This window comes from Janthinobacterium sp. GW460-12-1-14-LB5 (assembly GCF_059423585.1).
In genome coordinates, this window is sequence record NZ_JBWKYD010000002.1 from 1 (window position 1) to 55,119 (window position 55,119).

At 64.7% G+C, this 55,119-nt stretch carries 51 protein-coding genes and 2 pseudogenes (1 of these 53 only partly in view); 33 read left to right on the forward strand and 20 right to left on the reverse strand.

Going from position 1 to position 55,119, the window contains the following annotated elements:
* Positions 1 to 157: 157 nt before the first annotated feature.
* Together AC07X6_RS01860 and AC07X6_RS01865 are read right to left on the reverse strand one after the other, a co-directional pair.
* Complete coding sequence (locus AC07X6_RS01860; protein WP_494789892.1) at positions 158 to 691, reverse strand: ankyrin repeat domain-containing protein; 534 nt, start codon at positions 689 to 691, stop codon at positions 158 to 160.
* A gap of 43 nt (positions 692 to 734) precedes the next feature.
* A complete protein-coding gene (locus tag AC07X6_RS01865) occupies positions 735 to 1,934 on the reverse strand; it encodes a YbfB/YjiJ family MFS transporter (protein WP_494789893.1) in 1,200 nt (399 codons plus the stop codon).
* Between the two features lie 308 nt (positions 1,935 to 2,242).
* On the opposite strand from AC07X6_RS01865, the gene AC07X6_RS01870 reads away from it, so the two are divergent.
* Genes AC07X6_RS01870 through AC07X6_RS01880 form a run of 3 tightly spaced genes read left to right on the forward strand, consistent with a single transcriptional unit; the run spans position 2,243 to position 3,953 of the window.
* Positions 2,243 to 2,917, forward strand: coding sequence for a CsgG/HfaB family protein (locus tag AC07X6_RS01870; RefSeq protein ID WP_494789894.1), 675 nt, complete (start codon positions 2,243 to 2,245; stop codon positions 2,915 to 2,917).
* An 8-nt stretch (positions 2,918 to 2,925) separates the two neighbouring features.
* The gene (locus AC07X6_RS01875; RefSeq protein ID WP_442908019.1) at positions 2,926 to 3,294 is read left to right on the forward strand and encodes a DUF4810 domain-containing protein; all 369 of its coding nucleotides are present in this window, start codon (positions 2,926 to 2,928) and stop codon (positions 3,292 to 3,294) included.
* On the forward strand, positions 3,291 to 3,953 hold the full coding sequence (locus AC07X6_RS01880) for a DUF799 domain-containing protein (protein WP_442908018.1): 663 nt from the start codon (positions 3,291 to 3,293) through the stop codon (positions 3,951 to 3,953). Before AC07X6_RS01875 ends, AC07X6_RS01880 begins: the two co-directional genes overlap by 4 nt.
* Before the next feature lie 379 nt (positions 3,954 to 4,332).
* Here the strand turns inward: AC07X6_RS01880 and AC07X6_RS01885 are convergent, their stop codons facing one another.
* Together AC07X6_RS01885 and AC07X6_RS01890 are read right to left on the reverse strand one after the other, a co-directional pair.
* Positions 4,333 to 5,436 (reverse strand): tryptophan 7-halogenase, encoded by a 1,104-nt coding sequence (locus AC07X6_RS01885; RefSeq protein WP_494789895.1) that lies wholly within the window; start codon positions 5,434 to 5,436, stop codon positions 4,333 to 4,335.
* A complete protein-coding gene (locus tag AC07X6_RS01890; RefSeq protein WP_494789896.1) occupies positions 5,433 to 7,298 on the reverse strand; it encodes a LodA/GoxA family CTQ-dependent oxidase in 1,866 nt (621 codons plus the stop codon). Before AC07X6_RS01890 ends, AC07X6_RS01885 begins: the two co-directional genes overlap by 4 nt.
* A 234-nt stretch (positions 7,299 to 7,532) precedes the next feature.
* Between AC07X6_RS01890 and AC07X6_RS01895 the strand changes: the two genes are divergently transcribed.
* The 3 genes from AC07X6_RS01895 to AC07X6_RS01905 all read left to right on the forward strand — a co-directional run bounded on the left by AC07X6_RS01895 (position 7,533) and on the right by AC07X6_RS01905 (position 9,753).
* Entirely contained in the window at positions 7,533 to 7,706 is a 174-nt protein-coding gene (locus AC07X6_RS01895; RefSeq protein ID WP_494789897.1) for a hypothetical protein, read from the forward strand.
* A gap of 77 nt (positions 7,707 to 7,783) precedes the next feature.
* Positions 7,784 to 8,449: a response regulator transcription factor gene (locus AC07X6_RS01900; RefSeq protein ID WP_230538321.1), complete on the forward strand. Its 666-nt coding sequence runs from the start codon at positions 7,784 to 7,786 to the stop codon at positions 8,447 to 8,449.
* On the forward strand, positions 8,443 to 9,753 hold the full coding sequence (locus AC07X6_RS01905; RefSeq protein WP_494789898.1) for an ATP-binding protein: 1,311 nt from the start codon (positions 8,443 to 8,445) through the stop codon (positions 9,751 to 9,753). Before AC07X6_RS01900 ends, AC07X6_RS01905 begins: the two co-directional genes overlap by 7 nt.
* 61 nt (positions 9,754 to 9,814) lie before the next feature.
* Here the strand turns inward: AC07X6_RS01905 and AC07X6_RS01910 are convergent, their stop codons facing one another.
* The gene (locus AC07X6_RS01910; RefSeq protein WP_230538319.1) at positions 9,815 to 10,453 is read right to left on the reverse strand and encodes an NAD(P)H-dependent oxidoreductase; all 639 of its coding nucleotides are present in this window, start codon (positions 10,451 to 10,453) and stop codon (positions 9,815 to 9,817) included.
* Positions 10,454 to 10,561: 108 nt separating this feature from the next.
* Positions 10,562 to 11,560 (reverse strand): aldo/keto reductase, encoded by a 999-nt coding sequence (locus AC07X6_RS01915; RefSeq protein WP_494789899.1) that lies wholly within the window; start codon positions 11,558 to 11,560, stop codon positions 10,562 to 10,564.
* Positions 11,561 to 11,674: 114 nt separating this feature from the next.
* Here AC07X6_RS01915 and AC07X6_RS01920 point away from each other — a divergent pair, with 114 nt between their 5' ends.
* Positions 11,675 to 12,565 (forward strand): LysR family transcriptional regulator, encoded by an 891-nt coding sequence (locus AC07X6_RS01920; protein ID WP_494789900.1) that lies wholly within the window; start codon positions 11,675 to 11,677, stop codon positions 12,563 to 12,565.
* On the opposite strand, the gene AC07X6_RS01925 is transcribed toward AC07X6_RS01920, so the two are convergent.
* Both AC07X6_RS01925 and AC07X6_RS01930 read right to left on the reverse strand, forming a co-directional pair.
* Complete coding sequence (locus AC07X6_RS01925; RefSeq protein WP_230538316.1) at positions 12,562 to 13,647, reverse strand: ATP-binding protein; 1,086 nt, start codon at positions 13,645 to 13,647, stop codon at positions 12,562 to 12,564. The two genes, AC07X6_RS01920 and AC07X6_RS01925, sit on opposite strands and share 4 nt — an antisense overlap.
* The gene (locus AC07X6_RS01930) at positions 13,647 to 14,393 is read right to left on the reverse strand and encodes a response regulator (RefSeq protein ID WP_230538315.1); all 747 of its coding nucleotides are present in this window, start codon (positions 14,391 to 14,393) and stop codon (positions 13,647 to 13,649) included. The genes AC07X6_RS01925 and AC07X6_RS01930 overlap by 1 nt, the downstream gene beginning before the upstream one ends.
* A 132-nt stretch (positions 14,394 to 14,525) precedes the next feature.
* Between AC07X6_RS01930 and AC07X6_RS01935 the strand changes: the two genes are divergently transcribed.
* Genes AC07X6_RS01935 through AC07X6_RS01945 form a run of 3 tightly spaced genes read left to right on the forward strand, consistent with a single transcriptional unit; the run spans position 14,526 to position 20,277 of the window.
* Entirely contained in the window at positions 14,526 to 15,698 is a 1,173-nt protein-coding gene (locus AC07X6_RS01935) for an efflux RND transporter periplasmic adaptor subunit (protein WP_494789901.1), read from the forward strand.
* 41 nt (positions 15,699 to 15,739) lie between these two features.
* Positions 15,740 to 18,892: a multidrug efflux RND transporter permease subunit gene (locus AC07X6_RS01940; protein WP_494789902.1), complete on the forward strand. Its 3,153-nt coding sequence runs from the start codon at positions 15,740 to 15,742 to the stop codon at positions 18,890 to 18,892.
* Entirely contained in the window at positions 18,892 to 20,277 is a 1,386-nt protein-coding gene (locus AC07X6_RS01945) for an efflux transporter outer membrane subunit (protein ID WP_494789903.1), read from the forward strand. The genes AC07X6_RS01940 and AC07X6_RS01945 overlap by 1 nt, the downstream gene beginning before the upstream one ends.
* A gap of 7 nt (positions 20,278 to 20,284) precedes the next feature.
* Here the strand turns inward: AC07X6_RS01945 and AC07X6_RS01950 are convergent, their stop codons facing one another.
* Both AC07X6_RS01950 and AC07X6_RS01955 read right to left on the reverse strand, forming a co-directional pair.
* The gene (locus AC07X6_RS01950; RefSeq protein WP_494789904.1) at positions 20,285 to 20,971 is read right to left on the reverse strand and encodes a DAPG hydrolase family protein; all 687 of its coding nucleotides are present in this window, start codon (positions 20,969 to 20,971) and stop codon (positions 20,285 to 20,287) included.
* Between the two features lie 4 nt (positions 20,972 to 20,975).
* Positions 20,976 to 22,145 (reverse strand): MFS transporter, encoded by a 1,170-nt coding sequence (locus AC07X6_RS01955; RefSeq protein WP_494789905.1) that lies wholly within the window; start codon positions 22,143 to 22,145, stop codon positions 20,976 to 20,978.
* Between the two features lie 135 nt (positions 22,146 to 22,280).
* Here AC07X6_RS01955 and AC07X6_RS01960 point away from each other — a divergent pair, with 135 nt between their 5' ends.
* Positions 22,281 to 23,039, forward strand: a complete 759-nt coding sequence (locus AC07X6_RS01960) for an IclR family transcriptional regulator (RefSeq protein ID WP_494789906.1) — start codon at positions 22,281 to 22,283, stop codon at positions 23,037 to 23,039.
* On the opposite strand, the gene AC07X6_RS01965 is transcribed toward AC07X6_RS01960, so the two are convergent.
* Complete coding sequence (locus AC07X6_RS01965) at positions 23,029 to 23,217, reverse strand: hypothetical protein (protein ID WP_494789907.1); 189 nt, start codon at positions 23,215 to 23,217, stop codon at positions 23,029 to 23,031. The two genes, AC07X6_RS01960 and AC07X6_RS01965, sit on opposite strands and share 11 nt — an antisense overlap.
* A 22-nt stretch (positions 23,218 to 23,239) precedes the next feature.
* Entirely contained in the window at positions 23,240 to 23,527 is a 288-nt protein-coding gene (locus AC07X6_RS01970; RefSeq protein WP_230538307.1) for a 7(1) septoil knot domain-containing protein, read from the reverse strand.
* A 248-nt stretch (positions 23,528 to 23,775) separates the two neighbouring features.
* Here AC07X6_RS01970 and AC07X6_RS01975 point away from each other — a divergent pair, with 248 nt between their 5' ends.
* The 4 genes and pseudogenes from AC07X6_RS01975 to AC07X6_RS01990 all read left to right on the forward strand — a co-directional run.
* On the forward strand, positions 23,776 to 25,056 hold the full coding sequence (locus AC07X6_RS01975; RefSeq protein ID WP_494789908.1) for an arsenic transporter: 1,281 nt from the start codon (positions 23,776 to 23,778) through the stop codon (positions 25,054 to 25,056).
* Between the two features lie 45 nt (positions 25,057 to 25,101).
* On the forward strand, positions 25,102 to 25,731 hold the full coding sequence (locus AC07X6_RS01980; protein WP_494789909.1) for a Rossmann-fold NAD(P)-binding domain-containing protein: 630 nt from the start codon (positions 25,102 to 25,104) through the stop codon (positions 25,729 to 25,731).
* A 47-nt stretch (positions 25,732 to 25,778) separates the two neighbouring features.
* Positions 25,779 to 26,000 (forward strand): annotated as a pseudogene (locus AC07X6_RS01985) (GNAT family N-acetyltransferase); the annotation flags it as partial.
* 113 nt (positions 26,001 to 26,113) lie between these two features.
* Positions 26,114 to 26,545: pseudogene (locus AC07X6_RS01990) on the forward strand (flavin reductase family protein); the annotation flags it as partial.
* On the opposite strand, the gene AC07X6_RS01995 reads toward AC07X6_RS01990, so the two are convergent.
* From AC07X6_RS01995 to AC07X6_RS02005, 3 genes are all read right to left on the reverse strand, one after another.
* Positions 26,546 to 27,466 (reverse strand): DUF2145 domain-containing protein, encoded by a 921-nt coding sequence (locus tag AC07X6_RS01995; RefSeq protein ID WP_494789910.1) that lies wholly within the window; start codon positions 27,464 to 27,466, stop codon positions 26,546 to 26,548.
* Positions 27,463 to 27,894 (reverse strand): hypothetical protein, encoded by a 432-nt coding sequence (locus AC07X6_RS02000; protein ID WP_230538359.1) that lies wholly within the window; start codon positions 27,892 to 27,894, stop codon positions 27,463 to 27,465. The genes AC07X6_RS01995 and AC07X6_RS02000 overlap by 4 nt, the downstream gene beginning before the upstream one ends.
* A 92-nt stretch (positions 27,895 to 27,986) precedes the next feature.
* Complete coding sequence (locus AC07X6_RS02005; protein ID WP_230538303.1) at positions 27,987 to 28,820, reverse strand: HDOD domain-containing protein; 834 nt, start codon at positions 28,818 to 28,820, stop codon at positions 27,987 to 27,989.
* 259 nt (positions 28,821 to 29,079) lie between these two features.
* Between AC07X6_RS02005 and AC07X6_RS02010 the strand changes: the two genes are divergently transcribed.
* On the forward strand, positions 29,080 to 29,571 hold the full coding sequence (locus AC07X6_RS02010) for a (R)-mandelonitrile lyase (RefSeq protein WP_494789911.1): 492 nt from the start codon (positions 29,080 to 29,082) through the stop codon (positions 29,569 to 29,571).
* 35 nt (positions 29,572 to 29,606) lie between these two features.
* On the opposite strand, the gene AC07X6_RS02015 is transcribed toward AC07X6_RS02010, so the two are convergent.
* Positions 29,607 to 30,713 carry an acyl-CoA dehydrogenase family protein gene (locus tag AC07X6_RS02015; RefSeq protein WP_494789912.1) on the reverse strand — a complete coding sequence of 369 codons (1,107 nt, stop codon included), beginning with the start codon at positions 30,711 to 30,713 and terminating at the stop codon, positions 29,607 to 29,609.
* A gap of 380 nt (positions 30,714 to 31,093) precedes the next feature.
* On the opposite strand from AC07X6_RS02015, the gene AC07X6_RS02020 reads away from it, so the two are divergent.
* From AC07X6_RS02020 to AC07X6_RS02055, 8 genes are all read left to right on the forward strand, one after another.
* On the forward strand, positions 31,094 to 33,430 hold the full coding sequence (locus AC07X6_RS02020) for a dynamin family protein (RefSeq protein WP_494789913.1): 2,337 nt from the start codon (positions 31,094 to 31,096) through the stop codon (positions 33,428 to 33,430).
* A 7-nt stretch (positions 33,431 to 33,437) separates the two neighbouring features.
* Complete coding sequence (locus AC07X6_RS02025; RefSeq protein ID WP_494789914.1) at positions 33,438 to 35,702, forward strand: dynamin family protein; 2,265 nt, start codon at positions 33,438 to 33,440, stop codon at positions 35,700 to 35,702.
* Positions 35,699 to 36,436 carry an Lcl C-terminal domain-containing protein gene (locus AC07X6_RS02030; protein ID WP_494789915.1) on the forward strand — a complete coding sequence of 246 codons (738 nt, stop codon included), beginning with the start codon at positions 35,699 to 35,701 and terminating at the stop codon, positions 36,434 to 36,436. The genes AC07X6_RS02025 and AC07X6_RS02030 overlap by 4 nt, the downstream gene beginning before the upstream one ends.
* A complete protein-coding gene (locus AC07X6_RS02035) occupies positions 36,429 to 37,166 on the forward strand; it encodes a hypothetical protein (protein WP_494789916.1) in 738 nt (245 codons plus the stop codon). Before AC07X6_RS02030 ends, AC07X6_RS02035 begins: the two co-directional genes overlap by 8 nt.
* The gene (locus tag AC07X6_RS02040; RefSeq protein WP_494789917.1) at positions 37,163 to 38,668 is read left to right on the forward strand and encodes a dynamin family protein; all 1,506 of its coding nucleotides are present in this window, start codon (positions 37,163 to 37,165) and stop codon (positions 38,666 to 38,668) included. Before AC07X6_RS02035 ends, AC07X6_RS02040 begins: the two co-directional genes overlap by 4 nt.
* The gene (locus AC07X6_RS02045) at positions 38,665 to 39,153 is read left to right on the forward strand and encodes a hypothetical protein (RefSeq protein WP_494789918.1); all 489 of its coding nucleotides are present in this window, start codon (positions 38,665 to 38,667) and stop codon (positions 39,151 to 39,153) included. Before AC07X6_RS02040 ends, AC07X6_RS02045 begins: the two co-directional genes overlap by 4 nt.
* A gap of 23 nt (positions 39,154 to 39,176) precedes the next feature.
* Positions 39,177 to 41,816 (forward strand): Lcl C-terminal domain-containing protein, encoded by a 2,640-nt coding sequence (locus AC07X6_RS02050; protein ID WP_494789919.1) that lies wholly within the window; start codon positions 39,177 to 39,179, stop codon positions 41,814 to 41,816.
* A 307-nt stretch (positions 41,817 to 42,123) separates the two neighbouring features.
* Entirely contained in the window at positions 42,124 to 42,570 is a 447-nt protein-coding gene (locus tag AC07X6_RS02055) for a PaaI family thioesterase (RefSeq protein ID WP_494789920.1), read from the forward strand.
* Between the two features lie 23 nt (positions 42,571 to 42,593).
* On the opposite strand, the gene gstA is transcribed toward AC07X6_RS02055, so the two are convergent.
* Both gstA and AC07X6_RS02065 read right to left on the reverse strand, forming a co-directional pair.
* Positions 42,594 to 43,208, reverse strand: a complete 615-nt coding sequence (gene gstA / locus AC07X6_RS02060) for a glutathione transferase GstA (RefSeq protein ID WP_494789921.1) — start codon at positions 43,206 to 43,208, stop codon at positions 42,594 to 42,596.
* 109 nt (positions 43,209 to 43,317) lie between these two features.
* The gene (locus AC07X6_RS02065; RefSeq protein ID WP_494789922.1) at positions 43,318 to 44,214 is read right to left on the reverse strand and encodes a LysR family transcriptional regulator; all 897 of its coding nucleotides are present in this window, start codon (positions 44,212 to 44,214) and stop codon (positions 43,318 to 43,320) included.
* A 75-nt stretch (positions 44,215 to 44,289) separates the two neighbouring features.
* On the opposite strand from AC07X6_RS02065, the gene AC07X6_RS02070 reads away from it, so the two are divergent.
* Entirely contained in the window at positions 44,290 to 45,678 is a 1,389-nt protein-coding gene (locus tag AC07X6_RS02070; RefSeq protein ID WP_494789923.1) for an MFS transporter, read from the forward strand.
* A 277-nt stretch (positions 45,679 to 45,955) separates the two neighbouring features.
* Complete coding sequence (locus AC07X6_RS02075; protein ID WP_494789924.1) at positions 45,956 to 47,080, forward strand: fimbrial protein; 1,125 nt, start codon at positions 45,956 to 45,958, stop codon at positions 47,078 to 47,080.
* Between the two features lie 99 nt (positions 47,081 to 47,179).
* On the opposite strand, the gene AC07X6_RS02080 is transcribed toward AC07X6_RS02075, so the two are convergent.
* Entirely contained in the window at positions 47,180 to 48,040 is an 861-nt protein-coding gene (locus AC07X6_RS02080; protein ID WP_494789925.1) for a LysR substrate-binding domain-containing protein, read from the reverse strand.
* 118 nt (positions 48,041 to 48,158) lie between these two features.
* On the opposite strand from AC07X6_RS02080, the gene AC07X6_RS02085 reads away from it, so the two are divergent.
* From AC07X6_RS02085 to AC07X6_RS02100, 4 genes are all read left to right on the forward strand, one after another.
* Positions 48,159 to 49,709 carry an MFS transporter gene (locus tag AC07X6_RS02085; RefSeq protein ID WP_494789926.1) on the forward strand — a complete coding sequence of 517 codons (1,551 nt, stop codon included), beginning with the start codon at positions 48,159 to 48,161 and terminating at the stop codon, positions 49,707 to 49,709.
* A 33-nt stretch (positions 49,710 to 49,742) separates the two neighbouring features.
* The gene (locus AC07X6_RS02090) at positions 49,743 to 50,543 is read left to right on the forward strand and encodes a TOTE conflict system archaeo-eukaryotic primase domain-containing protein (protein ID WP_494789927.1); all 801 of its coding nucleotides are present in this window, start codon (positions 49,743 to 49,745) and stop codon (positions 50,541 to 50,543) included.
* A 141-nt stretch (positions 50,544 to 50,684) separates the two neighbouring features.
* On the forward strand, positions 50,685 to 50,987 hold the full coding sequence (locus tag AC07X6_RS02095) for a hypothetical protein (protein ID WP_494789928.1): 303 nt from the start codon (positions 50,685 to 50,687) through the stop codon (positions 50,985 to 50,987).
* Positions 50,988 to 51,074: 87 nt separating this feature from the next.
* Positions 51,075 to 51,497 (forward strand): hypothetical protein, encoded by a 423-nt coding sequence (locus tag AC07X6_RS02100; RefSeq protein WP_152615268.1) that lies wholly within the window; start codon positions 51,075 to 51,077, stop codon positions 51,495 to 51,497.
* A gap of 164 nt (positions 51,498 to 51,661) precedes the next feature.
* Here the strand turns inward: AC07X6_RS02100 and AC07X6_RS02105 are convergent, their stop codons facing one another.
* Complete coding sequence (locus tag AC07X6_RS02105; RefSeq protein ID WP_494789929.1) at positions 51,662 to 52,723, reverse strand: NAD(P)H-dependent flavin oxidoreductase; 1,062 nt, start codon at positions 52,721 to 52,723, stop codon at positions 51,662 to 51,664.
* Between the two features lie 87 nt (positions 52,724 to 52,810).
* On the opposite strand from AC07X6_RS02105, the gene AC07X6_RS02110 reads away from it, so the two are divergent.
* The 3 genes from AC07X6_RS02110 to AC07X6_RS02120 form a co-directional block, all read left to right on the forward strand.
* Positions 52,811 to 53,686: a LysR family transcriptional regulator gene (locus tag AC07X6_RS02110; protein WP_494790079.1), complete on the forward strand. Its 876-nt coding sequence runs from the start codon at positions 52,811 to 52,813 to the stop codon at positions 53,684 to 53,686.
* A complete protein-coding gene (locus tag AC07X6_RS02115; RefSeq protein ID WP_494789930.1) occupies positions 53,683 to 54,813 on the forward strand; it encodes a YbfB/YjiJ family MFS transporter in 1,131 nt (376 codons plus the stop codon). The genes AC07X6_RS02110 and AC07X6_RS02115 overlap by 4 nt, the downstream gene beginning before the upstream one ends.
* A 155-nt stretch (positions 54,814 to 54,968) precedes the next feature.
* On the forward strand, positions 54,969 to 55,119 hold the 5' portion of the coding sequence (locus tag AC07X6_RS02120; RefSeq protein WP_494789931.1) for a hypothetical protein. It continues 176 nt past the right edge of the window; the window shows 151 of its 327 coding nt (coding positions 1–151); the start codon lies at positions 54,969 to 54,971; its stop codon lies beyond the right edge, outside the window.

The following is a 55,119-nucleotide window of genomic DNA, read 5'->3' on the forward strand; positions in this document are numbered from 1 at the left end:
ATATGATTTACCTGGCCATGGGTTCGTTGCTGCTGCGTCGACTAAATTTCCGCTAAGTTTTTAAACCGTCACTTAGCGCTTGATGCTCTGGCGGTCGTAATCGCGCGCCATCTCCCGCGATGCCGTAGCGCGACTACTGGCAGACAGTGCCCCTGTTTTATTCCGCTTGGCCCAGGCTGGCCAGACGTGCCAGGGTCTCTTGTGCATTCATGCTCCTGGCCAGCGTGACGGCACTCATGCCGCGGCTGTCCACGGCATCGATGCGGGCGCCGTGCTGCAGCAGCAGGTCGAGGATGGCCAGGCGGTTGAACATGGCTGCCATCATCAACGGGGTCTTGCCGTCCGGGCTGGCGCCGTCCACGCTGGCGCCGTGCTGGAGCAGCAGTTCGGCGAGCTCCAGGTAGCCCTTGTAGGCCACGCCGGCCAGCGGCGTCTGGCCCTGGTCGTTGGGCACGTTGGCGTCGGCGCCCGCTGCGAGCAGCAGGCGCGATGTTTCCAGGTGGCCATGGTAGCTGGCCAGCATGATCAGGCTGTCGCCTTTTTCGTTGCGGAAGTTGACCGGCACGCCCTGGGCTACCATGGCGCCCAGTTGCTGCGTATCGCCTTCGCGCACCAGGGCAAACAGGCCCTGGATGAATTCCAAGGTTTCGGCATCCATCGTTGCCGGGCGTTTGCGCGCATCGTCGTTCATCGTGTTCTTTCCGCCAAGGTGGTTAATTAATGCCTGCAGTCTACTATGTGGCCGGCGCCAGCGCCTTTTGCCGCGCAGCCAGCGCCGCGCCGATGAAGAGGGCGATGGCCGAGGCGATCAAGCCCCGTTCCAGGCCGGCCGGGCCATCGGCGATCCAGCCGACGACGATGGGGCCGACGATCTGGCCCAGCGCGAACACGGTCGTGTAGGCGGTGATGCCGGCCGTCCAGGATTGCTGCGGCAGGTTATGCCGCACCAGGGCCGTGGTCGACGCCACCACCGACAGGAACACGGCGCCGAAGACCAGGCCGGAGAGGAACACGACGGGCACAAAGCTTGTCAGCGCGGGCAGGATGGTCACCGCGCCCAGCACGCCATTCAATATCGCCAGCGATTCGCCGCCCTTGTAGCGGTCCAGCATGCGCGCCCAGATGCGTGACGACGCCACCACCGCCAACCCCAATACGGTGTAGAAGACAGTGATCAAGGTGGCGCTCATGCCTTGCTGCTTGAGCAGGGCGATGACGAAGGTCATGTAGCCGATGTAGCCGACGCCAAACATGAAATAGCCGGCCAGGCTGGGGGAAAAGTCGCGCCAGGCGAAACGCCGCGGCGTGTCGAGGGCGCGCGGCGCTTCGCCGATCGCCTTCGCCGGCAGGGCCATGATGGCGGTGGCGGCCAGGCAGGCCGTGCCCAGTGCCAGCCAGGGCCATTGCCAGGCATGCGCGGCGCCGTGCGCCTGGGCGGACGTCAATGTGGCCGGCACCAGCAGGGCCGACAGGGTGATGCCGAAGCCCGTGCCGCCATAGTACAAGCCGATATACAGGCCGGCGCGCCGGCTGTGCATGGAGCCGAGGCGCGCCGCCAGCACGCCGCCGGCGATGAAGATGAAGGCGCTGGCCACGCCCGCGCACACGCGCTGCAGGAACAGGGCAGCCGTATCGCTGACCAGGCCCGACAGCAGCATGAAGACGCTGGCCAGCACGCAGCCGGTCATCAGCAAGCGCCACACGCCCAGGCGGCGCATCAGGGCCGGCGTGGCCAGGGCGCCGAGAAAGTAACCGAGCGCATTGAAGGTATTCATGGCCCCGGCCAGCAGGTAGGACCAGCCCAGGTCGGCGCGCATGGGCGGCAGCAGCAAGCCATAGGAAAAGCGCGACAGGCCCAGGGCAATGGCGGCGCCCAGCGAGAGCGCCAGCGCCGTGGCCAGCGGATAGGCCGGGGAATGATCGTGTGTCGGCATGGCCTGGTGACCCGTCTATGTGAGAGCGTGGAGTTGGCGCCGGGTGGGGCAGGCCGGCGGGCAAGGTCTGTGGCGGCAGTGGCGTACGGCGCTGCCTGCACGCTTTTTTTACTGCTAAGTTAATGAATCGGCTCCGGGAAGTCAAGCAGGCGCGCGCCTGACGTGGCTGGCAACAATGCAATCCTTGCCATCGTTACTTTTGGAGAGAATTATAAGACATACAATGCCATATAATTGCATTTAGGAAAGTAACTTGCTTATAATCAATTTTGTGAGTTGCTCCTGATCCTATATATCATAAGGGCACTATGAACAAGAATAAACCCGGCGCGTTGTTGATTGCAGCGCTGATTGGCGCGGCCCTGGCTGGCTGCGCTTCCGAATCGTCGCAAGCTTTGGCTGTCCCCACGGTTGCCAGCGCAGCCCGTCCCTACGTTGGTCCTCGTACCCTGATCGCTGTCGGCAAATTCGACAACCGCTCGAACTTCATGCGCGGCATCTTTTCCGATGGCGTCGACCGCCTGGGCAGCCAGTCGAAAACGATCCTGATTGCGCATCTGCAGACGTCCAACCGTTTCAACGTGCTCGACCGCGACAACATGGCGGAACTCAAGCAGGAAGCCGATTTCAAGAAGCAGGGCCAGAATATCAAGGGCGCCGATTTCGTCGTCACGGGCGACGTGACCGAATTCGGCCGCAAGGAAGTTGGCGACAAGCAATTGTTCGGCATCATGGGCCGCGGCAAGACGCAAGTGGCGTATGCCAAAGTCACCTTGAACATTGTCAATATCGCCACCTCGGAAGTCGTGTACTCGGCTGGTGGTGCCGGCGAATACAGCTTGTCGAACCGTGAAGTGCTGGGTTTTGGCGGCACCGCCAGCTATGACGCCACCCTGAACGGCAAAGTCCTGGACCTGGCCATGCGCGAAGCCGTCGAGCGCCTGGTGGCTGGCGTCGAAGCGGGCGCATTGCGCAGACAATAAGGCATCCCATGAAAACAATGATGAACAAGGGCGCAGCCCTGCTGGCGCTGCTCGCCTGTGCCGCCCTGACCGGTTGCGCCACGCAATCGAAGACCCTGTATCAATGGGAAGGCTACCAGCCGCAAGTGTACGAATACCTGAAGGGTGAAAGCCCCGAGCAGCAGATCGCCGCCATGGAAAAAGACTTGCAAATGATCGCTGCCAAGGGCAATCACGCGCCGCCGGGCTACCACGCCCACCTGGGCATGCTGTACTCGATCGCGGGCAAGCCGGAGCAGGTCGCCGCGCAGTTCGAGGACGAGAAGAAGCTGTTCCCGGAATCGGCGCCGTACATGGACTTCCTGCTGGGTAAAATGAAAAAAGGCGAAAAATTATGATGTCGCGCATGTTGAAAATGGCCCTGTGCCTGGGTCCCGCCATCTTCATGGTCGGTTGCGCCACCAAGCAGGCGGCATACGATTACACCGCCTTCAAGGCGGCCAAGCCCCGTTCCATCGTGGTCTTGCCGCCGTTGAACAACTCGCCCGAAGTCAATGCCGCCAACAGCGTCTACGCGCAAGTGACCTATCCGCTGGCCGAAGCGGGCTACTACGTGCTGCCGGTGGCCGTGGTCGGTGAAACCTTCAAGCAGAACGGCTTGACGAACGCCGCCGATATCCACGGCGTCGATGCCAAGAAGCTCAACGAGATTTTCGGCGCCGATGCGGGCCTGTACGTGACGATCTCCAAGTACGGCACGACCTACGCCGTGATCGACAGCGTGACGGTGGTGTCGGTCGATGCCAAGCTGGTCGACCTGAAGACGGGCGCCTTGCTGTGGCAGGGCGCGGCCAGTGCATCGAGCAATGAAGGCAATAACAGCGGTGGCGGCGGCCTGGTCGGTATGCTGGTGACGGCGGCGGTCAAGCAGATCATCAACACCAGCACCGACGCCAGCCATCCGCTGGCTGGCACGGCGAATGCGCGCATGCTGTCGGCCGGCGTGCCGAACGGCTTGCTGTACGGCCCTCGTTCGGAACGCTATCTGGCGCAGTAATCGTTCGGTAATACCCCGCACAGGCCCTGCATCAGGCAGGGCCCGTGGCGCTTCGGTTTCCCTTCAGTTGAAGCGTCCGGGCCGCCATGCTCAGACCTCGACGGCCACGGTGCCGCCCTTGGCGATCAGCCGCTCGAAACTTTGCCGGCGACGCTGGCAGATTTCGGTATGGCTGACGGATGGCGCGCATTTCATCGCGTTCGCCGGCGGCTGTCGAGCGTGGCGCTTCACTGCGTGGTCGTGGCCGGCACCGTGGATGCGCCGGCCGGCGAGGCATGGCAAGATGGGGCGCGGACGACAGGGCCATCGAGGCCGGGTTTGACCTGGTCATGCGGCCGTACTGGCGCACAATATGGCTAAAAATGCAACATTGTCAGGCTCAGCTTGCTTGTATCGCGGGCCTGCGCCGGCGCCAGAACGGCGCCGACGGCCAGCGCGTTTCCTGGCCGTAGCAGTACGCCAGGTGGCGCTCGTACGCCGCGCCGATGGCCGACAATTCGCCATGGTAGTGTTGATAAGCTTGCGGCTCTCCCTGCAGTGTGCGGTCGGCGGTCTCGGCAGCGGCCAGGCCCGTGTACAGGGCGTTGAAGATGCCTTGGGACGACAATGGATCGAAGCTCAGGGCGGCGTCGCCGACGGCGAACCAGCCTGGGCCGGCGCCGGCGTCCAGGGTGGCCGTATGGGCGGGCGTGGCCAGGGTTTGTGTAGCGGCCATGTAGCCTTGCTGTTCCAGTAATTCCCGCGTGGCCGGCAGACGCCGCGCCGCCGCTTCCAGCCAGTCGGCATCGCGCAAGGCGTTGCTGTCAAGTAAATCCGCATCCGTGTGCAGGGCCAGCACGCGGCGCTGGCCGGGCAGGGGCGCGCTGTACCACCAGCCGTATTCGCAAGCCTCGATGTGGGCAACGCCCCGCGCCGAGGGCGTGCGCTCATGTCCGTATTGCCACACTGAAACTAACCGGTCGCTGCGCTGGCGCCGCGCCCCGATGCCGCGGGCCAGCCGGGCGCTGCGTCCCGTGGCGTCGATGACGATGCGCGCCGCCGCGTCGCAGGGGCCGCGCGGCGTTTCCAGCCGTACTCTCCAGCCGCCATCGTCAGGCGTGATGCCGGCGACCTTGGCCGAGGCCAGCAGGGCGGCGCCGCGCCGGCGCGCCTCGTCGCGCAGCCACAGGTCGAAGGTGCCGCGCGCCAGGTGCCAGCCGTGCCCGTCGGGATCACTGAGAAAATGGTGTTCCGTCCAGGCGCCGTTCCACCAGGCGCGGTTGCCGTGGTAGGGCGCATGGCCCTGCCGCAGGAAGGCGTCAAGCAAGCCCATGTCCCGTAGCAGGCGCGCGGCGGCCGGCGGCAGCGATTCGCCGATGCGCGCCAGCGGCGCGGCCAGCCGGTCCACCAGCAAGACCCGGTGCCGCCCCGCCAGGTTCAGGGCGGCCGTGGCGCCGGCCGGACCGGCGCCGACGATCAGCACGTCGGCCTGCAGCACGGTCACAAGCGGTGCCGTTGCAGATGGCGCGCTTTTTCCGTGCCTTCCAGGTCGACGTCGACGAACTCGTCCGGTATGGAGGCTGCCGCGCGCAGCTGGTGCCTGCCGGTTATCGGCTGCGGCAGGTTTTCCACTTGCAGGAAGGCAGGGAAGTCGGTCATATCCGTGGGGCCGGGGCGCACCTCGACCACGCCCACTTGCGCCAGGTCGGCGATCATGTTGTTGATCTGCTCTTCATAGCTGATGTTGCCCAGCGGACGTATCCACGCGGCACGCCGGGCGAAGGCGGCCAGGCGGTCGTCGATGGGCACTTCGCGGTTCATCACCGTGTCGTAGGCAAGCTTGCTCATCACCTGGTTCGGCACGCGCGCGGGCCAGAACGTGGGCACGTAGGGATCGTAGTCGGACTGGTAGCCGGAGCGGCAGCTGGCCGTGTCCGTCTGCCATGGCACTGCCATCCAGCGCGTCACGCCGCCGGCGATCTGCGCCGAGCAGGGGCCGCCGATATTGTCCGGCGTCAAGACGGCGCCGTAATCGGGCTCGACCCAGCCGGGCGGCCGGTGCGCCAGGCGGTAGGGCGCGCTGTACATGCTGGCCTGGCGCATGGGCCAGGTCATTTCGCAGCCGGGGTGGAAGGCGTCGGCCAGGCAGAATTCCATGGCCGCGCGCAGCAGGGTGTCCGGTTGCAGGGCCACGTCCACGTCGGCCAGGCTTTGCGGCGGCACCTTGCCGGGCGCATAGTCGTCCGTGAATTCGCCGGCGGCCCATTGCTTGAGGAAACGCAATTGCAGATTGCTCAGCGCGCAGTTCTGGCGCGGCGTGTCTGCCGGCGGGATGGCCATCGCGTCGCCATACAGCCACGGCCACGGCGATGGCGCCCAGGCGTCGCGCTCGAACTGGCGGAACTGGTTATAGATGACGTTGCGCCACTCCTTGCGGTTTTCGGACGGGCTGGCCAGGCGCGCCATCCATTCGTCGCGGCTGAACGGCGTGCTGCCATCCCAGCCGAAGGCGGCCGCGAAGCCGGCGTTGACCCATTGCAAGTTGGACAGGCGTTCGAAAATAGGGCGGATATCGTCCTGGAACGAGGGAACGGCAGGCGCGGTAATTTTGCCTTCGGCAACAAACAAGTCGCGCATCAAGTCCCACATGGTGCGCACCGACTTTTGCTGCGGCGCGTAGTCGGGCGGCGCGACGACCACCCAGGCCATGTCGACGGGCAAGGCCTGGCCCTGGTAGTGCACGGTGGCGCAGACGGGGCCGTCGGCCGTGTCGTCGTACCAGCCTTCGTTGTTGGCAAAGGTGATGGCGCGCGCGCCATTCCACGAAGCGGACTTGCCACGGCCGCCCAGCACGATCAGCCGGCCCATGGCGTCCGTGCGCAATTCGCCCAGGTAGACGGGCGTGCCCAGGAAGCTGCCGCTGTCGAAGGCCACGGCCGGCTGTTCGCTGCCGCTGATCTTGCGCTCGCCCGGCGTGATGGACAGTTGCGCGCGGTCGGTGACGGCCATGTTGCGCAGGAACGAGGGCTGGGTGACGTGCGCCTCGGGAATATCGAGCGCGATCTGGAACTGGTACCACGCCGCCTTGGTATTGGCCAGGGTGACGGACCATTCGATGTCGGCATTGCCGGCGTTCAATTCGGCCACCGCCACGCCAGCGGCATTCAGGCCGTAGATGCGAAAGCCGGCCGCCTGGCGTTTGATGGCCCCGGACGCATCGCGGTAATACCCGGCCGGCCGCGCCGCCGGTTCCGGCACCTCCGGTCCCAGAAAATACTCGCTGGGGCTGTTGCCCACGCGGGCAATGCCGATGGGGGGGTAAATCGCCGCCTTGACGATGACGGTATCTTGAGTGGAACTGGACATGGCATGCCTTTCCAGGTGCATGGAGGGAAGGAAAATATACCGCATAAAAAACGCGCCAAATGCGCACATAGTCACGCTAGCGTGAATTCATGCCGGGCAGGGCTCAGCAATCCAGTTGCTGCACAGATTGACTTGTTGCCGGCATGTCGGTATCTTGGGCTGGCATTGCCTGTTTTTTAATATATAAAATAATATATTAATCCGCTCTTTTCTATGCAACCTTCAAGGAATGATATGAAAATCAAGGCTATTTTCTGTGTTGGCGCGGTATCCCTGCTGGCCTTTCTGCCGGTATCGCAAGCGGCCCAGCCTGGCGAGGCGCTCGCTGCGGCGGTACCGCTTGCGAAAGGCGTGGCGCTGTATCCGCAAGAAGGCAATATTCCACCGTTCCGCGGGTATGGCAAGTAAGGCAAGTGCAGCAGCGCATGCGGCGCGGCGCCGGTCAAGGTAAGATGGCGGCTTTTTCAAGACCTTGAGAGGCCCGGGTGCGCGTGTTGCTGGTGGAAGACGATCCGATGATCGGGGAAAGCCTGGTCGAGGGCTTGCGCGGCGAGTGCTATGCCGTGGACTGGGTGCGCGATGGCCACGATGCGGAGCTGGCGCTGGCCGGCTTCGCCTACGATTTGATGCTGCTGGACCTGGGCTTGCCCGGCAAGCAGGGCATGGACGTGCTGCGCGCCATGCGCGCGCGGGGCGCCGAGCTGCCCGTGCTGATCATCACGGCGCGCGACGGCACGCCGGCCCGCGTGGAAGGGCTCGACAGCGGCGCCGACGATTACCTGGTCAAACCGTTCGACCTCGACGAGCTGCTGGCGCGCATCCGCGCGCTGCTGCGGCGCCGGGTCAGCCGTTCGCGCTCCGTCATCGAGCATGGCGCGCTGATCCTGGACCTGGCCAGCCACGACGTCACGTTCGAGGGAGAGCTGATCAAGCTGCCGCCGCGCGAGTTTTCCGTGTTGCGCGCCTTGCTCGACCATCCGGGCAAGGTGGTGTCGAAGCGGCAACTGAGCGAAAAGCTGTACGGCTGGGATAGCGAAGTGGAAAGCAATACCGTCGACGTGTATGTATATCAGCTGCGCAAGAAGTTCGGCGCGGACGCCATCCAGACCGTGCGCGGCGTGGGCTACAAGATGCGGACGGCGCCATGCTGACGATCCGCCGCCAATTGCTGCTCGGTTTGCTGGCCGCCACCTTGCTGTGCGTGCTCGGTGCCGGCATTTCGCTATTCCGCTCGCTGCTGGAAGAAACCAATGAGCTGGCCGACTTGCAGCTGCGCCAGCTGGCCGTGGCCTTGCCCGACGAATTCGAGCCGCAGACGGGCCTGGCCGCCGCGCAAGAGCCGGAAGAAGCGTTCGTGCTGCAGGCGTGGGACGAAGAGGGGCAGCCCTTGCCAGTCTTGCCGGGTGAACAACAACTGCCGCGCTATGCGCTGGCCGGCTTTGCGGACGTTACCGTGCACGGCGAGGATTGGCGCCTGTACGGCGAGACGCGGCGCGGCCGCTACGTGCAGGTGGCGCAGGCGCAGGCCGTGCGCGACCAGCTGGCCTGGCAGATGACCATGCGCGCCGGCGCGCCGCTGCTGGTGTTCGCGCTGATCCTGGGGGGGCTGATCGTCGTCGTGGTGGCGCGCGCGCTGGCGCCGCTGCACCGGCTGGCCGAATCCGTCGCGGGCCGGTCGCCCGATGCCCTGACGCCGCTGGCGGCCGACGATATGCCGCCCGAACTGCGGCCCGTGGCGCTGGCGCTCAATAGCCTGATGGGGCAGTTCGAGGCGGCGCTGGCGGCGCAGCGCACCTTTGTTGCCGATGCGGCGCATGAATTGCGTTCGCCGCTGACGGCGCTGAAACTGCAGCTGCAGGTGGCCGAACGGGCCGTCAGCGAAGACGAGCGCCGCGTGGCGCTGGCCAAGCTGCATGACCGGCTGGACCGCAGCACGCACCTTGTGCGCCAGTTGCTCAGCCTGGCGCGCCATGAAACGGCGTTGACTTCCAGCCAGCTGCACACGGTGGATCTGGGACAGTTGCTGGAAGCGGCCGTGGCCGACCACAGCGCGCTGGCCGACAGCCGCGCGATCGACCTGGGCGTGGTGGAAACGCTGCCGGCCCCGGTGCTGGTGCAGGCCGATCCCGACGGCTTGCAAGTGTTGCTGAATAACCTGATCGACAACGCCTTGCGCTACACGCAGCAGGGCGGCAGGGTCGACTTGCAGGCGGCGCTGGAAGAGGGCAGGCCCCTGCTGCGCGTGTCCGACAACGGCCCCGGCGTGCCAAGCCAGCACCATGCACGGCTGTTCGACCGTTTCTTCCGCCCCGACGGCAACGACGCCTGGGGCTGCGGCCTGGGCCTGTCCATCGTGCGCCATATCGCCGAGCACCACCAGGCGGACATTGCGCTGGCCGAAGGCGAGGCGGGGCGGGGCTTGCAGGTGACGGTGCGCTTCCCGCAGGCGGCCTGAGCGAAAAAAAAGCGGATGCCGGCGAGGGCATCCGCTTTTCAGTCGCTGGCGCTTGAGGTGCTTAGGCCAGCTCGGTGATGAACTGCTCGCGCGCAGGGCGCACTTTTTTCAGGTCCACCAGCCAGTCGCCTGCGTCGGCGCGGTAGCCCAGCGGCAGCATGACGACGGAACGCAGGCCTTTTTCGCGCAAGCCCAGGATTTCATCGACCTTGGCCGGGTCAAAACCCTCCATCGGCGTCGAATCGACTTTTTCCTGCGCCGCGGCGATCAGGGCCGTGCCCACGCCGATATACGCCTGGCGCGCCGCGTGCTGGTAGTTGGTTTCCGCGTCGCGCTGCGGATACGTGGCCAGGATTTGCTGGCGGTAGGCTTCCCAGCCTTCGTTCTTGAAGCCGCGCACGGTGTTGACCAGGTCAAAGCGGGCGTTGATGCGCTCGGCCGTGTAATTGTCCCAGGCGGCAAACACCAGCAGGTGCGAGGCTTCCGTCACTTGCGACTGGTTCCACGCGTGCGGCTTGATCTGCTCGCGCAGGGCCGGATTCGTCACGACGAACACTTCATACGGGTGCAGTCCGCTGGAGCTGGCCGTCAGGCGCACGGCTTCCAGGATGCGCTCGACCTTGTCTTGCGGCACCGTTTTCGCCGGGTCCATCTTCTTGGTGGCGTAGCGCCATTGCAGTGTTTCGAGCAAATCGGACATGTGAATCCCTTTCAAAGTGAATAGTTCAGATTGGAAATGATAGCGGATTCAGCCATTTCAAGTGCGGCCCCGCAAAGAGAGTTGTATAGATGAGCTGTCTCTTGCCCTTTACAGCCCCACCATGGCCAGCTCCACGTCCGGGTAGCGCGCGCCCTGCACGCTGGTGGGCGCGATGGCGGCGCCGATGGCGGCCAGCTCGGCGCCGCCCAGGGTAAGTTGCGCGGCGGCCACGTTCTCTTCCAGATGCGCCAGGCTGCGGGCGCCGGGAATCGGCACGATGTCGTCGCCTTGCGCCAGCAGCCAGGCCAGGGCCAGCTGGGCCGCCGTGGCGCCGCGCGCCACCGCCAGGCCTTGCAATTCGGCAACCATCTGCCCGTTGGCCGCCATCGCCTGCGGCTGGAAGCGGGGCAGGCTGTGGCGATAGTCATCCGGCGCCAGGCAGGCGCTGGAGGGCAGCTTGCCCGTCAGGAAGCCCCGGCCCAGCGGGCTGTAGGGTACGAAGCCGATGCCCAGTTCCCGGCAGGCGGGCAGCACGTCCGCTTCCACGTCGCGGCTCCACAGCGAGTATTCGGACTGCACGGCCGTAATCGGGTGCACGGCGTGGGCGCGGCGCAGGGTGGCGGCCGACACTTCCGACAGCCCCAGGTGGCGTACCTTGCCGGCCCGCACCAGCTCCGCCATGGTGCCGACGACATCTTCGATGGGCACGGCCGGGTCCACGCGGTGCTGGTACAGCAGGTCGATGCACTCGATGCCGAGCCGGGACAGCGAAGCCTCCACGGCTTGCACGATGTGCTCGGGGCGGCTGTCGACGCCGGCCATGCGTTCCACGCCCTGGCCGTCTGGCAAGATCTTGAAGCCGAACTTGGTGGCCACGCTGACTTTGCCGCGCAGTTCCTTCAGGGCGCGGCCTACTAAGTCCTCGTTGGCGTAGGGGCCGTAGACTTCCGCCGTGTCGATCAGGGTTACGCCCAGTTCCGCTGCCCGGTGCAGCACGCGCAGCGAGGCGGCTTCGTCGGCGCCGCCGTAGGCAAAGCTCATGCCCATGCAGCCCAGGCCGATGGGGGCGACGCGCAAGCCGGAGTGGCCCAGTGTTCTGTGTTCCATTGTCATTTCCTTTCAAAAAAAGATGCAAGGAGTATGGATGAAGCAACAGCATGCGATAAGATGCCTAATCCTGCATGCATTACTGAATTTTGTTCATGAATTTTTTCCTCGACAATGGCTGACCTCAACGAATTGACGGCCTTTGCCGCCGTCGCCCGCCTGCGCAGCTTTCGCCAGGCGGCCCTCGAACGTGGCGTGTCCGCCTCCGCCCTCAGCCACGCATTGCGCGCGCTGGAAGAGCGCCTGGGCGTGCGCCTGCTGAACCGCACCACGCGCAGCGTCACGCCGACCGAGGCGGGGCAGCAGCTATTGGCGCGGCTGGAACCGGCCATGCGCGAGATCGACGATGCCTTGCTGGACTTGAGCGCCTTGCAGGATGTACCCGCAGGCAAGCTGCGCCTGAACGTGCCCCGTCCGGCCGCCCGGCTGCTGCTGGCGCCCATGCTGGCCGGCTTTGTCGCCCGCTATCCGCGCGTGCAGGTGGAAGTGGTCACCGATGACGGCATGATCGATATCGTGCGCGACGGTTTTGACGCGGGCATCCGCTTCGGCGAGCAGGTGGCGGCCGACATGATCGCCGTGCCCGTGGGTGCGCCGCAGCCGTTCGTGGTGGTGGCGTCGCCCGCCTACCTGGCGGCGCATGGCGCGCCAGGCACGCCGCGCGACTTGCTGGCGCACGCCTGCATGGGCCGGCGCTTTCCCAGCGGGCGCCAGTATGCGTGGGAATTCGGGCCGGCGGGCGAGGGCGTCAGCATCGCCGTCGGCGGCCCGCTGGTGTTCGACGACGATGAATTGATGCTGCGCGCGGCCCGCGATGGGGCGGGGCTGGCCTATGTGTACGAGGCCGATGCGCGCGCCGATATCGCGGCGGGCCGGCTGGCGTGCGTGCTGGAAGACTGCCTGCCGCCGCCATCCCGCTACTTCCTGTACTACCCGGGACGGCGCCAGATGCCGCCCGTGCTGCGCGCCTTTGTCGACATGCTGCGCGCCGGCGGTGTTGCCTAGACAGCGGCCGGCGGCGCGCCGTGCTCGACCGGCCACTTGACGGTAAACACGCTGCCGCCCGCCTTGCCGCGCGTGCAGGCCGCGCTGCCGCCGTGCGCGCGCGCGATGGCTTCGACCACGGCCAGGCCCAGGCCGCTGCCCGCGTTCAGGTCGACCCTGGCGCTGTCGCCGCGGCGGAACGCTTCGAACACGTGCGGCGCCAGTTCCTCGGCAATGCCGGGGCCCGCATCCTCGACGCTCAGGTAGTACTGGCCGGCCAGCACGCGGGTGCGCACGCGCAGCAGGCCCGGATGCGCGTAGCGGCGCGCGTTGTCGAGCAGGGCCAGCACGATTTGCCGGATGCGCGCCGCGTCGCAGCAGACGGGATGGTCGGACAGGTGCAATTGCAGCGTAAAACCGGCCGCTTCCATTTCCTGCGCCAGCAGGCGGCCCACTTCCTCGATTTCCAGGGTCAGGTCCGTCCACGCCATGCGCAGCTGCATGTGGCCGCTGTCGGCCAGGCTCAGGGTGCGCAAATCCTCGATCAGGCGGCCCAGGTCTTCGACTTGCGCCAGCAGGCTGGAAAACGGCACTTCCTCGGGCTTGAAGACGCCATCGACGACGCCCTGCAAGGTGCCGCGCAGGATGGTCACGGGCGTGCGCAGTTCGTGCGCGATGGCCGCATTCCACGTTTCGCTTTCCTTGGCGCCCCGCTGCAGGCGCTCGGCCATGCTGTTGAAGTCATCGACCAGCATGGCCGTCTCGCCCAGGCTGCGGTCGCCCGCGAAGGCGCGCGCGGACAGGTCGCCGTGGGCCACGCGGCGCACGCTGTCCATCACGGAATTGATCGGTTTCAGGATGCGCGCGGCCAGCTTGATGGCGAAAAACGCGGCCAGGCCCAGGCCGAAGACGGTGATGGCGAAGATCCACAGCCATTCGACGGTGCTGGGCGACCAGTCGTCCGGCTCGGACAGCATGCCGGGATCAATCTTGAAGGCGATGGCGAAGAAGGTCCAGGAACCGATCCAGATGATCAGGATGCTGCACACCATCAGCACGGACATCGACAGGATGATCTGCCGGTTCAGGCCAGTGAAGCGCATCAGTCGCTTTCCAGCCGGTAGCCCACGCCGCGCAGGCTGGCGGGCATGTTCATCACGCCAGCTTCTTCCAGCTTCTTGCGCAGCTTGCTGACGTGGCTGTCCACCGTGCGTTCCATCGAATTGCTTTCGGGCATGCATGACTCCAGCAATTCCAGGCGGCTGCAGACGCGGCGCGGCGTGCGCGCCAGGTGGGCCAGCAGGCGGAATTCCGTCAACGTCAGGGTCAAGGGCACGGGCGCGCCGTCGCGCAGGACGCTGGCCACGTACGTTTCCTGGTCGATGTCGATGGGGCCGCAGCGCAGGCGCTGGCCGCCGACCGGGTGGTGGCGCACGCGCGAGCGGCGCAGCACGGCGGCCACGCGGGCCACCACTTCGGCCGGATTGAAGGGCTTGATGATGTAGTCGTCGGCGCCCACGCGCAGGGCGGCCAGCTTGTCGGCATCCTGGTCGCGGGCCGTCAGCATGATGACGGGCGTCTCGCCGCGCCGCCGCACCTCCGCCAGCACGCCCCAGCCGTCGACGCGCGGCATTTGCACGTCGAGCAGCAGCAGGTCCGGCGCCAGCGCCAGGTGCTGCTGCAGCGCTTCCTGGCCATCGAGGGCGAAGGCCGTGCGGTAGCCGTCGCGCTCCAGGTAACCGGCGAGGATGCGGGCGATTTGCGGTTCATCTTCGGCGATCAGGACGAGGGCGGAAGGCGGCGTGGTGGCAAGAAACGAGGGCTGGCTGGCGCTGTGATGATAGTTCATTGAAATAGTCTAGCATTCTTCTTTCTCTCCATCGAATCTCCACATTTCTTTGACGAAATATCCACCTTGGCCTTTTATGCTGCGCTTATCTGTCGACCGGACCGCCGGTTGGGATCTGCCATAGAAAAGACCATGCATCCGAACCACCTCTCCAAGAAAAACATGTTGATCGCCGCGGCACTGTTCAGCCTTGCCGCCTGTTCCAAACCCGCGCCGGAAGAGGCGGCCGCGCCGCCCGCCGCCGTCACGGTGCTCAAGCTGCAAGCGGCGCCCGTCGTCCTCAGCGACGAATTGCCGGGCAGGGTGGCCGCCTTCCGCACGGCCGACATCCGTCCGCAGGTGGGCGGCATCGTGCTGCGCCGCCAGTTCGAGCAGGGCGCCGACGTGCAGGCGGGGCAGAAGTTGTTCCAGCTCAACCCGGCGCCATTCCAGGCGGATGTCGATTCCGCCGCCGCCGCCCTGCAGCATGCGGTGGCCACGGCGAACCGCGCCAGCAGCCAGACGGACAGGTTAAAACCGCTGGTGGAGGCGGACGCCATCAGCCGCCAGGCGTATGACGATGCCGTGGCCCAGCGCGAGCAAGCCGTGGCCACCGTGGCGCAGGCGCGCGCGACCCTGGCCCGCCGCCGCCTGGACCTGGCCTTCGCCAGCATCGAGGCGCCGATTGCCGGGCGCATCGGCTCCGAACTGGTGACGGAAGGCGCGCTCGTAGGTGTGGCCGATGCGGCGCCGATGGCGCGCATCCAGCAGATCGACAAGGTGTATGTCGACGTGCGCCAGCCGGCCGCCGCGCTGGCCGCGCTGCGGGCCGCAGGTTCGGACGGCACGGACGGCGCGGACAAGCTGCCCGTGACCATTTTAGGCGCCGACGGCCAGCCGCATCCCGTCACGGGCCGCATCCTGTTCTCGGGCATCAGCGTCGATGCGGGCACGGGCGACGCCGTCATCCGCGTGCTGGTCGACAATCCGCAGCGCCAGTTGCTGCCGGGCATGTTCGTGCGCGCCCGCATCGCCCGCGCCGTGCAGGCCAACGGCATGCTGCTGCCGCAGCAAGCCGTCTTGCGCAGCAGCGGCGGCCAGGCGCAGGCCTGGGTGCTGGACGGCACGAACAAAGCGAGCCTGAAGCCGATTACCGTGGGCGACGTGGTCGAGCACCAGTACGTGGTCAGCGGCGGCCTGAAGGCGGGCGACACCGTCGTCATCGAAGGCCAGGAACGCCTGCAGCCGGGCGCCACCGCCGCCCCGCAGCCGTGGAAGCGCGCCGCCGCCGTCGCCACCGCGCCCGTCGTCAGCGCCGTGCGCTGATCCGTACATATTTAAAGTGTACTTATTGAAAGTTTAATTACATGCCTCAGTTTTTCATCAACCGCCCCGTCTTTGCGTGGGTGGTGGCGGTCTTCATCGTCCTGTTCGGACTGATCGCCATACCGCAATTGCCGATTGCGCGTTTTCCTTCCGTGGCGCCGCCCAGCGTCAGCATCAGCGCCAACTACCCTGGCGCCACGCCGCAAACCATGAACGATTCCGTGGTCAGCCTGATCGAACGCGAATTGTCGGGCGTCAAGCACCTGCTGTATTTCGAGTCGTCCACCGATACGTCGGGATCGGCCTCGATCACCGTCACCTTCCAGCCGGGCACCGACCCGGAAATGGCGCAGGTGGATGTGCAGAACCGCCTGAAAGCCATCGAGCCGCGCCTGCCGCAGGCCGTGCGGCAAAACGGCTTGACGGTGGAATCGGCGTCGTCGGGCTTTTTGATGATCGTCAGTTTGATCTCCGACAATGGCCAGCATGACGAAGTGGCGCTGGGCGACTACCTGGCGCGCAACGTGACGGAAGAACTGCGCCGCATTCCCGGCGTGGGCAAGGTGCAGCTGTTCGGCTCCGAGCGGGCCATGCGCATCTGGGTCGATCCGGCCAAGCTGGTGTCGTACAACATCGCCATGGGCGAACTGACGGCCGCCATCGCGCAGCAGAATGCGCAGATTGCGCCGGGCCGCCTCGGCGATTCGCCCGCCGTGCACGGCCAGCGCGTGACGATTCCGCTGACGGTGCAGGGCCAGTTGCAAACCCCGTCCGAATTTGCCGCCATCGTGCTGCGCGCGAATGCGGACGGCTCGAAAGTGACCATCGGTGACGTGGCGAAAGTGTCGCTGGGGGCGCAAAGCTTCAATTTCAGCATCCGCGAAAACGGCCAGGCCGCGTCGGGCGCCGCCATCATGCTGTCGCCCGGCGCCAACGCCGTGCAGACGGCGGCCGCCGTGCGTGCGCGCATGGCCGAACTGGCGCACACCATGCCGGCCGGGATCAAGTATTCGGTGCCCTTCGATACGGCGCCGTTCGTGAAGATCTCGATCGAAAAGGTCATCGTCACCCTGCTCGAGGCGATGGTGCTGGTCTTCCTCGTCATGTATCTGTTCCTGCAAAAGATACGCTACACCCTGATTCCCGCCATCGTCGCGCCGATCGCCCTGATGGGCACCTTTACCGTGATGCTGCTGGCCGGCTATTCCGTCAACGTGCTGACCATGTTCGGCATGGTGCTGGCCATCGGCATCATCGTCGATGACGCCATCGTGGTGGTGGAAGCCGTCGAGCGCCTGATGGCGACGGAAGGCCTGTCGCCAAAGGAAGCGACGTCGAAAGCCATGCGCGAAATCACGGGGGCGGTGGTCGGCATCACCCTGGTGCTGACGGCCGTGTTCATCCCGATGGCGCTGGCCAGCGGCTCCGTGGGCGCCATCTACCGCCAGTTCACCCTGGCCATGGCCGTGTCGATCCTGTTCTCGGCGTTTCTGGCCTTGACCCTGACGCCGGCCCTGTGCGCCACCATGTTGAAACCCATCGGCCCGCATGACCACGATAAAAAGGGATTTTTCCGGTGGTTCGACCGCCAGTTTGACCGCATGACGGCGCGCTATGAAAAGGGCGTGGTGGCGATGCTCAAGCGCGCGGGGCGCTCGATGGTGCTGTATGTCGCCATTGTCGCCGCGCTGGGCGTGGCCTTCATGCAGCTGCCGTCGGCTTTTTTGCCGGAAGAAGACCAGGGCTATTTTATTACCTCGATCCAGCTGCCGTCCGACGCCACCATGGAGCGCACGCTCGATGTCGTCAAACTGTACGAGCAGCACGTGGCCACGCGGCCCGGCATTGAGGTAAATCAATCGATCCTCGGCTTCAGCTTTTCCGGCGCGGGACCGAATGCGGGCCTGGCGTTCACCATGCTGAAGGACTGGAAACAGCGCAACGGCGCCACGGCGCAGGAAGAGGTGGCGCTGGCGCAGGCGGCCATGGCGCAGGCGAAGGAGGGCGTGATCATGAGCCTGATGCCGCCCGCCATCGATGAACTGGGCAACTCGTCCGGCTTTTCCCTGCGCCTGCAAGACCGCGCCAGCCAGGGCATCGCGGCCCTGCAGGCGGCGCAGAACCAGCTGCTGGGCCTGGCCGCGCAAAGCGGCAAGGTGGCGGGCGTGTATCCGGACGGCTTGCCGCCCGGCGCCAGCGTGCGCCTCGACATCGACCGCACCAAGGCGGAAGCGCTGGGCGTGCCGTTTACGGCGATTGCCGACATGCTGACGGCGGCCATGGGTTCGACCTATGTCAACGATTTCCCGAACGCCGGCCGCATGCAGCAGGTGATCATCCAGGCCGATGCCCCATCGCGCATGCAGTTGAACGACGTGCTGGCCTTGCGCATTCGCAATAACGCGGGCGGCATGGTGGCCTTGGGCGAGCTGGTGCGTCCCGTGTGGAGCGAGTCGCCGCTGCAGCTGGTGCGCTACCAGGGCTACCCGTCGGCGCGCATTTCCGGCAGCGCGGCGCCCGGCGTGTCGAGCGGCGACGCCATGCTGGAAATGGAGCGTCTGGTGAAGCAATTGCCGCCCGGCTTCGCGCTGGCGTGGACGGGCCAGTCGCTGCAAGAGAAGGAATCGGCCTCGCAGGCGCCCATGCTGATGGCACTGTCGATGCTGGTGGTGTTCCTCGTGCTGGCGGCCCTGTATGAAAGCTGGTCGATTCCCGTCTCCGTGATGCTGGTGGTGCCTTTGGGCCTGCTGGGCGCCGTGCTGGCCGTGATGCTGCGCGGCATGCCGAACGACGTGTTCTTCAAGGTGGGCATGATCACGATCATCGGCCTGTCGGCGAAGAATGCGATTCTGATCGTCGAATATGCGCGCCAGCTGCAAGCGCAGGGCAAGGGGCTGGTCGAGGCGACGGTGGAAGCGGCCCGCCTGCGCTTGCGCCCGATTTTGATGACGTCACTGGCGTTCGCGCTGGGCGTGGTGCCGCTGATGCTGGCCACGGGCGCCAGTGCCGAAACGCAGCACGCGATCGGCACGGGCGTGTTCGGCGGCATGATCACCGCCACCGTGCTGGCCGTGTTTTTCGTGCCCGTGTTCTTTGTCGTGGTGCTGGGCACTGTCGACAGGATGGCAAGCTATTTTCTAAAAGACAATAAGCGCAATCGCACCGCCGTCAAGGCGGTGGAAGGAGAATCGTAATGCGTTTGATATTTATCATGCCCCTGGCCGCGCTGGCCTTGTCGGCGTGTTCCCTGACGCCGCCGCTGGTCAAGCCGGCGCCGCCCATTCCGGCTGCGTATGCCGAGGCGTCCGCGCCAGTCGTGGCCGGCACCGCGGCCGACACCGCGGCCGGCCTGGGCTGGCGCCAGATGCTGCTCGATGCGCGCCTGCAGCGCCTGGTCGACATCGCGCTGGAAAACAACCGCGACTTGCGCGTGGCCTCGCTCAACGTGGAAGCCGTGCGGGCCCAGTACCAGATCCAGGACGCGGGCCGCTATCCGGCCATCGGCGCAAATGCGGGCGGCGTGCGCCAGCGCGGCGCCGATGCCACCGTTCAAAACCAGTTCACGGCCGGTATCGCCATGAGCGCGTTCGAGATCGACCTGTTCGGCCGCCTGCGCTCGCTGTCGGACGCCGCGTTTGCCCGCTACCTGGCCACGCAGCAGGGCCAGCGCGCCGCGCACATGGCCCTGATCGGCGCCGTGGCCGACGCCTACCTGGAACAGAGGCTGGCCGAGGAACAGCTGGCGCTGGCCCGGCAAACCCTGCTTGACTGGCGCCAGGCTTTGATCCTGACGCAGCGCCTGCACGGCGCACAGCAGGGCAGCGGCCTTGACATGGCGCAAGCCGAAGGCCAGGCCGCCACGGCGGAGGCAGACGTGCAGGCCCGGGAACGGGCCAGTCTACTTTCGCGCAACAACCTGGAATTGCTGCTCGGCGCGCCATTGCCAACGGACTTGCCCGCCGGCCGGCCGCTCGCTGGCCAGCCCGTGCTGACGCAGTTGCCGCCCGGCCTGACGTCGGACTTGCTGGCGCGCCGTCCCGACATCCTGCAGGCCGAATACGCGCTGGTGGCGGCGAATGCGGAAATCGGCGCCGCCCGCGCCGCCTTCTTCCCCCGCCTGTCGCTGACGGCGTCGCTGGGCCTGGCCAGCCCGGAATTGGGCGACCTGTTCCGCGGCAGCGCGCGCAGCTGGTCGTTCGCGCCGCAAGTGACGCAGCCGCTGTTCCAGGGCGGCCAGCTGCGCGCGGAACTGCAGCTGTCGCGGTTGCGCAAGGACGTGGCCGTGCTGCAGTACGAGCAGGCGATCCAGGCGGCCTTCCGCGACGTGCGCGACGGCCTGGCCGGCAGCGCCACGTTTGCGCAGCAGATCGCCGCGCAGGAGCGCGTGGTGGCGGCGGCGCGGCAGCGCCAGCGCCTGTCGCAGCTGCGCTACGACGCGGGCCAGGACAGCCGGCTGGAATTGCTCGACGCGCAGCGCCAGTCGTATGCGGCCCAGCAAGCCCTGCTCGACGCGCGGCGCGACCAGTTCAAGTCGGCCGTGGCCCTGTACAAGGCGCTGGGAGGCGGCCTCGAGGAGTGACCTCCGTCTACCAGGGCAGCGCCACGGGCACGCTGTCGCGGTGCTTCGCCTGGTAGTGGGAGCGCAGGAATTGCGCCAGGAAAGTGAATTCGTTGTAGCAATGCATGAGCAGGGCGCGGGCGAATGCATCGGGGAAGAGGGCGGCGATCTCTTGCGGGCTGTGGCCGGCGTCCGGCAAGTCCTGCCCCATGTAGAAATGGCTGCGCAAGGTCATGCCCCAGGCCGTGTCGCGGCCCATGTGCAGCAGGCGCCCGCCGATGACGGCGCCGTCCGCCGTGCGGGGCGGCGCATAGCTCATGCCCACTCTGGCGCACACGGCGGCCGAAATGCGGCCCTCGGCCCGCGCCGCCGCGTATTGTTGTACCTCAAAGAACTCACGCGGATCGCGGAACTGGATGGCCAGCTGTTCGGCCGGCATGCCGCTGAAAAATTCTTCCGCCAGGTGGATGGAGCCGACGTGCGTCTCGGCGCTGCCTTCGATCCAGCCGCTGGCCAGGTGGTCGACCGGATGCCACATCAGGTAGCGTTCCGTGTCGGGCCGCGAACGGAACCACCATTCAAACATCTCGCCAGTGCAATTTGGCAAGTCGGTGCGGCACGCCACGTGCAGCACGCCGCTGGGCAGCCGTTCGAAGCCCGTTTCCAGCGCCAGGGGAGTGGGGTGCAGCAGGGCGTGGACGTCGTTGAGATCCATGGTCTTACCTTTCAGTGCGGGTGGTGGAAACAGTCGCGGAGCCGGCGGCGCGGCGGCGCAGCAGCGGGGCGGCCGCCACGGCCGCGCCCAGCAGGGCCAGCGCGGCCGTGGCGGCAAACATCGTGGCGTGGCTGCCGGGCAGATACGTCATGAAGGAAGAGAGAAATTGCCCGCCGAAGATGGCCATCGACAGATACGCGAGGTTGCGGTTGCGGCTGGGCAGGTGGCTGCGCTCGACCGTCATGTGCGTGCACAGGGGCACCGACAGGCCGAAGCCCATCCCCAGCGCCACGGCGCCGGCCAGCAGCGTGGGCAGCGCGGCGGCGCCCGCAAACAGCAGGTGTGCCAGCGCATAACAGGCGAAGGCGGCGCCCAGGGTGCCGTGTTCATGCAGGCGCCGGACGGCCTGGGGCATCAGCCAGGCGGCCGCTACGGCCACCAGCGACACGAAGGAAAGCAAATACCCGGCCCGGTCCTCGCTCCAGCCCAGCTGCTGCAAGCGCAGGGGCAAGACGATGATGGCGGCAAAGAACACCGTCATGGACAGCGCCGCCAGGGCATGGACGTGGAGCAGGGCGCGCGACGGGCCAGGGCCATCCATGCCGCCATCCCCGGCCGGCACCAGTGCCGGCACGCAGCGCCAGGCGAATGCCAGCAGCACCCAGGAGGCCAGATACAGCAGGAAGGGATAGCGCCAGCCCGCCGTGGCCAGCAGGCCGCCCAGGGCAAGGAAGAGCACGCCGCCCAGTTCGATCGTCATGCCTTGCCTGGCGATCATGCGCAGCCGCGCCTGGCCGCTGAACAAGGCCGAGATCAAGCCCGTGCCCGAGGCCATCACCAGCGCCGTCGGCGCGCCCAGCAGGAAACGGTCGGCGAACACGGCCAGGTGGCCATGCAGGAACATGCCCGAGACGCCCAGCAAGCCGTACAGGAACAGCCCCGCCAGCAGGCTGCGGTGCAGTCCCAGGCGCTGCATGAGCATGGCGGCGAAGGGGCCGGCCAGCACCACGCCCAGCGAGGGCAGCGTGACGAGCCAGCTGGCGGCGTCGGCCACGCCGAGCCGCGCGGCGATGGACGGCAATCCCGGAACCAGCACGCATCCCACCATGATGGTCAGGCTGGCAACGCAAAGGAGCGTGCACGTTGCTCTCTTCGATATACTGCGGCTGGACATGCGCCTCCCTGGTGTTCTGGTTAATTAAACCGTTGGTCGGAACAGTGTTCCGAATGATGGAACAATTATAGGGCCATGTACAATGCCGGTCAATGCCGTCACGGCAGCTATCGTCATGCACAATTGGGTAAAGAGATGAGTGAAGAAAACGAAGGCAATAGCGGCAAGCAAGTCATTGCGCGCGCGGCGGCGGTGCTGCGCGCGCTGGAAAACCAGACGGGCGGCCTGAGCCTGGCGCAGATCGCCAAGGGCGCGGACTTGCCGCGCACCACGGTGCACCGCATCGTCGCCGCGCTGGAAGCCCAGCAACTGGTCAGTTCCGGCGCCGGCGGGGTGAAGCTGGGGCCGGCCATCGCCCGTCTGGCGGCGTCGGCGCATACGGACGTGGTGGCGGTCCTGCGGCCATATGCGGAAGCGTTGGGCCGGCGCACGCGCGAAACGGTGGACGTGTGCGTGTACCGCGGCCTGCATGCGGTGTCGGTGGACCAGTACTGTTCCGACCATGAACTGCGCGTCGTCTCGGCCGTGGGAACGGCCTACCCGATCCACTGCACCGCGCATGGCAAGGCGCTGCTGGCGCAGATGCCGGACGAGGCGCTGGGCCTGCTGTTCGGCGAACGCCTGGAAGCGCGCACGGGCCAGACCATCGTGGCGCTTGCGCAACTGCTGCCGCACCTGGCGCAGGTGCGCGCGCAGGGCTACGCCGTCGATATGGAAGAGCACGCGCCGGGCGTGTGCGGCATCGGCGTGGCCCTGGACACGGGCACGAGCGAGCGCTACGCGCTGTCGCTGGGCGTGCCGGCCCTGCGTTTCCACGCCCAGCGGGAGCTGCTGCTGTCGGCGCTATTGCAGTGCAAGGCGGAAGTCGAAGCCGTGCTCGGTGTCAAGCCGTAAAAGCGCCGATCGGGCGGTTGCGTGCCAGGCTCCAGCCCGTCGTGTGTCGGGTGCCGGGTTGGCCGTCCGCCTGCAGCGCGCCGTTGTCCCTCCAGGCGCTGTCGATCAGGCTGCCGCCGTCCGGCGCCTTGCCGAACACCAGGTCAGGGTTGCCGGGTTCGAGCAAAATCAAATCCATGACGCATTCCTCCGCTTGAGTGTCAGCTGCCGCCGTGCGAGAGGCAGCCCTTGAGCCGGTGTGGCCTGGTCCAGCCTGCCTCGCCGGCCTGGTCGACAAAACAGATGGTCAGCTGCGCAAAGCCTTGCGAGGTGAAGTACACGCTGGCCGTGGCGTCCTGGCGCTCGCGCGTGATGAACCACTGCGCGTCGCCTGTCGCCAGGCCCCGGCTGGCTGCGCGGTGCACGAGCAAGTCGGCATTGCCGCGCTGCACGATGGCCACCCGCACGTCGGCTTCACCCATGTTGTTGGTCTGATAAATGCGTGCCACTTTCCTGACCCCAGTTGCAATCGTGCCTGCGACTATACACCGATTAAGTTGCTGAAAGACAAGTGCAAACGGCGGCGGAGACACTTTTTTTTCACCGCTGGTTCCCGCCCTGGCCATCGCCTCGACGTGAAGGAATGCCTTGCTGTTTTGCATTAATTCAATAATTCCAGTATTATGGAATAGATGAAAACATACAACGGCTGCGGCGCATGGTGCCCGCGACGCCGCATCGCACGGAACCTCGCCCCATGCTCACCGCTTTCCTGATCTTTCTCGCCACTTTAACCCTCGTCATCTGGCAGCCGCGCGGCCTGGGCATAGGCTGGAGCGCCGTCATCGGCGCCTGTGTCGCCTTGCTGGCCGGCGTGATCCACTGGGGCGACATTCCCGTCGTCTGGCATATCGTGTGGAACGCCACCGGCACTTTTGTTGCCGTGATCATCATCAGCCTGCTGCTGGACGCGGCCGGCTTCTTCGAGTGGGCCGCCTTGCACGTGGCGCGCTGGGGCGGCGGCAGCGGTACCAAACTGTTCGTGCTGCTGGTCTTGCTGGGTGCGCTGGTGTCCGCCGTGTTCGCCAATGACGGCGCCGCGCTGATCCTGACGCCCATCGTCATCGCCATGCTGCGGGCATTGAAGTTTTCCGCCAAGGCCACCCTGGCCTACGTGATGGCGGCCGGTTTCATTGCCGACACGGCCAGCCTGCCGCTGGTGGTGTCGAACCTGGTCAATATCGTCTCGGCCGACTATTTCAGGATCGGCTTTGCCGCGTACGCGTCCGTGATGGTGCCCGTCAACGTCGTCGCCGTGCTTGCCACCCTGGCAGCCTTGCTGCTCTTTTTCCGCCAGGATATCCCGCGCGACTATGACGTGGCGCAGCTGAAACGCCCGGACGCCGCCATCCGCGACTTGCCCACCTTCCGCGCCGGCTGGCTGGTGCTGGCGCTGCTGCTGGTGGGCTTTTTCTCGCAGGAAGCCCTGGGCGTGCCCATCAGCCTGATCGCCGCCGTGGGCGCCGCGCTGCTGCTGGGCGTGGCGGGCAAGGGGCACGTGATTTCCACGCGCCATGTGCTGCGTCATGCGCCGTGGCAGATCGTCGTCTTTTCGCTGGGCATGTATCTGGTCGTGTACGGCTTGCGCAATGCGGGCCTGACGGCTTACCTGACGGGCATGCTCAACCATTTCGCCCAGTACGGCGTGTGGGGCGCGGCCATGGGCACGGGCGTATTGACGGCCTTGCTGTCGTCCGTGATGAACAACCTGCCGACGGTGCTGGTGGGCGCGCTGGCCATCGACCCGACGACGGCGCAGGGCGCCGTGCGCGAGGCGATGATTTACGCCAACGTCATCGGCAGCGACCTGGGCCCGAAGATCACGCCCATCGGCAGCCTGGCTACCTTGCTGTGGCTGCATGTGCTCGACAGCAAGAATATCCACATTTCCTGGGGATATTACTTCCGCATCGGCATCGTGCTGACCGTGCCCGTGCTGCTGGCGACCCTGGCGGCGCTGGCGCTGCGCCTGTCCTGAGTTCCGTGTATGGTGGTGGCTGACAGCAACTTGAACGGGAAAGCCATGAAATTACTGCTCGTCGGCGCCACCGGCCTGGTGGGCCGCGAAGTGCTGCGCCTGGCGCTGGCCGACGCGCGCGTCAGCCAGGTCGTCGCGCCCGTGCGCAAGGCCTTGCCCGCGCATCCCAAGCTCGATGCGCCGCTCGTCGATTTCGACCGCTTGCCGCCCGGCGCGCCGTGGTGGCGGGCGGACGCCGTCATCTGCACCCTGGGCACGACCATGAAGGTGGCCGGTACGCGGCAGGCGTTCCGGCGCGTGGACCACGACTATCCGCTGGCCGTGGCGCGCCTGGCGCTGGCGGCCGGCACGCGCGCGTACGCGCTCAATTCCGCCGCCGGCGCCAATGCCGGCTCGCGCATCTTCTATAACCGGGTCAAGGGCGAGCTGGAACGCGACCTGGAGCAGCTGGGTTTTGCATCGCTCACGTACGTGCGGCCGGGCCTGATCGGCGGCGAGCGCGAGCAGGCGCGCGCGGGCGAGGGCGCCGCCTTGCGCGTGCTGCGCGTGCTGGGCCCCGTGCTGCCGCGCCGCTGGCGCATCAATCCCGCGCCGCGCATCGCCGGCGCCCTGCTGGAAGCGGCGCTGGCCGCGGCGCCGGGCGTGCACATCGTCAGTTCGGAGCAGCTGGCATGAATGCGCATCGCCTATAATCGGCATTCATGTTCTTTTGAGTACGGAAAATGCAAACAATACGTCCTTACCGGGCCGGCGACCGCGACGCCTGCCTGGCCCTGTTCGACGGCAATGCGCCGCGCTTTTTCGACCCGTCCGAGCGCGCGGACTTTGCCGCCTGGCTCGATACCTCGACGCATCCGTATCTGGTGATTCTGCACGACGGCCGCATCGTCGCCTGCGGCGGCCATGCCATCGAGGCGGGCGGCAGCGTCGCCAGCCTGTGCTGGGGCATGGTGGCGCAGGATGCGCATGGCCAGGGACTGGGCCGGGCGCTGACGCAGGCGCGCCTCGATCCCATCGGCGCCGTGCAGGGAGTCGCCAGCGTGCGCATGAATACCAGCCAGCACACGCCGTGGTGCTGGATAAGGCCACGCGCACGCGTGCGCTGGTCGAAGGCAGCGGCAGTTTTGTCATCCAGGTGCCGACGGCGGCGCAGCTGCGGCTCACGCATGCCGTCGGCACGCACGGGCTCGATGCGCAGCCCGATAAGCTGGTCCGCGCCGGCGTGCGGCTGTTTCAGCGGGAAGGATTTGATCTGCCATTCGTTGCCGGATGCTCGGCCTGGCTGGCCTGCCGCCTGCTCCCCGAGCCGCACAACCAGGCTGCGTATGACCTGTTCATCGGCGAAGTGGTGGGCGCCTGGGCCGACACGCGCGTGTTCCGCGATGGCCACTGGCATTTCGAGGATGCTGGTCCGGACTGGCGCAGCCTGCACTACATCGCCGGCGGGCGCTTCTATGCGATTGGCGAAGCGCTCGACGCGGATACCTAACTAATCGAGCGCGATGACCCGGTCGTCCGCGCCAGGAATACAGCCGTCGGCGATGGCTTCCCAGCCCCGGTGCACCACCACCTGTTTGCCGTCGTGGCAGATTTCCACGCGCTCGCTGGCGGGCAGGCGCTGGCGCGCGAACGCTTCCAGGCTGGCCGGCAGGCTGACCGTCAGTTGCATGGTGCCGATGGCTTCGGGCGGATGGTCGTCCATGTGCACGAGGGGCACGAAGATGGAACCGAGCATCAGCCAGCGGGCGCCCACGTCGACGGGTGCTGGGTTGTAGGGCGCGGCGCGCAGCCAGTCCTGGGCGCGGGCGCGCAAGCCGCTGCCCGCGGCCAGTTCGCCCCAGGCGGCGGCCAGCATTTCCACCACCCACTGGTTGCAATTTTGATATTTCAGGCTGAATGCATACGCATTGGCGCTGTAGCGGCCCGCCAGCAGTTGCTGCACGCGCGCGGGGTCGAGCAGGGCGCGGCGCAGGGGCGGCACGGTTTCCGCCGGCAGTTTCACGAGCGAGATGTAGCCGAGCGATGGATTGGCCGTGCCCATGGCGAAACCGGCCGTGCCCTGGTCGAAGATGCGCGGGCGGCCTTCGTCGCAGGCGTAGTACAGCTGGCGCGCGGACCAGCCGTCGTCATTGTCATGGCGCCAGGCCAGCGCCGCGTGCGAATAGCGGATGCCGAAGCGGGCCAGGTCCAGGCCGGAGCGGCTGATCAGGGCCACGCTGCCTTCGCTGGCGGCCAGTTCCTCGCGCACGACGGCGGCAAAGCGCAGCAGCCGGTCCTGTTCCGTGGCCGTGAGTTCCTGGGCGCGGTCGCAAAAGCGCGAGGAGGCGAGCGAGGTGCCTGCCTGGGCGGCGCCAGCCAGGACGAGCGCGGCGCAGCCGGCCAGCAGCGGCGCCAGCTTGCGCAAAATCAAAGGCTGACGGGACGCGTGGCCAGTTCGCCGTACCACTCGTCGGCCAGCACGAGGAAGAAGGCGGCGCGCGTGTCGTTGCGCGAAAATTCGATGCCGTAGGCGCGGTTTTGCGCATGCACCACGTCGCCCTGCGCCAGCTGCTGCTTGTCGAGCGCCGCTTGCGGCAAGTCCAGCACCAGCGGCGTGGCCGTGGCGTCGGCCTGCATGGTCAGGCGCGTCATGCCGTCGCGGCCCGGCAAGGCAGCCACGTCGATGATGCGGTAGGGGCCATTGGCCACCTTGTTGTCGCGCGAGGAGCTGTTGCTCGAACCGTTGAGCGAATCGGAAATGCTGCCGCTCGACTGGGAGCCAGCGCTGGAGGCCGAGGAAACGAAGCTGTCGGCGTTGGCGTTGCACGCCACGGTCAGTGCTGCGGCCAGGCCGAGCATGCGTAAGGAGATAGTCAAGGCAGTTTTCCAGTGGACGTCAATGAAAGCGCGCCGGGTCCATCCCGGCCTGCGCCATCATAGCAGATCGGCCATCAGCTGAGGAGCACCTCGATCAGGCCCTTCGCTTCGGCCGACGGCTGCGTGCGCAGCGCCTGCAGCACGGGATCGTGCTCCAGGTAGGCCTGCAGCGGCGCGCCGACGGTGATGCTGGCCTGCGGCAGCGGCGACGGAACCGGCGCCAGCGCCTTGGCCAGCAGCAGGGTGTCGCGCAAGCCTTCGGGCGGCAGCATGATGGTCGAGCCGGGCAAGGCGTTGACGGCGTCGGCCACCGGCTGCGGCACGCCCAGCTGGCGCATCAGTCCCCGGCCGATCACTTCCAGCGCGGAGGCCATCTGCGTTTCCAGCTGGGCGTACAGGCCCGGCGTCTTGTCGGCCTGTGCCAGCAAATAGAAACCGGCCACTTCATGCACGATGCCGGCGAACAGCGCCGTGTCGGCATCCGTGTGCGTGACGGCGCCGGCCAGCGCATGCGCCAGCACCGCCACGTGCACGGTGTGCGCCCACAGCTGGGTGGCATGGGCGCGCAAGGCTTCGTCGCGGATGCCCGCGTTCAGCTGGCGGATGACGGCCGCCGTCGCCAGCGCATACAGGTTGCGGTGGCCGAGACGCTCGACGGCGGCGCGCACGCTGGTGATGGCGGGTGCCTGGCCGGGCGCGAACAGGGCTGAATTGGCCAGCGCCACGGCGCGCGCCGACAAAGTCGGTTCGCACAGCAGCAGCCGGCTGATGTCGGCCGAGTGGCAATCGGGGTTGGCCAGTTCCTTTTGCAGGAGCAGGGCCGTATTGATGCTGGTAGGAAAGGCCAGGGTTTCCGTTTCGGCGCTGGCCAGAAGTTGCGCCAGGCTGCTGAGCGTGTTGACGTGCATGGATGGGGGAGCGAAAAGTAGCAATGCCCCCATATTATCAGGCAATCCGGCCCGCATGGCGTCCGCCAGCCTTTCCTGTGCAACTGGCCGCGCCTCGGCCCCGCCTCGGGTCATTCATCAGCCCAGCTTATAAGTCCTAGCGGATTTTCTGCGCTAATCAGCGCGGGCCAGCACTGTTAAGCTTGGCTTGCCAGGACAGGCACAGCCGGCTGCCCGGCGGCACGTGTGCTTATCTTACCGGCATGAAAGGAAAACAGACATGCATCGATACGCCGCGGCACTCTTGCCGCTTTGCCTGCACGCCGGGGCCGTCTCTGCCTCCGCGTCCGCCGAGGCCGCAGCCACACACGCCGCCGTGACCGTCACGCGGGCCGCCGCCATGCCCCCCATCACGGGCGACGCCCGCTATTTCACGGGCACGGTCGCAGTCGACGCCATGTTCCAGCGGCCGTCTCCGGCCCGCGTGGGCGGCGGCATCGTCACGTTTGCGCCCGGCGCCCGCACGGCTTGGCATACGCATCCGCTAGGCCAGACCCTGATCGTCACGCAAGGCAATGGCTGGGTACAGCACTGGCAGGGGCCGCTGCATGCGCTGGCCGTGGGCGACGTGGCGTGGATACCGCCCGGCATCAAGCATTGGCACGGTGCCACGGCCACGTCTGCCATGCAGCATGTTGCTATTGCCGAGGCGCAAGATGGATCGGTGGTCAGCTGGCTGGAGCAGGTGACGGACGACAGCTATCCGCGCTAAGGCGCTGGCTGGCGTTGCCGCGCGGCGCGTTCACGCTACGGCAGCAGCAGCGCATGCTGGCTGGCCGTATGGAAATCGCGCCAGACGCGGTTGATGGCGCTGTCTTCGCGCGCCGCGTACAGGCCGCAATATGGATACAGGCCGTCGACGGCCGCGCGGCAGACGGCGACCAAATCCAGCGAACTGGCCTGCACGGCCTGCATGGCGTGCTCGTCGAGCGCCGCGCCGGCGGCCACCGTTGCCCAGCTGTCATCGAGCACGGCGTAGAAGCGGGCGCGGGCGGCAGAGTACGCGTCTTTCTTGCCTTGCAGCATGGATATCACTTCCGGCACCTCCAGCAGCGGCAAGCCGGCACGCGCATGGCGGCGGTGGCGCATGCATTCCTCGGCCAATTCCATGAAATGCGTGGCCATGCCGGCCACGTTGGCGGCCAGGGTCACATAGGCAAGTGAATAAAAGGGATAGCGGTACAGGGGGCCGTCGGCCGTCGCGGTGTCGGGACTGATGGTAAAACCGTGTTCCTTGGCAAGCCATTCCCCGTCGATGCGGTAGCTGTGCGAGGCGCTGGCGCGCATGCCGATGCTGTTCCACGAGGGCACCAGCTGCACCAGGGCGGCGGGCACGAGGAAGGCGCGGATGCGCGGTTGTCCCTGCGCATCAAGCAGGGGCTGGCCAGCGCGCTGCAGCCGGGCGTTCAGGGTGAAGTGGGTGGCCATCGGCGCGCCGCTGGCGTAGTCCCAGCTGCCCGTGATGCGGTAGCCGTCGCCTTCTTCCTCCGCGTAGCCGGTGGCCGCGCCGCTGCCGCCCAGGCAGACGCGCGGCGTGCCGATGATGCTGCGCGCCATGCCGGGCGCCAGAAAGCCCGCGAACCAGCCCGCGCCCGCGCACAGGGTCAGCACCCAGCCCATGCTGCCGTCGGCGCCGGCCACGGCTTCTTCCAGGCGCACGGCCTGGGGCAAGGGCAGTTCGGCGCCGCCCGCACTGCGCGGCGCCAGCATCGTCAGCCAGCCGCGCCGGTGCAGCAAGGCTTGCTGGGCCGGATGCAGGAAGCGGGCGGCATCGGCCGCCTGGGCGTGGCGCGCGATGCGCCGGGCGTCGCTCCCGGAAAGGGTGGCAAGGGTAGCGAGAGCAGCGTGCGGCATGAGTAAAGTCCGGCAATGGCGAAGGCGGGCATTTTCGCACAGTGGGCGTGGTTGCGGGCAATCCCGCGCCACCTTATCGCACCGTAGTATTGATCGTTGCGCAAATTGATGCTGATTAAAAACGCTATTCACCTCAGCGGCAGTGGATGGGAGCAGTTTCGCTGCCGTTGTTAATGGCTGGTATGTAGGTACCTTTATTCTTTATGGATTGTTGATTATTGGTCAAATTTCGAGTTTTTACGATAATGCGACATTAGTTGTCGCAGCACGTTTTATTGTATTAATTCTCCCAGCGGACATATTGGTTAGTTTCTTCTGGGGAAATATCGTTACAATATGCTTCGACGATTTTTCTGGCTCCTATAAAGGCTATTTTAAGAATGAATTCATCTGTCAATGCCGTTGAAAATGCAGTAATCAGTGCTGGCTTGCATTCCCGCCAGGAACGGATTCAAGAGGCGCAGGTTTTATTGGAACGCACGCAGTCCATATTTGAGCGTTTTGGCGGCGATGAATTGAAGAGTTCGCATGCCAAATTTGCTGAATTAAGCCGCTCACTGGAGGCTGACCGCAACGTGATGCTGGTATTCGTGGGTGAATTCTCGCGTGGGAAGTCCAGTCTGGTGAATGCGCTGCTGGGTATCAAGTTACTGCGCCATGCACAAGAGGCGACAACGGCAATTAATACTTTTGTACGAGCTTTGCCAGCAGGGCGCACGGAACGGTTTATTCGCGTGCATTTTGTCGACGGCCAGCCGGAGCAGGAAATCGCATGGACGGATGCCAGTGCGCTGGAGCGCTGGAGTACTGAACTTGACGTACTCAATGCGGATGCCCGCTTATCCGTGGATCGTATCGAGATTTTCATGCAGCACCCCTTGCTCGATCTGGGGCTGGTATTAATCGACACACCAGGACTGGAGTCGATGGTGCAGCACCATGAAGAGATCACGCGTCGCGCCATTGCGGAAGCGCATATCGCGGTATGGGTGCAAAGCGCGTTGCAATTGGGTGCGAATGCTTCTGAATGGAAATTTGTCGCCGGTACGCTGCGCAAGGACTTCAGTAAATTCATTACGGTCGTGAATATGTGGGACGTCATCCTGGACTCGAAGGAGGGTATGGCCGCACCCATGTCCGATGCCAGACTTTCTGATTTGAAACTGGAGCACGTGCGTGCCAACTTCCGCAAACAGTTGCATGATCAACCCGAAGCTGAACTGGCATTGATGACCGACCAGCATCACTTGATGGGTGTCAGCGCCGCCTGGGCGCTGTCCGACGATGAACATAAGCGGGCGCGTTCCGGTGTCGATTTGTTGTCCAAGCGGATCAGTGACATGTTCTGCAATGGTGAGGCGCTGGAACAGATCTATCTGAAACCGCTGAAGCAGTTGACGCACATTCAAGAACAATTGTCCGAACGCATAGCCACGGAGCAGAGGCAACTAGCCTCGATGGACACAGAGGAGCAGCGCGCGCGCGATCTGGCGTTGCTGGACGAAGAAATCAAGAATCTGGAACTGGAAATGCGTACCCTGGCGAACGGGTCGGCAGCGGAGCATACGCGTGCCGCCAAGCACCGGGCCAGGGAAATTGAACATCAGTTGATCGCCCCGCTGGCCAATTTGAAGGCTCAGGTTGAAATTCACCTGACCGTTGGCTACATCGAATCGCAGATATCCAAGAAGGTCAAGAAGATAGGCTTGCCTGCCAATGTGGCGCGAGAGTTTGAAGACGTCGTCGGTACGGTGAATCAGCTGTGGCAAAAAGAACGGCAGTTGCTGGCCGAAAGCTTGGAAGGTTTACGCGCAGAGTATGAAAAAGGTATGGCTCACCACGCGAAGCAATTGAATACGGCGCTGGGGGAGATGCATATCAGTTTGCCCAAGCTGGACGTGGGGTTTGATCTGGACTTGTCCCTGATCGAGGACCATCATGCGCAAGCGCTGGAACTGGAGCAGACGATTGCCGCGCGCGAAGATGAACTGGAGAGCTTGAAACTGAAAGCCCTGCAAAATGCGCCGAACGAGCGCGATATTGAGATGGCACGCATAGCCCTGGAACGCGCAGAAAGCCAGCTGGACAGGCTCGGTGGGCAACCGGCACCACGTACCGCGAATCGCAGTGTCAAGCGTAGCGGCGGGATGTACAGCAGTGATCGCCATGAAAGTGAAGAGTATCTCGATTACAGCAATGTTGATTCATGGAAAGAGGATTTGGCGCGCCAGCAAGAAAACCTTGCTGACAAGGCCGCTCGAATGGAGTTCATCAAGCAACAGGAGTTGCAGAAAACCGGCGTGCGCCTGTCTGCCGAGGCGGCACTGCGCAAGTATGAAAAAGAATTACAGACGTTCAACCGCAAGAAACAGGCGGCCGAGCAGGCACGCCAGGACGAGCATCAGCACCTGGTTTCGGCAACCTTGGCGCAGTTGACGGCCGCTACCGTTGGCCAGTTGCAGCAGCGTATTTCTTATCTGCAAGAACATGTCAGCGGATCCGTACAGCAACTTTACGATAATCAGTTGGCCCTGCTGCACAGTTGCGTCAGCGAACAATTTGTCGAGCCCTTGAGCGACAAGCGCGCCCAGCGAGAATCCGTGCATCAATTGTTGCAACAAGGGCAAGCCGATGTGGCGCGCCGCGAACAGCAGTTACAAGCGGCGCAGCAGGAACTGGCGCAGTTGGTACAGCAAACCCAGGCCAAAGGCCGCTGAGGAAACTATGATAGACAAAATTCAAGATGCCCTGGTGCAACTGGCGCCGTTTCTGCCAACCGACTTGCAAGAGCAGGCCCGGGAACTGGCTGCATCCAGGCTGGTGGCCAGTGCGCCGCTGCAATTGGTCGTGCTGGGTGGTTTTTCCGTTGGCAAGAGCAGTTTGTTGAACATGCTGCTGGGCGAGGCCTTGCTGCATACGGCGCTGGAAGAAGCGACGGCGCTGCCGACGTTTATCGAGCACGGCGCTGCGCGGTCGATGGCGCTGGTGGGGCCGGATGGCAGTACCTTGCCGCTGGATATCGAGGGTTTTCGTCAGGCGACCTCGCAGGCACCGGACGGTGCCGTCTGCGCCACGCTGGCGCTGCCGCTGGAATGGTTACGCGATGTGACGGTGGTCGACTTGCCTGGTTTGGGCAGCGTGTCGGCGGCCCGCCAGGAATACACCGCAGCGCAGGTGCAGCAGGCTGACGCGGTGCTGTATCTGCTTGAGCCGCGTGGGCCGACGCGCCAGGACATGCAAGCATTGCGCATCGTGCGCCAGTACGGCAAGCGGGTAAAAGTCGTGGTCACGCGCTGGGATATGGTGGTGAACAGTGTGGCGCAAGGCGAGAAGGCGCCGGATCTGGGGCGCTGGTCAGAGCAGATCAAAGCCGAAACGGGTCTCTGCGTGGAATTGCAATGCGTTAGCGTGCATGGACTGGGACGCGAACAATTGTTGCAATTCGTGGCGCAATCGCGGCAGGAACTGTCCACAATCCGCTTGCAACGTTTTCGTTCGGAAATGCGACCGCTGCTGGAGAATGCGATGGGCAGCAATGTGCAGGCACAGCACGCCTGCCAGTTGCAGTCGGACGATGCCGTGCGCCGTGCGCATGCGGAGGTACTGGAGAAGAAGCAGCAACTGCTTGCGATGAAGACCGAGTTGTATGCGCGCCAGAAAGAGGAGACCACACTGCTTGAGCGTGATGCGGATGATGCCGCCACGCGCCGCCGGCAGGCGCTGCAAGGACAATTGCAGCAGTTGCTGCAGGTGCAGACGGACATTGGCGTGGAAGTGGACTGGAAACACTTTGGTCTGCAGGGCGGCGAGCAGTTGCGCGAAGCGCTCGCGGCGCTGGCCGTTGATTTCAGTTCGCGTTCGGTGGCTTATGGCGCATTGCAGCTGCCCGATGCGCAGGTCAGCAGCTTCAACTTGCGCCTGCCCTCTCCCGTCGCGGTGGATGTCAGCACTTTTCTCGAGACGGGGAAATTGTTGCAGCTGCAGCAGGCCTTATCGGAAAAACAGCAGCTTGTCCTGGCAACGGAAAACCAGCTGCAGGCCTTGCCCAGCGTCGACCTTGCTGCCGACGAGCAGCAGCTCCATGCACTGGCGCAGCAACGGCGATACGTGCTCGAGGAGCCGCTGGCGCGCGTCATCGAGCGCACAGAGGGCAACGGCGGTGCGCAGGTGGGACGCTTTCTTGGCGAGCTTGCCGATTTGGCATTAATATTTGTCAACCCTGCGACCGTTGGCGCCAAGGTAGGGGCATTGGTTGGTCAGGGTGTCAAGATTCGCAACGTGGCCGTCAAGGCCCAGCAGATCAGTAAAATCGTCACTGAGACAACCAAGGTGGCGCAGGCGATCCGTACCGGCGACCCGCACCCGAACATTCCGCAGCCCATCTTGCAGAAACTGGGTGCGCTGGAGGTTCTTTCGCTCGCTTACTGGGGCGAACGGATCGGCAATGCCTGTGGCGGTGCTTCGAGCGAACGCAGCGTCGTCGATCCGCAGGCGCTGGCGGAGCAGCGGCGGGCAGTGGCCGAGCTGGATGCCGGACTGCAGCACGCACGCAACGAATTGGTACGCAAGGAACGTCTGGCCAGCGAGCGCGAGTTGACTGGTTGGGCGCTGGAGCAAAGCAACAAGGAAGCGCTGCGCCTGCAGCAGGAAATCAGCGAACTGACCGTGCTGCTTGAGGCACGCGCGGAACAGGCGCGGAAGGAAGCCCATGTGCAGCATCAGCGCACTGTCGTGCTGGCATTGGAGCGTGCTGTCGGCGATTGGCTGCGCAGCTATGAACAGCAGGCTGCGGGCATGCAGCAATTGCTGATGGGTAAGGTGGCTGCCTACTGGGCGCAGCATGTCGAATCGACGCTGGCCGCCAGCCTGGAGCAGTTGCAGGTCCAGCTTGCACACCTTGATGCGGCGCCGCAGGAACGCGCGCTGGCGCTCACACAGTTACAGCGTGAAGCGCAAGGCATCGAGACTGCGATTGCGGCGCTGGCATGAGCGAGGTGGACGAATCCCTTGCCGGTTTGCTGGCAATGGCTGCGCCAGTGCCCATGGAACATTATGTGGAGCAATTGGCGCAGATGTCTGCCGGCAAACAGGGAATGGCGCAGCAATTGCGCGACTTGCAGCAACAAGTGCAGCGTCTTGAGCGACTGCATGCGCCCAGCGCGCGCGAAATTGCGCAGGAAATCAGCACCGTCACGCGTATTGCTGCACGCCGGCGCGCCGGTACCATGTCGGACGGCACGGCGGCCTGGCGCAAGATCGGGCCGGCAGGTGAACTGTTGCCACTTGCTAGCGAGGAATGGAGTGCGGCGCTGGATCTGGGCTACGAACTGATGTGGACGGTGAACACGCGTTTGCAGGGCGAGTGGCCACACCGTAGTGGCCGCTGTCAGTGGCGAACTGTGTTGCAGCAGTTGGCCATGCTGAACTATAACGGCTGGTGTGGATACCGGGACTGGCGCTTGCCAACGCTCGATGAGCTCAAGACCCTGTTACAAACCGGAGCGCTGTCGCTGCATGCAGGGACGGTGCAGCAAGATTTTTGCATCAGCAACCAGTTCTTTCCCGACTTGCAAGGAGAGGCGGAGTACTGGTCGTCGAACAGCGACCAGGAAAATGAGCAACATATGCAGACGCTGAGTTTTTCGCAACGGACTGTTGGTACTTGCGGGCTTGGCGGCTATGCCCATCTGCGTTTTGTCCGGAGTGCACGTGGACATGGCTGATGATGCATTGTTGGATAATCTGAGCGCAATTTTGCAAAATGATATCGCTAGTTTCTCGATGTCCGCCAATACCGCAGGCGCCTCGCGCGCGTTGCGGCGGCTTGATGCGGTGGCCTTCCACTTTCCGCCTTTCCTGGCGCTGCTGATAGAGCCATGGCAGGAGCGTACGGATCCCGAGTTTGCGACAACGCTGCTGCACTGCGCGCGCGTCCATCTGTATGCGCGCGTGCTCGATGATGCTCTTGACGAAAATCTGCCCATCGACCGGCAGCATCTGCTGCGCATGCAACCGCTGTTCTGGCGTACGGTGTTCGCGCTTGGCGCGCGCTATCCGGCATTGCAGGAACCTTGCGCCGCGCTGATTGCCGAGACGGTACAGGCGGTGGCGCAAGATGATCGCCAGGCCAGGCCCAAGGATTGGGGGGCGAAGAATCACCACCTGCTATTGGCGCCGCTGCTTCTATCTGGAAATAACGATGCTTTTCGCGCGGCACAACCGGGATTGTCTGGTTTGATTGCCGTCGCGCAGGCATGCGAGGAGCGCGAACAGGGCGAGCTTGCCAGGCGGCACATGCCGGGTGCCTTGCTGGCCTGCCTGCCAGGCTGGCTCGATGCACAGGCAGTAGCATCGCTGGCGCATCATGGCTGGCAGTCGGCGGCGCGGCGCTTGTTGCGCGATGGACGCGGTTTGCTGGACAGTCTTGAATATCAGTACACGGGATCAGTATGAATGCATCTAAAACACAGCCTGGCACGCTGCATGAAGCCATGGCGGCGTTTGCCTCCCAGATGGCGGGCTGGCATGGCATCAGCGATGGCAGTTTGACGGCACGCATCGTGGGGGAGTTTTCCGCAGGAAAAACACGGCTGGTCAATGAATTGCTGGGGGATGTGGTGCCACAGGCATTGAAACCCATCAGCTCGCGCGAAGTGCAAACCCGCTTGCCACTGGAAGTGACGTATGGCGCGCAGGCGGCATTGCATCTGGTCGAACGGGAGCGCGATACGGACAATGCGACTGTCGTCAAGGCACTGGCACATTTTCCCCAACGTGGGGAAATCCTTGCCGCCGACTATGCGCCGCAGCGTTTCCGTCTGCGCCTCTCCTTGCCCATACAGCAACTTGTCTTGCCTGAAGGTGATGGTTACATGGAAGGCAATTCACCCAAGCGCCTGTTCTTGATCGACATGCCTGGATGGAATTCGAGTGAGGACACGCTGGCGGAACAGCCTGCTGAGCACATGCTCGCGGGCGACAATAATCTTGCACTGGTGTACGTGGTCAGCGCCATGCGGCTTGAAAGCAGCGTCAATAGACAGCGGCTGCACGATTTCCTGGAGGCATTGAGCGACGCTTATTTCCGCGGACAGAGCCAATTGCTGATGGTAATGACGCATTGCCCGGAAGAGGATCAGCAGCGCCTGCGTGCGCTGGCCGCGTGCCTGGTCAACGATATTTGGACGAAGCTGGGCCTCGATCCGGATGAGTTGGAACTGACAGTCCTTTGCGTGGAATTTGGCAGTATGGATGCGTTGCAGTTGCACGCCTTTCGTGCCCGCTTCTGGCAATGCCTGCTGGCGCCGCTGGGGCAGGCAGCGGATCCAGGTCATCCCTGGCAAAGCCGCATGCGTGCCTGGCCGGAGGCGTGGCAACTGGCACCCAAAGTCGCCGCTACCCATCATGTGCTGGCGGCCGTGCGCGACATGCTGGCAGGTATCTGCGACCAGGGATTATTCTTGCCTGGCATGAACATGCGGCGCCTGGATGGGGCTGAGCCGGAGGAAATACAGAGCACATTGTTCCGGACGTGGAGCAAGCGAGCCCGCGTCAAGGAGTGGAATTCCTTGCTGGAAACATCTGAAAGCGTGTTGCTGGCCGCCGACCATCCACTGGCGGCGTGGTGGAATCTGTTTTGGGTTAGCCAAACGAACAGTTTGCTCGATGCCGTCCACGACCTGATGTGCGGAGCTACCCAGGCGCTCGAAGACGTCAGCGCGCAGACCGTTGATCTGGAGGCACACCTGGCCCAGCGCCTGCGCACCTTGCATGCGGCGGCCAGCGTGCTCGCCAATGGCAGTTTTTCGCGCCTCGTCGACGCAGTGCATGCCGCTGGCGAGCTGCCGGCCGAACGCTTGCTGGCAAGCCTGTTCAGCCTGGCCGCCGTGCAGACATATTATGAAAGCCAATGCAGTAAGTTGCTGCAGAAGCAACTGCAGGAGGAAACGCCATGACGGATGAGTATGAGCTGAATTTGTTGCGGGACTTTACGCTGGAGCAATCCTCTCCCGAGGTTCTCAGCGAGTATCTGGAACGCCTGGCGCACAGTGCGGTACAGGACCGCCTGGGCGAGTCCGAGGAGCAACTGACGATGCTGCGCACCGAAATCGCCATTCTTTCGCAAGAAAAGGCTGCCTTGGAAGAGACATTGCGCTTGTTACGCATGCCTGCCATCGAACCTCTGCTGGTTTTTCTGCCAGCGATATTCCGCAATTTCTGGGGTGTTGTGCACCCGAACGAAGTGGCCATGATGGCGATGGCGTGCCAGACCATTACTATCCCGTCCCCGTATCCCGACCCGTCGCCCGAAACCGTGCTGTTCATGAAGCGGCGCTTGCAGTCGATGCCGCAAGACGAGCGTGATGCGATCCTGAATTTTTGCCGCAACTTGCCGCACCGCTTGCAAATCAGAGCTGAAATGCGCGGATTTTTCTCATAATGGAACAGGCACATCAATCCCTCATGAATACTCTGAACGCAGTGCTGCAACAACTGATAAAAAATAAGAATGAGAATGTCGAGATGCAAATGAATACGGGTGATTGCAAGGCTGACTACCACCGAGACAAGCTGGCGGAACTGGCGGCGAAACTGTCGGAAAAAGCCTTCTGGGTGGTCTGTGCCAATGGTGCGGAGAGCATGTTTTACGATGCCAGCACGCGCCTCTTGTGGAATGCCCAGCCGGATCCGCGCCGATGGAATGGGGCGCAGGAAGCGACTATTGGGATTGCCAAGAGGAAAATTGGAAATATCGGTTCCTGGCGCGTCCCGACGGAGCAGGAACTGCTGGAATTTCACAATGCGCCTGCCTGTCCTGGCAAGGCGGCTCCCTTTGATTTTTTCCTGCACCGCAGCCCCTGGCTGAATGTCAAGGGAACGGTGGCGGTTGGCACGGTTGCTGGCGATGGCGTCACAGAGGGCAATGCGCGTTTGATCGAAGTCAATGATCTTGTCGGCGAAGCAAGCTACGCTGAGTTCATCGAGCAGTGTGTCCAGCGCGGCTGGTCTCTGTTTGACGCGGGGGACACGCGTGCCACCGACCTGCTGGCGCCGTTGCGCGCCGCCGTGCCATTGCGTTTGCAATGGCGCGATATCGATTATCGCGGCATGCGCCTGCCGATGCTGGAAGACACGCAATTTGACGATGCCGCCAAGGGCATGTGGGAAGCCTGGGGCATGGATGCGGATACGTTGCGCGCGGAAGCGGTACGTGCGCGTAATCCGGCCGAAGATGTGCGCGATTGGGACGTCGCTATCGATTTTGGCACCAGCAGTACGGTGGTGGCGATCAACGAACATGGCAAGCGCAAACTGCTGCGCGTCGGTGTCGGCAATTTCCTGGACCAGGAAGAGGCCAGCAATTATGAGAATCCCACGCTGCTGGAGTTCCTGGACTGGACCGGCTTGATGCGCGTCTGGCAAAGCTGCGCTTATCGTCCGGATGTGGATTGGGAGCACGTGCGTTGTTCGCATGCAGCCTTGCAGGACTTCCTGTCCAGCGACAAGTCACACCAGATGATCGGCAGTTTGCTGATGCATATCAAGCAATGGGTGCTTGACGCAGAAGCGGGCAAGCGTGTCTTTATCACCGATGGTCGCCAGGTCGAACGTGAATTGCTGGCGCCCTCCGTGCGCAATCCAGTGCGCGGCATGCCGCTCGAGCTGCATGCCAGCGACGATTTCGACCCGGTCGAGTTGTATGCATGGTTTATTGGCATGAATATCAACTGGCGTGGGCGGGGCTTGTTTTTACGCTATTGCATGACGTTTCCCGTCGACTATCCGCAACTGGTGAAGGATAAGATCCTGGCCTCCTTCCGCCGCGGTCTGCAGCGTAGCCTGCCATCGACCCTCCTGACGGCGCCCGAGTTTCAGAACTTCCGGGTTGATGAAGTGGCTTCCGAGCCGGCTGCGTATGCAGCGGCAGCCCTGCCCAGCCTGGGAATATTGCCGACAAGGGAAGGTGTGGCGTATAGCGTGTTCGATTTTGGCGGAGGTACCAGCGATTTTGATTTTGGCCACTATCGCTTGCCGGCCGAACATGAAGATCCGGACTTGGAGCAGATACTGGAGCGCCATGGCGCCGCGGGCGACCGCTATCTGGGGGGCGAGAACTTGTTGGCAAATCTGGCTTATCGTGTCTTCCAGGACAATCTGACGGCGTGCCTGGAGCTGGGCGCCGTGTTTACCCGGCCTCCCGATGCCGATGCTTTCCCGGGCCATGAGCGTATCGTCGAGCAGGGCCGCTATGCCCGTACGAATACATTGGTGCTCATGAGCATATTGCGCCCCTTGTGGGAAACAGGGCGCATGGAGACGCAGAGTCCGACCGTCCCCTTGTTTGACCGTAGCGGCAAGCGTAGCGTGCTGCAGTTGAAAATCGCCAAGTCGGCGCTGCTCGATTATCTGGAGCAGCGTATCGGCCAGGGGGTGCTGGCCTTTTGTATCGCCATGCAAAAAGCATATCAGGATGCCGTGCCCGACCATGTACATGTTTTGCTGGCTGGCAATTCGAGCCTGTGCCGGCAGATTTCCGGCTATTTTGGGCTGGACGACGAGGACGCCGGCAAATCGCTGCATGCGAAAATGCAAGCATATATGGCGCAGGTATTTGGTGAAAAAGTCCCCGGCTTGACTGTGCATCCGGCCCTAGCGAGCAATCCGAAGGACCTGTTTCAACCCACTGCAAAAACTGGCGTTGCCTTGGGCCTGTTGCGCCTGTGTGACGGTGGCGTGGCCGCTGTGGTTGAGTATTCTCGTGGCGAGGCGCCGTTTTCCTATTACGTGGGACGTATTCGGCAAGACAAATTTCAGCCAGTGCTCATGCAGGGACATGCTTATGGAGAATGGGTGGAGCTGGGGCGGCCACGTGCAGGGGTATTTAAACTGAGTTACAGCCAGTCGCCGCTGGCCTACACGGGAGAGATGGAAGAGGGGGCACACGGATTATTGCAGATGCGCCTTGAGTTTGCCGGCATTGCCGATGGCCAGCGTGTGTTTGCGCGCGCCATCGAGCCTGCCGTCATCGACATCTGCACCGCTGCCGGCTTGTCGGACATCGATGCGGCCCTGGAGGCGCGGCGTATTGTGTTAAAACAATAGTCCGATACGGCACGAATGGCTGGCGACTGCCGCGAACCTGCTGATCGGCAGACGATGCGGCCGTTATCGCGCCTGACCCTGCTGCCGTATTTCACTGGGTAGCGCGACCGTTTGCCTGTACTGGTGGCCATCGCCATCAGCCTGCTGTTGTCGTCGCCGGGGTTATTGTAGAACAAGGCCAACAGCACGGTGTCATCCTTGCTGGCGAGTCCGCATCGCTTGCGGACCTTGCTGCTTGCCGAGCGCCGGAAGCAGGGTACAGTAGTGTCCTGGCGTTTTTCCTGGTTCCCTTGAGAAAGTAAAGCATATGACCCACATCCCCGAGTCGCAATTCGCCGACCGAGTCCGCGCCAGTTTTGATTTGCAGAACGCCATGACCCTGATCCGGGCCAGCCTGCCCATGGTGGCGCACGGCAGCACGGAAATCCATGTGCCGCACTGGAGCGGCATCGAGCAGCAGCACGGCTTCGTGCACGGCGGCGTGGTGGGCATGATCGCGGACTCGGCCGCGGGTTACGCGGCCATGACGATGGTGCCGGACGGCGCGTCCGTGCTGACGGTGGAATACAAGATGAATTTGCTGGCGCCCGCCGATGGCGAGAAACTGATTGCGCGCGGCAAGGTGGTGCGTCCCGGCCGCACGCTGATCGTCACGCAGGCCGAAGTGTTTGCCGTCAAGGATGACAAGGAAACCCTGTGCGCGCTGATGCAGCAAACCATCATGGTGATGCACGGCAAGTCCGAAAAGACGTGAGCCCGTGCACCGGGCCACGCCGTTCAAGCGGCCTTGGCCAAGCCTTCCGCTTCCCGAGCAGCGTTGACGCTGTCGCGCTGGCCCACTCTTGCCAGGAAGGCTTGCAGATGCGCCAGCGCGGACAAATCCACGCCCACGTTCGGCGCCCAGCCGGTGACGACGAACATATAGGCGTCGGCCACGGTGAAGGTGTCGCCCGTCAGATAGGCACGGCCTTCCAGGCGGCTGTCCACATACTTGTACTTCTTGCCTAGTTGCTCGACGAACAAGGCCTTGGTGGCGGCGTCGAAGCGGGGATCGAACAGGGGACTGAACGATTTGTGCAGTTCGGACGTGATGTAATTCTGCCATTCCAGCACCTTGTAGCGGGCCGGGCTGCCTACGGGCGGCAATAAATCCTGCCTGCCGGCCTGTTCGGCGATGTACTGGGCGATGACGGGGCCTTCGCTCAGGGTCGTGCCATCGTCGAGCGCCAGCAGCGGCACCTGGCCTTTCGGGTTGAGGTCGTAGTAATTGCCACCTTCCTGCGTGCGGTGCTGGCCCAGGTCGACCTTCACGAGGGTGAAGGCCGCCCCCGTTTCGCGCAGGAGGATGTGCGGTGCCTGCGAGCAGGCACCCGGCGAGTAGAAGAGTTTCATGGCGATCCTTGAACAGGTGGGAAAGCAGCCACTATAGTCCTGCGCCGCCGCACGGTAAATGCGTGTTCGTGTGGTTCGCCGTTGACGCCCGGTTTAGCCTTGCGCTGGCTCAAAGCCGGGGATAGCGCAAGGTGTCGAGCAGCAAGGTAAACGCGGGCGAGGGGTGGCGCCGGCTCGGGTAATACAGCTTGTAGCCCGCATACGCGGGGCACCAGTCGTCGAGCACGCGGATAAGGCGGCCATCGGCGACGTAAGGCTGTACCACATCTTCCGCCATGCAGGCTAGCCCCAGGCCATCGAGCGCCGAATGCAGCCGCATGGCCATGTTGTTATAGATCATCTGTCCTTCCACGCGCACTTTCAGCTCCTGCCCATCCTTGGCAAATTCCCAGGCATACAGGCCGCCCAATGTCGGCAGGCGCATGTTGATGCAATTGTGCGCCATCAAGTCCTGCGGCGTGGCCGGCGGCGGATGGCGGCTGAAATACGCGGGCGAGGCGACGACGGCCATGCGGAAATCGGGGCCGATGGGCATGGCGATCATGTCCTTGGCCACTTGCTCGCCCAGGCGCACGCCCGCGTCGCAACGGGCGGCGACGATATCGGTCATGCCATTGTCGACGACGACTTCGATGTGGATGTCCGGGTAGTGCGGCAACAAGCGGGCGATGGCCGGCTGCAGGACGGTCAGCGCCGCATGTTCGCCCGCACTGATGCGGATGTTGCCGGCCGGCTTGTCGCGCCGTTCGCTGAGCAGGGCCAGTTCCGCCTCGATCTCGTCGAAGCGGGGCGCCACCGTGCGCAGCAGCTGTTCGCCCGCTTCGGTCGGCGAGACGCTGCGCGTGGTGCGCACGAGCAGGCGCAGACCGAGCCGTTCTTCCAGCGCGCGCACCGTCTGGCTCAGCGCCGACTGCGACACGCCCAGCTTGGCCGCCGCCCGGGTAAAACTGCCGGCGCGGGCCACGGCCACGAAGGCGAGGATGTCGTTGAAGTTGGTTTGTGCCATTCATTAATCCTGCTAATAAGTTCATGCGGACTTTAGCATCTATTCATGGTAATGGGGAAGGCATACAGTGGGGGCATGAAAAATCTCCCCGCTCACGCCGCCGCGCCGCACAAGGCGGCCATCCTCGCCATCATTCTCGTCAGCTATGTGATGATCGTGCTCGACACGTCCATCGTGCTGACGGGCTTGCCGAAAATCCATCAGGAACTGGGCTTTACGGACACGGGCCTGGCCTGGGTGCAAAGCGCCTACACCTTGACGTTTGGCGGCTTGCTGCTGCTGGCTGCGCGCGCCGGCGACGTTTTCGGCCGGCGCAGGATGCTGCAGCTGGGCCTGGCGCTGTTCACCGTGGCGTCGCTGGCCATCGGCCTGGCGCAGTCGCCAGCCATGCTGATCGCCGCGCGCGCCATCCAGGGCACGGGCGCGGCCATCCTGGCGCCGTCGACCCTGGCACTGCTGCAAACCACGTTTGCGGAGGGGCGCGAACGCACGCGGGCCATCGCCCTGTACAGCGCCGTGGCCGGCATCGCCGCCAGCGTGGGCCTGGTGCTGGGCGGCGTGCTGGCCGAATGGCTGTCGTGGAGAGTCGGTTTCTTCCTCAACCTGCCCATCGGCGCGGCCATGCTGGTGGCCGCGCGCCGTTTCATTGCGGAAAGTGACCGCAGCCGGGGCTCGTTCGACGTGGCCGGCGCCGCCAGCTCGACCGTTGGCATGTCGGCCCTCGTGTATGGCTTGATACGCTCGGCCGGCGCCGGCTGGGGAGATGCCTTGACACAAGGCGCGCTGGCGGCGGGCGTGCTGCTGCTGGCCGCTTTCATATTGATCGAGCGGCGCGCCGCGCAAGCCATCCTGCCGCTGAGGCTATTTTCCGATAGGCAACGCAACGCCGCGTACGGGGCCAGGGTGCTGTTCCTGGGCGCCATGATCGGCTTCTTCTTTTTCACCACGCAATTTTTGCAAGTGGTGCTCGGCTATCCGCCATCGTTGACGGGCCTCGCCTTCCTGCCCATGACTTTGGTCAACTTTGCCGTCGCCCTGTGCGTGCCGCGCTTGACGCGGCGCTTCGGCAATGCGCGCCTGCTGGCCATGGGACTGGGCTTGACCATGCTGGGCATGGCATGGCTGAGCCGTGTCGGCGCGGACACGGCCTACTGGCTGGGCGTGGCCCTGCCGATGGTGCTGATCGGCGCGGGGCAGGGCATGGCGCTGAGTCCCCTGACGGCGGCCGGCGTGGCCGGCGTGCCGGCGCGGGATGCGGGCGCGGCATCTGGCATCGTCAACGTGGCGCACCAGCTGGGCAGTTCGCTGGGGCTGGCGACGCTGGTGGCGATCTCGGCTGTTGGCGCGGGCCAGCTGGCGGGTGTGCCTTTGCTGGCGCACCGCGTCACCGTGGCCCTGGGCAGCGCGGCCGTCATGCTGGCGCTGGCCTTGCTGCTGGTGCTGTCATGCCGCCGGCGCGGCTGACCGTTCACGCAGCAACCGTCCGGGCCCTGCGGCCGCCGCATTTTTCGGAGTGCTCCTATAGTGCTTGAGTTGCAGGGGTTTTACACTTCACCCCGCAATGACACAGGAGCGTGGCCAAGAAAGGGGCTTCCAGGAACGGACTGGAAGCGCAAGCCGGCCAGGTCGCCTGTGGGCGTGCGGCCATGGCCGCTAGAGCTCCGGGCGCCCTCATCAAATCCTTGATGTACCGCATGCAATCTCAGTCAGTTGCACCAATCAACATCGTAAAGGTACCGTTATGAATATTGGCTCTTTGGTCAAATCGGGGGTGGCCGCCGCGCTACTGTGGGCAGCGACCGGCCCGGCCTTCGCGGTCACCTGCACCTACATGAACGGAATCCAGCCGGCGGTGGGCGCCATGCCGCTGCAGGTCTCGGCGATCACTGTCGGGCGCGATGTGCCGGTGGGCACCGAAGTGTATCGCCAGACATTCAACATGGCCAGCGGCCAGGCGGTGAGAGCGGAGTGCCTGTATCCTCCGTATCAACAATTTACCGAGTTTATGGTTGAGGCAGGTTCCGGCCAGGCCAACTGGACCAGCGGGATGTATGCCGGTAAAGTCTACCAAACCAGCATTGCGGGACTGGGGGTTGCCTTCAACAGTACGGGCGGTCTGCTGCCCAGACAGACAGGCAAGGTATGGACCACTTGTGAAGCGGGCTATCGCTGCATTGTTCCTTTTGATGGGCCTGCCAATTTTGAATTGATATTGATCAAGCTGGGCGACGTGGCGCCGGGCGTGCTGCGGGGCGACTCACTGCCGACCGTCAGCCTGTTCGGCAATTTCGGCGATGCGAGAGTGCTGGGATTCAAGATGGGCGTCTCCGGCAGTCTGCAGATTGTCTCGCGCACCTGCCGCACGCCGGATGTGGCGGTGGCCATGGGCACGCACCGGCCCAAGGCATTGACCGGGGTCAACAGCGCCACTGGGTGGACGGATTTTTCCATTTCCTTGAACAATTGCCCGGCCTTCCATGGCACAGTGAACAAGACTCCTGCCAGCTGGGTCTCGCAAAGCGGCAACTCGCCGAGAGGCACGGGTGGCAGCGGAACCAGCGACAATAACAGCCTGCAGTACCGCATCGATCCAGCCGGCGCCGCGATCAACCCGGCCAACGGCGTGCTGGGCCTCGATCCCAGCCCTGCGGGCCGTCCTCCCGCCGCCAGCGGCATCGGCGTGCAGGTGGCGACCACGGCCGGCACGCCGCTGCCGTTGGCTATCAAGCGAAGCAGCGGGCTGACCCTGAGCGCCAGCGACCGCAGTTATACCATCCCCCTGCGCGCGCGCTACCTGCAGACCGGGGCCAATGTGACGCCGGGTCCGGCGAATGCGTCGGCGACGTTCACGATCAGCTATGAGTAATGTTGTTCAGGAAGCCGGGGCTGGGCCGGCTGACGGCGTGCCGGTACAGATGCGGCGCCGCCTCGGGCGTCGTCCGGTAGAACAGGACAGCGCGCAGTGTCAAGCCAGCGCCGCGGCCGACCATTCGCGCAGCATCTGGCCGAACGCTTCGGCCGCCGCCGTCTGGCTGGCGGCACGCCGGAGCAACTGGAACTGAGCAGCGGGCAGGGCGGGCAAGCCAAACTGCCCATCGATGACGACCATGCCCGCTTCCAGGTCGCCTTGCGGCAGGGCCGTGATCGCCAAGCCAGCCAGCACGGCGGCGCGCAAGCCCTGCTGGCTGGGCGAGGTGAACGCCACGCGCCAGTCGAGGCCGGCGCTCTCGAGGGCATCGACGCCCACTTGCCGGTGCATGCACGGCGCCGGTGAAAACGCCAGCGGCAGGGGCGGCGCGCCGTCGTGGCGGAAATCCTGCGCCGCGGCCCAGACGAAGCGCGTGCGGCGCAGCACGGCCGCCTCGTCGCCGCTATTGGCCGGGGCCATGATGACGGCCAGGTCCAGCGCATCGGCGGCGACCAGTTTCTGCAAATCAAGATAAGTGCCGACCGTCACGTCCAGGCGCACGGCGGGAAACAGGTGCGCGAACTGCGCCAGCAGGGCCGGCAGGCGCGCGCCCATGAAATTTTCCGGCACGCCGAAGCGCACGGCGCCGGCGATCGAGGAACGCTGGAAGCGGCGCGACAGGGCATCCTGGGCCGCCAGGATCTGCCGCGCGTGGCGCAGGAAATCCTCGCCATCTTCCGTCAGGCGCAGGCTGCGCGTCGTGCGCACCAGCAGCGCCGTGCCCGCCTGATCTTCCAGGCGGCGGATCTGGTGGCTGATGGCGGACTGGCTCAGGTGCAGCCGTTCGGCGGCGCGCGTAAAGCCGCCCGTGTCGTGCACGGCCACAAAGGCGCGCAGCAGGGCGGTATCGAAGTCCATGGGTTTCCCGTGATTCATGATGAGAATGAATGAATTGTACAAAATTTTATCATTTCCCTCATGAGTCGAGGCTTTCTAGAATGGCGGCTCGCGGTGCGCCGTCTCTACGCGCCCCTCCATGACTACCGACATCAAGGCTTCGATGCTACCGACTACTTCGCAACAAAATGCACTGACCCTGGCCGCCGTGTGCCTGGCCTCGCTCATGTTCGGCCTGGAAATTTCCAGCGTGCCCGTCATTCTGCCCACCCTGGAAACGGTGCTGCATGGCGGCTTCAAGGACTTGCAATGGATTATGAATGCCTACACGCTGGCTTGCACCACCGTGCTGATGGCAACCGGTACCCTGGCCGACCGCTATGGCCGAAAACGCTTGCTGCTGGCCAGTCTGGCGCTGTTCGGCCTCAGTTCGCTGGCATGCGGCTGGGCCGGCAGCACGGGCGTGCTGATCGCCGCGCGCGCACTGCAAGGCATGGCCGGCGGCGCCATGCTGATTTGCCAGGTGGCCGTGCTGTCGCAGCAGTTCCCGGCCGGCGCCGCGCGGGGCAGGGCGTTTGGCGCCTGGGGCATCGTGTTTGGCCTGGGCCTGGGCTTTGGCCCCATCATCGGCGCGGCCATCGTCGCGCTGTCGAGCTGGCAATGGGTATTTCTCGTGCACGGGCCGCTGGCCGTCGTCGCGCTGCTGCTGGCGGGCCTGGGCGTGAGCGAATCGCGCGACCCGCAGCGGCGCAAGCTGGACGTGGCCGGCATCGCCACCCTGTCGCTGGCCGTGTTCAGCCTGGCCTGGTGCATCACGCAGGGGCCGGCCCTGGGATTTTCCGACCCGCGCAGCGTGGCCAGCCTGGCCGTGGCGCTGGCCGGTTTTGCCGCGTTTGCCGTCATCGAACGGCGCCAGCCTGAGCCGATGATCGATTTTTCCGTCTTTCGCATCCGCCGTTTCTCGGGCGCCTTGCTCGGTTCGGCGGGCATGAATTGCAGTTTCTGGCCTTTCATGATTTATCTGCCCCTGTACGTGCAATATGGCCTCGGCTACGGCAGCCTGGGCACGGGCCTGACCTTGCTCGCCTACACGGTGCCCACCTTGCTCATGCCGCCGCTGGCCGAGCGGCTGGCGCTGCGCTACCGGGCCGATGCGGTCATTCCCGCCGGCTTGCTGGCCATCGGCGCAGGTTTCCTGCTGATGTTGTGGGGCAGCCGTGCCGAAACTGCCACCTGGCTGACCATCCTGCCCGGTTGCCTGCTGGCCGGCACGGGCCTGGGCTTGACGAATACGCCCGTCACCAACACGACGACGGCCGCCGTGCCGGGCGAGCGGGCGGGCATGGCGTCCGGCATCGACATCAGCGCGCGCATGATCAGCCTGTCGGTGAATATCGCGCTGATGGGCTTTATTCTCGTCGCTGCCATCCAGTCGGCCCTGCGTCAGCATGTACCCGGCGGACTGGACGCGGCTACCTTGCGCGCCATGGCGGAGGATTTGTCGGCAGGCAAGGGCGCCGGCGCGCTGCCGGCCGGCGTGGCGAAGCTTGCGCTGGCACAAGGCTTTGGCGCCGTGATGCTGTACGGCGGCGTGGCCGCCTGCCTGTTCGCCGTGGCCAGCTGGCTGGTGTTTCGGGCCGGGAGGACGAGCGCGCCAAGGGGCGGGGAGGCTATAATCGGGTCACGTTGACAAGTGTTGCTCAACGTCATTACGAGGCCGCCCATGCATAAACTGATTTCCGAACTCACCCGCCTGTACCTGTTCGAGGAACAGCAGCACTACGTCGATGCGCAGGGCGGCGTCCAGCCGTTGACGCCGGCCGTGCTGGCGCGCCACCTGGCGGGCGAGCAGATGGTGGCGGTGCAGCTCGTGAGCGAACGCGGCCTGGCGCGCGCGCTGGTGCTGGAGTTTGGCGGCAAGGGCGGCGGCGAAGCGCACTGGAGCGCGCTGTGCACGATCGCCAATGCCGTGCAGCATGAGCTGGACTTGCCTGCGCCCGCCGTCAGCATCTCGGGCACGGCGTTCCAGCTGTGGCTGTCGCTGGCCACGCCCGTGCCCGCCGCCCAGGCGCGCCAGTTCGTGCAGCTGCTGCGCTCGACCTTCTTGCCCGCCTCGACCGACATCCTCGCCGTCGCGCCGCCAGACTACGTGGCGCAGGCGGCGCTGCCGCCGTGTTTGCAGCCGTCGGGCAAGTGGGCCGCCTTCATCCACCCCAGCATGGGCGCCGCCTTCGTCGACGAACCGGGCCTGGACATGCCGCCGCCACCGGCCGCCCAGCTGGGCTTCCTGGAAAGCTTGCGCAGCATCAACCCAGCCCAGTTCGCGCAGGCGCTGGCGAAATTGCAGGGACATGCGGGGCTGGTCGATGCCGTGCCTGCGCCCGTTCCCGTCGCCGCCGCATTGCCAGCAGCAACGTCCGCTACTGCGCCTGGCTTGCTGCTGCAGGATGCCACGCTGGAAGACATCGTGCGCTGGCTGCATGCGCGCCATATCGAGCCGACGTTCCGGCACCGGTTGCCGTAGCGGGGGCGCTCGCAGATGTCGGCAGCAGGCAGCTATAGCCGGCATTTTCCGTGTGAGAATCGGAGAGTATTGTTGTTGTAAGTTATTGTATTATGAGCAATTCTGGCAATCTTCATTTCCTGACAAATGAGCAAACGAGCAATGGTTTCATTAGCGATTTTGATTGCTACCTCTATCGTTATTTATACCCAATTGACGATTTTTGTCGTTCCACCTGTTGAGAGCCTGCCTGGCGGGATGACAATTGTTTTTCCTCGTCTGGGCAAGACCAACTTCATCGACAGTCCCGATGCGATGTGTGAACGTAATGCGGGCCAAGTCAGCTTGTTATGCCGTGGAACCACCCTTGGCGCCGTCGCTGCGAAGGCGAGAATAGTTGCGCGACTGCCATACAGCGAGACGCTTTATCGCATTTCTACCCGTGGCAATAATTCCGCCAAGTAAGCTAGTCATGCTCGGCGGTGGGGGCTGACTTCGGCCAGAAACGGACAGTCGGCAATTGACCAATTAAGCTTTACTCAGAAAGTCAGCATGTCTCACCGTGATCCTTTTGATGTTATTTCATCCACCGTTGATCTGGATGATCCGGTAGAGCACGGTGATGCTCAACGCTTTATGGTTAACGCCCTGGCTCGGGTGATCGAATGTCTACCCGTTACCGCGCAGTCTTCTGTTTTGGCTGCTAAACGATATCTTGAGGGCGCGGCAACGGATAGCGAGGCCTTAGCTGTCCGGATGAGGCTTTGGGAGACCATCCGAGGACGCGATATGTCGGATGACCCTGAGGTGTTGCGTATCAGAACCACGATTTGTGCGCTGCACGGCATGGACGCTGAAGCACCTTACGACAAGTTGGAGTACTTTCTGTTTTTTTGGGAGCGCAGCGGCTTAAGCATGGTCGAGCTAGCTGGAGCTATGTTCGACACATACGGCGTTGTTTATCACGACGCTTAATCTGCTGCGGTGGCATATGTCGAATGCGTCAGATCTATGTCTGCTGTGGGGCGAAAGCGGACACTACAGTGTAGCCGCAGCGTCGGGCCACTTTGCCATCTCCAGATAACATGCGGCCTGTGGCATAGCAGCCCTGGCGGCATTCATCTCAAAAGCATGCTGACTCAAGCCGCCATTTCCCTGGCCAAAGTCAATACCAATTCCTCCGCCCCCATTTCCCGCGCCAGCGGCGCGCCCTGGCCGGCCCATTGCGCGGCGAATTCGCTGTCGCCGTGCCGGCTTGCCAGCGCGTTCAACTGCTTGGCGGCATCGTAGGCGACGGGATAATCGGCTGGCGGCGGGCTGCCCGGCGCTTCGCCGTATTCGATCAGCCGGTTCACCATGCCGCGCGCCAGGCGGCCCGAGAGCACGCTGGTCAGGCGCGTGCTTGCGGCCCGCGCGCTTTGCAGGTTGGCGCGGTAGCCCGCATTGGCCGACGATTCCGGGCACAGCACGAAGGCCGTGCCCAGCTGCGCGGCTGCTGCGCCCAGGTCCAGCGCGGCGCGGATGCCTGCTCCATCCATGATGCCGCCGGCGGCGATGACGGGGAGGGCAGTGCGGCCTGCCAGCAGCCGCAGCAGCACGCTGGTGCTGTGGCGCTCGTCGGGCGCCTGCGGGTCGAACGCGCCCCGGTGTCCGCCCGCTTCCACGCCCTGCGCCACGATGGCGTCGACGCCCGCCTGTTCGATCAGCTGCGCCTCGCGCAGATTGGTGGCCGTGGCCATGGTGTAGATGCCGGCCTGGCGCAGGGCGGCGATCTGCGGCTGCGCCGGCAAGCCGAAATGGAAGCTGACGGCGGCGGGGCGCAGTTCCAGCAGCAGGGCAAACGCTGCCTCATTGCCGAGAAAGGTTTGATATATCTCATCGAGTGCCACAGGCACGGGCGCGCCCAGCTCCGCGAACAGGGGCGCCAGATGGGCCAGCCAGGCCGCTTCACGCCGGGCATCGCGTACCGCCGGCGCGTGGCAGAACACATTCACGTTGAAGGGGCGGTCCGTCAGCGCGCGGGTTTCCTCGATCGTCTGGCGCGCCTGCGCCACCGTGCCGGCGCCGATGGCCAGCGAACCGAGGCCGCCCGCATGCGAGACGGCGGCGGCCATGCGCGGCGTGGAGACGCCCGCCATCGGCGCCTGGATGATGGGGTGCTGCAAGCCGAGGCGGTCGAGGAAGCGCTGGATTGAAGTCATGATGTTTCCTTCATCAAGTTGAGGATGCCGCATTCAATTCTTATTTTGAGAATATAATAGCATGATAATTCTTAAATGGAGAACATGATGGACATGGAATCCCTGACGATTTTCTGTGCCGTGGCGAGTGAACTGAGCGTCACCCAGGCGGCAGCCAGGCTGGGCCGCGCGCCGTCCAGCGTGACCACGCGCATCCAGCAGCTGGAAGCCGATATCGGCGCCGAGTTGTTCGTGCGCACCAATAAACGCATGGCGCTGACGGCGGCGGGCGAGCGCTTTCTCGAGTATGCGCGGCGTTTGCTGGCGCTGGCAGACGAAGCCCGCCATGTCGTCACGGGCGGGCGCGAGGGCGGCACCTTGCGCGTGGGCAGCATGGAAAGCACGGCAGCCAGCCGCCTGCCGGCGCTGCTGGCCGCGTATCACGCCCGCCATCCGGACACGCGCCTGGCGCTGAGCACGGGGCCGTCGCGCCCCCTGATCGAGCAGGTGCGCACGGGTTTGCTCGACTGCGCTTTCGTCGCCTTGCCGCCAGCGTTCGGCGGCGCCGCCGCCCTGGAGGAGCTGGGGCTGGCATCGACCGCCGTGTGGCGCGAGGAACTGTGCTTGCTGCTGCCGGCCAGCGAAGGGCAGGCGCGGCGCCCCGCGGACGTGCGCACGCGCTCGCTGGCGGCCTTTCCCCAGGGCTGCACTTATCGCGGTATCGCCGAAGAGGTGCTGGGCGTGGCCGGCAGCACGCAGTGGCGCGTGCAGGAGCTGAGTTCGTATCACACCATGATCGCCTGCGTGGCGGCCGGCGCCTGCGTGACCGTGCTGCCGGCCAGCGTGCTGGCGCTGTCGGACGCGCCGGCCACCTTGACAACACTGTCCGTCGGGCAAGCCGACACGGTGCTCGTGTGGCGCGCGGGCTTCGACGTGCCCGCGTTCCAGCACTTGCTGGCGCAACTGGCCGAGGCGGTGCCGTGAGCGGGGCCGCCAGGCTGCGTGCGGCCATCGCCGCGGCGGCCATTCTTGCCATCGGCATGGGCTTCGGCCGCTTCGCCTTCACGGCCATCTACCCGCACATGGTGGGAGAGGGCGTCTTGAGCTTGCGCGACGGCAGCCTGGCCGCCTCGGCCAACTATGCCGGTTATTTGCTGGGGGCGATCCTGGCCATGCGCGCGCGGGCGCCCGGCGCGCACCGGCTGTGCCTGTGGTCGGTGGCTGGCACGGCGCTGTGCCTGGGCGTGCTGGCCTTGCCGATGCCCGTCTGGCTCATCGTGGCCGTGCGGGGCGCGGCGGGCGTGTTCAGCGCCCTGGCCATGGTGGCAGCCTCGCTGTGGCTGCTGGTGCAGCGCGGGCATGGCCGCGGCGCGCCGCTGCTGTACGCGGGCGTGGGCGCGGGCATTGCCGTGTCGGCCGAATTGCTGGTGCTGGCATCGCAGCTGGGCTGGCGCAGCGCCGGCATGTGGCTGCTGCTGGCCGGCGTCGCCGTGCTGCTGGGGCTGGCGGCCGCGCCCGCCATTGGCGCAGGCGGCCAGGCGACGCCGGACGCGCCGCCGCAAGCTGTTACATCGACCCTGGCGCCCGTGTCGCCATGGCCGCTGGTGCTGATCTACGGACTGGCGGGACTCGGCTACATCGTCACGGCCACCTACTTGCCCGTGCTGGTCGGCGCGGCCTTGCCCGGGCTCAATTCCGCCCACGTGTGGGCCGTCTTCGGCCTCGGCGCGGCGCCGTCGTGCTTCCTGTGGCACCGGCTGCACGAGCGCCTGGGCACGCGCCGGGCGCTCAGGCTCAATTTGCTGCTGCAGGCGCTGGGCGTGGCCTTGCCCGTGCTGGCGCCGTCGGCCGCCGGCTACCTGCTCAGCGCCATCCTCGTCGGCGGCACGTTCGTCGGCACGGTGACCATCGCCATGCCGGCCGCGCAGCGGGCCGCCGTCAGGGCAGGCACGAACATGATGGCCATCATGACGGTGGTGTATGGCGTGGGCCAGATCATCGGCCCGGTGCTGGCCGGCAGCCTGTATGCGCAGTCGCACAGTTTCAACAGCGCACTATTGGCGGCGGCCGGCGCGCTGCTGCTGGCGATTATCGTCAGCCTGCGGCTGTAGGCCGCCGCTTTAAATGCTCACTGGGAATTTTTAGGACTGTTCTGATTTCGGTCAAGAAAGTCTGTCGCTACACTTCAATACATCACGGGTTCGTGCCAGCCGCCATGCGCTTGGCATGCCCGGTTCCTGATCCCCCTTATTGGAAAGTAGCGGCAATGACCAAGCAAATACAGCAGCATTCTCCCCGCGTGACGGGATTGCGCAATCGGCTCCCCCTGAAGGGAGCCAACGGCTTTCGCAGCGCCGACCTGCTCGACGTGCTCATCGACTTTCTTGGATTGAAGAACGATGCGGCCCTGGGGCGCG

What these genes read in the sequence shown, in the direction of transcription:
- AC07X6_RS02080 (WP_494789925.1), bottom strand. Translation starts at nt 48,040, where the DNA reads ATGGACTTCGATACCGCCCTGCTGCGCGCCTTTGTGGCCGTGCACGAC.
- AC07X6_RS02095 (WP_494789928.1), top strand. Translation starts at nt 50,685, where the DNA reads ATGGTTTCATTAGCGATTTTGATTGCTACCTCTATCGTTATTTATACC.
- AC07X6_RS02000 (WP_230538359.1), bottom strand. Translation starts at nt 27,894, where the DNA reads ATGCTCGGCCTGGCCGCAGCACTGACCGTGGCGTGCAACGCCAACGCC.
- AC07X6_RS01980 (WP_494789909.1), top strand. Translation starts at nt 25,102, where the DNA reads ATGAAATTACTGCTCGTCGGCGCCACCGGCCTGGTGGGCCGCGAAGTG.
- AC07X6_RS02005 (WP_230538303.1), bottom strand. Translation starts at nt 28,820, where the DNA reads ATGCACGTCAACACGCTCAGCAGCCTGGCGCAACTTCTGGCCAGCGCC.
- AC07X6_RS02050 (WP_494789919.1), top strand. Translation starts at nt 39,177, where the DNA reads ATGAATACTCTGAACGCAGTGCTGCAACAACTGATAAAAAATAAGAAT.
- AC07X6_RS02055 (WP_494789920.1), top strand. Translation starts at nt 42,124, where the DNA reads ATGACCCACATCCCCGAGTCGCAATTCGCCGACCGAGTCCGCGCCAGT.
- AC07X6_RS01880 (WP_442908018.1), top strand. Translation starts at nt 3,291, where the DNA reads ATGATGTCGCGCATGTTGAAAATGGCCCTGTGCCTGGGTCCCGCCATC.
- AC07X6_RS02020 (WP_494789913.1), top strand. Translation starts at nt 31,094, where the DNA reads ATGAATTCATCTGTCAATGCCGTTGAAAATGCAGTAATCAGTGCTGGC.
- AC07X6_RS02065 (WP_494789922.1), bottom strand. Translation starts at nt 44,214, where the DNA reads ATGGCACAAACCAACTTCAACGACATCCTCGCCTTCGTGGCCGTGGCC.
- AC07X6_RS01935 (WP_494789901.1), top strand. Translation starts at nt 14,526, where the DNA reads ATGCATCCGAACCACCTCTCCAAGAAAAACATGTTGATCGCCGCGGCA.
- AC07X6_RS01975 (WP_494789908.1), top strand. Translation starts at nt 23,776, where the DNA reads ATGCTCACCGCTTTCCTGATCTTTCTCGCCACTTTAACCCTCGTCATC.
- AC07X6_RS01905 (WP_494789898.1), top strand. Translation starts at nt 8,443, where the DNA reads ATGCTGACGATCCGCCGCCAATTGCTGCTCGGTTTGCTGGCCGCCACC.
- AC07X6_RS01915 (WP_494789899.1), bottom strand. Translation starts at nt 11,560, where the DNA reads ATGGAACACAGAACACTGGGCCACTCCGGCTTGCGCGTCGCCCCCATC.
- AC07X6_RS01955 (WP_494789905.1), bottom strand. Translation starts at nt 22,145, where the DNA reads ATGTCCAGCCGCAGTATATCGAAGAGAGCAACGTGCACGCTCCTTTGC.
- AC07X6_RS02045 (WP_494789918.1), top strand. Translation starts at nt 38,665, where the DNA reads ATGACGGATGAGTATGAGCTGAATTTGTTGCGGGACTTTACGCTGGAG.
- AC07X6_RS01895 (WP_494789897.1), top strand. Translation starts at nt 7,533, where the DNA reads ATGAAAATCAAGGCTATTTTCTGTGTTGGCGCGGTATCCCTGCTGGCC.
- AC07X6_RS02100 (WP_152615268.1), top strand. Translation starts at nt 51,075, where the DNA reads ATGTCTCACCGTGATCCTTTTGATGTTATTTCATCCACCGTTGATCTG.
- AC07X6_RS02110 (WP_494790079.1), top strand. Translation starts at nt 52,811, where the DNA reads ATGGACATGGAATCCCTGACGATTTTCTGTGCCGTGGCGAGTGAACTG.
- AC07X6_RS01940 (WP_494789902.1), top strand. Translation starts at nt 15,740, where the DNA reads ATGCCTCAGTTTTTCATCAACCGCCCCGTCTTTGCGTGGGTGGTGGCG.
- AC07X6_RS01945 (WP_494789903.1), top strand. Translation starts at nt 18,892, where the DNA reads ATGCGTTTGATATTTATCATGCCCCTGGCCGCGCTGGCCTTGTCGGCG.
- AC07X6_RS01910 (WP_230538319.1), bottom strand. Translation starts at nt 10,453, where the DNA reads ATGTCCGATTTGCTCGAAACACTGCAATGGCGCTACGCCACCAAGAAG.
- AC07X6_RS01965 (WP_494789907.1), bottom strand. Translation starts at nt 23,217, where the DNA reads ATGGATTTGATTTTGCTCGAACCCGGCAACCCTGACCTGGTGTTCGGC.
- AC07X6_RS02010 (WP_494789911.1), top strand. Translation starts at nt 29,080, where the DNA reads ATGCATCGATACGCCGCGGCACTCTTGCCGCTTTGCCTGCACGCCGGG.
- AC07X6_RS02075 (WP_494789924.1), top strand. Translation starts at nt 45,956, where the DNA reads ATGAATATTGGCTCTTTGGTCAAATCGGGGGTGGCCGCCGCGCTACTG.
- gstA (WP_494789921.1), bottom strand. Translation starts at nt 43,208, where the DNA reads ATGAAACTCTTCTACTCGCCGGGTGCCTGCTCGCAGGCACCGCACATC.
- AC07X6_RS01865 (WP_494789893.1), bottom strand. Translation starts at nt 1,934, where the DNA reads ATGCCGACACACGATCATTCCCCGGCCTATCCGCTGGCCACGGCGCTG.
- AC07X6_RS01930 (WP_230538315.1), bottom strand. Translation starts at nt 14,393, where the DNA reads ATGAACTATCATCACAGCGCCAGCCAGCCCTCGTTTCTTGCCACCACG.
- AC07X6_RS01960 (WP_494789906.1), top strand. Translation starts at nt 22,281, where the DNA reads ATGAGTGAAGAAAACGAAGGCAATAGCGGCAAGCAAGTCATTGCGCGC.
- AC07X6_RS02035 (WP_494789916.1), top strand. Translation starts at nt 36,429, where the DNA reads ATGGCTGATGATGCATTGTTGGATAATCTGAGCGCAATTTTGCAAAAT.
- AC07X6_RS01925 (WP_230538316.1), bottom strand. Translation starts at nt 13,647, where the DNA reads ATGCGCTTCACTGGCCTGAACCGGCAGATCATCCTGTCGATGTCCGTG.
- AC07X6_RS02085 (WP_494789926.1), top strand. Translation starts at nt 48,159, where the DNA reads ATGACTACCGACATCAAGGCTTCGATGCTACCGACTACTTCGCAACAA.
- AC07X6_RS02090 (WP_494789927.1), top strand. Translation starts at nt 49,743, where the DNA reads ATGCATAAACTGATTTCCGAACTCACCCGCCTGTACCTGTTCGAGGAA.
- AC07X6_RS01920 (WP_494789900.1), top strand. Translation starts at nt 11,675, where the DNA reads ATGGCTGACCTCAACGAATTGACGGCCTTTGCCGCCGTCGCCCGCCTG.
- AC07X6_RS02105 (WP_494789929.1), bottom strand. Translation starts at nt 52,723, where the DNA reads ATGACTTCAATCCAGCGCTTCCTCGACCGCCTCGGCTTGCAGCACCCC.
- AC07X6_RS02040 (WP_494789917.1), top strand. Translation starts at nt 37,163, where the DNA reads ATGAATGCATCTAAAACACAGCCTGGCACGCTGCATGAAGCCATGGCG.
- AC07X6_RS01890 (WP_494789896.1), bottom strand. Translation starts at nt 7,298, where the DNA reads ATGTCCAGTTCCACTCAAGATACCGTCATCGTCAAGGCGGCGATTTAC.
- AC07X6_RS01950 (WP_494789904.1), bottom strand. Translation starts at nt 20,971, where the DNA reads ATGGATCTCAACGACGTCCACGCCCTGCTGCACCCCACTCCCCTGGCG.
- AC07X6_RS01870 (WP_494789894.1), top strand. Translation starts at nt 2,243, where the DNA reads ATGAACAAGAATAAACCCGGCGCGTTGTTGATTGCAGCGCTGATTGGC.
- AC07X6_RS02015 (WP_494789912.1), bottom strand. Translation starts at nt 30,713, where the DNA reads ATGCCGCACGCTGCTCTCGCTACCCTTGCCACCCTTTCCGGGAGCGAC.
- AC07X6_RS02030 (WP_494789915.1), top strand. Translation starts at nt 35,699, where the DNA reads ATGAGCGAGGTGGACGAATCCCTTGCCGGTTTGCTGGCAATGGCTGCG.
- AC07X6_RS01875 (WP_442908019.1), top strand. Translation starts at nt 2,926, where the DNA reads ATGAAAACAATGATGAACAAGGGCGCAGCCCTGCTGGCGCTGCTCGCC.
- AC07X6_RS01860 (WP_494789892.1), bottom strand. Translation starts at nt 691, where the DNA reads ATGAACGACGATGCGCGCAAACGCCCGGCAACGATGGATGCCGAAACC.
- AC07X6_RS02070 (WP_494789923.1), top strand. Translation starts at nt 44,290, where the DNA reads ATGAAAAATCTCCCCGCTCACGCCGCCGCGCCGCACAAGGCGGCCATC.
- AC07X6_RS02025 (WP_494789914.1), top strand. Translation starts at nt 33,438, where the DNA reads ATGATAGACAAAATTCAAGATGCCCTGGTGCAACTGGCGCCGTTTCTG.